Annotated in this window: 44 protein-coding genes, 5 tRNA genes, 3 rRNA genes and 1 pseudogene (2 of these 53 only partly in view); 10 read left to right on the top strand and 43 right to left on the bottom strand. The window is 55.1% G+C overall.

What is annotated here, in order from left to right; all coding sequences use genetic code 11:
- A protein-coding gene (locus tag ACX3P5_RS19915) for an aminotransferase-like domain-containing protein (RefSeq protein WP_458969161.1) crosses the window boundary here: on the bottom strand, positions 1 to 588 show its beginning. 882 nt of this gene lie to the left of the window's left edge; 588 of the gene's 1,470 nt are visible here — the first part of the coding sequence; it begins with the start codon at positions 586 to 588; its stop codon lies beyond the left edge, outside the window.
- A gap of 173 nt (positions 589 to 761) precedes the next feature.
- On the opposite strand from ACX3P5_RS19915, the gene ACX3P5_RS19910 reads away from it, so the two are divergent.
- On the top strand, positions 762 to 941 hold the full coding sequence (locus ACX3P5_RS19910; RefSeq protein WP_233985607.1) for a DUF1127 domain-containing protein: 180 nt from the start codon (positions 762 to 764) through the stop codon (positions 939 to 941).
- Positions 942 to 1,001: 60 nt separating this feature from the next.
- Here ACX3P5_RS19910 and rpoC read toward each other — a convergent pair whose 3' ends face one another.
- The 13 genes from rpoC to ACX3P5_RS19845 form a co-directional block, all read right to left on the bottom strand.
- Positions 1,002 to 5,225 carry a DNA-directed RNA polymerase subunit beta' gene (rpoC, locus tag ACX3P5_RS19905; RefSeq protein ID WP_233985609.1) on the bottom strand — a complete coding sequence of 1,408 codons (4,224 nt, stop codon included), beginning with the start codon at positions 5,223 to 5,225 and terminating at the stop codon, positions 1,002 to 1,004.
- A gap of 127 nt (positions 5,226 to 5,352) precedes the next feature.
- Entirely contained in the window at positions 5,353 to 9,381 is a 4,029-nt protein-coding gene (gene rpoB / locus ACX3P5_RS19900; RefSeq protein ID WP_336757288.1) for a DNA-directed RNA polymerase subunit beta, read from the bottom strand.
- Between the two features lie 331 nt (positions 9,382 to 9,712).
- Positions 9,713 to 10,075: a 50S ribosomal protein L7/L12 gene (gene rplL, locus ACX3P5_RS19895; RefSeq protein ID WP_006121499.1), complete on the bottom strand. Its 363-nt coding sequence runs from the start codon at positions 10,073 to 10,075 to the stop codon at positions 9,713 to 9,715.
- A 66-nt stretch (positions 10,076 to 10,141) separates the two neighbouring features.
- Entirely contained in the window at positions 10,142 to 10,639 is a 498-nt protein-coding gene (rplJ, locus tag ACX3P5_RS19890; RefSeq protein WP_003848098.1) for a 50S ribosomal protein L10, read from the bottom strand.
- A gap of 365 nt (positions 10,640 to 11,004) precedes the next feature.
- Positions 11,005 to 11,709: a 50S ribosomal protein L1 gene (gene rplA, locus ACX3P5_RS19885; RefSeq protein WP_031376914.1), complete on the bottom strand. Its 705-nt coding sequence runs from the start codon at positions 11,707 to 11,709 to the stop codon at positions 11,005 to 11,007.
- 3 nt (positions 11,710 to 11,712) lie between these two features.
- The gene (gene rplK, locus ACX3P5_RS19880) at positions 11,713 to 12,141 is read right to left on the bottom strand and encodes a 50S ribosomal protein L11 (RefSeq protein ID WP_006121495.1); all 429 of its coding nucleotides are present in this window, start codon (positions 12,139 to 12,141) and stop codon (positions 11,713 to 11,715) included.
- A 147-nt stretch (positions 12,142 to 12,288) separates the two neighbouring features.
- Positions 12,289 to 12,834 (bottom strand): transcription termination/antitermination protein NusG, encoded by a 546-nt coding sequence (gene nusG / locus ACX3P5_RS19875; protein WP_003848088.1) that lies wholly within the window; start codon positions 12,832 to 12,834, stop codon positions 12,289 to 12,291.
- A gap of 1 nt (position 12,835) precedes the next feature.
- The gene (gene secE, locus ACX3P5_RS19870) at positions 12,836 to 13,219 is read right to left on the bottom strand and encodes a preprotein translocase subunit SecE (protein ID WP_031376913.1); all 384 of its coding nucleotides are present in this window, start codon (positions 13,217 to 13,219) and stop codon (positions 12,836 to 12,838) included.
- 229 nt (positions 13,220 to 13,448) lie between these two features.
- On the bottom strand, positions 13,449 to 14,633 hold the full coding sequence (gene tuf, locus ACX3P5_RS19865; RefSeq protein ID WP_167429651.1) for an elongation factor Tu: 1,185 nt from the start codon (positions 14,631 to 14,633) through the stop codon (positions 13,449 to 13,451).
- A gap of 109 nt (positions 14,634 to 14,742) precedes the next feature.
- Positions 14,743 to 14,818 (bottom strand) — tRNA-Thr (locus ACX3P5_RS19860).
- A 5-nt stretch (positions 14,819 to 14,823) separates the two neighbouring features.
- Positions 14,824 to 14,898: transfer RNA gene (locus tag ACX3P5_RS19855), tRNA-Gly, on the bottom strand.
- Between the two features lie 190 nt (positions 14,899 to 15,088).
- Positions 15,089 to 15,173 (bottom strand) — tRNA-Tyr (locus tag ACX3P5_RS19850).
- A gap of 7 nt (positions 15,174 to 15,180) precedes the next feature.
- Positions 15,181 to 15,256: transfer RNA gene (locus ACX3P5_RS19845), tRNA-Thr, on the bottom strand.
- Positions 15,257 to 16,005: 749 nt separating this feature from the next.
- Between ACX3P5_RS19845 and coaA the strand changes: the two genes are divergently transcribed.
- Complete coding sequence (coaA, locus tag ACX3P5_RS19840) at positions 16,006 to 16,953, top strand: type I pantothenate kinase (RefSeq protein WP_233985611.1); 948 nt, start codon at positions 16,006 to 16,008, stop codon at positions 16,951 to 16,953.
- Positions 16,954 to 16,998: 45 nt separating this feature from the next.
- Here the strand turns inward: coaA and birA are convergent, their stop codons facing one another.
- The 10 genes from birA to pepQ all read right to left on the bottom strand — a co-directional run bounded on the left by birA (position 16,999) and on the right by pepQ (position 28,677).
- Positions 16,999 to 17,958, bottom strand: a complete 960-nt coding sequence (gene birA, locus ACX3P5_RS19835; RefSeq protein WP_233985612.1) for a bifunctional biotin--[acetyl-CoA-carboxylase] ligase/biotin operon repressor BirA — start codon at positions 17,956 to 17,958, stop codon at positions 16,999 to 17,001.
- Positions 17,955 to 18,992: a UDP-N-acetylmuramate dehydrogenase gene (murB, locus tag ACX3P5_RS19830; protein ID WP_233985613.1), complete on the bottom strand. Its 1,038-nt coding sequence runs from the start codon at positions 18,990 to 18,992 to the stop codon at positions 17,955 to 17,957. The genes birA and murB overlap by 4 nt, the downstream gene beginning before the upstream one ends.
- Positions 18,993 to 19,142: 150 nt before the next feature.
- Positions 19,143 to 19,258 (bottom strand): 5S ribosomal RNA (gene rrf, locus ACX3P5_RS19825).
- A gap of 201 nt (positions 19,259 to 19,459) precedes the next feature.
- Positions 19,460 to 22,366 (bottom strand): 23S ribosomal RNA (locus tag ACX3P5_RS19820).
- Between the two features lie 213 nt (positions 22,367 to 22,579).
- Positions 22,580 to 22,655: transfer RNA gene (locus tag ACX3P5_RS19815), tRNA-Glu, on the bottom strand.
- Between the two features lie 86 nt (positions 22,656 to 22,741).
- Positions 22,742 to 24,283: ribosomal RNA gene (locus tag ACX3P5_RS19810) — 16S ribosomal RNA — on the bottom strand.
- Together the 16S, 23S and 5S rRNA genes with 1 tRNA gene alongside form the textbook arrangement of a ribosomal RNA operon.
- A 409-nt stretch (positions 24,284 to 24,692) precedes the next feature.
- Complete coding sequence (gene hemG / locus ACX3P5_RS19805) at positions 24,693 to 25,226, bottom strand: menaquinone-dependent protoporphyrinogen IX dehydrogenase (protein WP_233985614.1); 534 nt, start codon at positions 25,224 to 25,226, stop codon at positions 24,693 to 24,695.
- Positions 25,227 to 25,244: 18 nt separating this feature from the next.
- Positions 25,245 to 26,696 (bottom strand): Trk system potassium transporter TrkH, encoded by a 1,452-nt coding sequence (gene trkH, locus ACX3P5_RS19800; RefSeq protein ID WP_094120821.1) that lies wholly within the window; start codon positions 26,694 to 26,696, stop codon positions 25,245 to 25,247.
- 32 nt (positions 26,697 to 26,728) lie between these two features.
- The gene (locus ACX3P5_RS19795) at positions 26,729 to 27,346 is read right to left on the bottom strand and encodes an IMPACT family protein (RefSeq protein ID WP_458969160.1); all 618 of its coding nucleotides are present in this window, start codon (positions 27,344 to 27,346) and stop codon (positions 26,729 to 26,731) included.
- Entirely contained in the window at positions 27,346 to 28,677 is a 1,332-nt protein-coding gene (gene pepQ, locus ACX3P5_RS19790; RefSeq protein ID WP_458969159.1) for a Xaa-Pro dipeptidase, read from the bottom strand. The genes ACX3P5_RS19795 and pepQ overlap by 1 nt, the downstream gene beginning before the upstream one ends.
- A 187-nt stretch (positions 28,678 to 28,864) precedes the next feature.
- On the opposite strand from pepQ, the gene fadB reads away from it, so the two are divergent.
- Complete coding sequence (gene fadB, locus ACX3P5_RS19785; protein WP_458969158.1) at positions 28,865 to 31,048, top strand: fatty acid oxidation complex subunit alpha FadB; 2,184 nt, start codon at positions 28,865 to 28,867, stop codon at positions 31,046 to 31,048.
- 10 nt (positions 31,049 to 31,058) lie between these two features.
- Positions 31,059 to 32,222, top strand: a complete 1,164-nt coding sequence (fadA, locus tag ACX3P5_RS19780; protein WP_233988237.1) for an acetyl-CoA C-acyltransferase FadA — start codon at positions 31,059 to 31,061, stop codon at positions 32,220 to 32,222.
- Between the two features lie 72 nt (positions 32,223 to 32,294).
- Here the strand turns inward: fadA and fre are convergent, their stop codons facing one another.
- The 3 genes from fre to pepE all read right to left on the bottom strand — a co-directional run bounded on the left by fre (position 32,295) and on the right by pepE (position 35,328).
- Positions 32,295 to 32,996 carry an NAD(P)H-flavin reductase gene (gene fre / locus ACX3P5_RS19775; RefSeq protein WP_233985619.1) on the bottom strand — a complete coding sequence of 234 codons (702 nt, stop codon included), beginning with the start codon at positions 32,994 to 32,996 and terminating at the stop codon, positions 32,295 to 32,297.
- Positions 32,997 to 33,037: 41 nt separating this feature from the next.
- The gene (ubiD, locus tag ACX3P5_RS19770; protein ID WP_046289563.1) at positions 33,038 to 34,522 is read right to left on the bottom strand and encodes a 4-hydroxy-3-polyprenylbenzoate decarboxylase; all 1,485 of its coding nucleotides are present in this window, start codon (positions 34,520 to 34,522) and stop codon (positions 33,038 to 33,040) included.
- Positions 34,523 to 34,602: 80 nt separating this feature from the next.
- Positions 34,603 to 35,328, bottom strand: coding sequence for a dipeptidase PepE (gene pepE, locus ACX3P5_RS19765; RefSeq protein ID WP_458969157.1), 726 nt, complete (start codon positions 35,326 to 35,328; stop codon positions 34,603 to 34,605).
- A gap of 209 nt (positions 35,329 to 35,537) precedes the next feature.
- Here pepE and rfaH point away from each other — a divergent pair, with 209 nt between their 5' ends.
- Positions 35,538 to 36,026: a transcription/translation regulatory transformer protein RfaH gene (gene rfaH, locus ACX3P5_RS19760; RefSeq protein WP_094120813.1), complete on the top strand. Its 489-nt coding sequence runs from the start codon at positions 35,538 to 35,540 to the stop codon at positions 36,024 to 36,026.
- On the opposite strand, the gene tatD is transcribed toward rfaH, so the two are convergent.
- The 10 genes from tatD to udp all read right to left on the bottom strand — a co-directional run bounded on the left by tatD (position 36,023) and on the right by udp (position 45,437).
- Entirely contained in the window at positions 36,023 to 36,805 is a 783-nt protein-coding gene (gene tatD / locus ACX3P5_RS19755) for a 3'-5' ssDNA/RNA exonuclease TatD (protein ID WP_458969156.1), read from the bottom strand. The genes rfaH and tatD overlap by 4 nt on opposite strands.
- A gap of 89 nt (positions 36,806 to 36,894) precedes the next feature.
- Positions 36,895 to 37,653: a Sec-independent protein translocase subunit TatC gene (tatC, locus tag ACX3P5_RS19750; protein ID WP_233985623.1), complete on the bottom strand. Its 759-nt coding sequence runs from the start codon at positions 37,651 to 37,653 to the stop codon at positions 36,895 to 36,897.
- Positions 37,653 to 38,270, bottom strand: a complete 618-nt coding sequence (tatB, locus tag ACX3P5_RS19745; protein ID WP_336756895.1) for a Sec-independent protein translocase protein TatB — start codon at positions 38,268 to 38,270, stop codon at positions 37,653 to 37,655. Before tatB ends, tatC begins: the two co-directional genes overlap by 1 nt.
- A 3-nt stretch (positions 38,271 to 38,273) precedes the next feature.
- Positions 38,274 to 38,528, bottom strand: a complete 255-nt coding sequence (tatA, locus tag ACX3P5_RS19740) for a Sec-independent protein translocase subunit TatA (RefSeq protein WP_094120809.1) — start codon at positions 38,526 to 38,528, stop codon at positions 38,274 to 38,276.
- Positions 38,529 to 38,639: 111 nt separating this feature from the next.
- A complete protein-coding gene (ubiB, locus tag ACX3P5_RS19735; protein ID WP_336756898.1) occupies positions 38,640 to 40,277 on the bottom strand; it encodes a ubiquinone biosynthesis regulatory protein kinase UbiB in 1,638 nt (545 codons plus the stop codon).
- Entirely contained in the window at positions 40,274 to 40,879 is a 606-nt protein-coding gene (gene ubiJ / locus ACX3P5_RS19730; RefSeq protein ID WP_233985628.1) for a ubiquinone biosynthesis protein UbiJ, read from the bottom strand. Before ubiJ ends, ubiB begins: the two co-directional genes overlap by 4 nt.
- An 11-nt stretch (positions 40,880 to 40,890) precedes the next feature.
- Positions 40,891 to 41,649 (bottom strand): bifunctional demethylmenaquinone methyltransferase/2-methoxy-6-polyprenyl-1,4-benzoquinol methylase UbiE, encoded by a 759-nt coding sequence (ubiE, locus tag ACX3P5_RS19725; RefSeq protein ID WP_094120807.1) that lies wholly within the window; start codon positions 41,647 to 41,649, stop codon positions 40,891 to 40,893.
- A 75-nt stretch (positions 41,650 to 41,724) separates the two neighbouring features.
- A complete protein-coding gene (rmuC, locus tag ACX3P5_RS19720) occupies positions 41,725 to 43,224 on the bottom strand; it encodes a DNA recombination protein RmuC (protein ID WP_233985629.1) in 1,500 nt (499 codons plus the stop codon).
- Between the two features lie 85 nt (positions 43,225 to 43,309).
- Positions 43,310 to 44,578 (bottom strand): tetratricopeptide repeat protein, encoded by a 1,269-nt coding sequence (locus tag ACX3P5_RS19715; protein WP_336756903.1) that lies wholly within the window; start codon positions 44,576 to 44,578, stop codon positions 43,310 to 43,312.
- Between the two features lie 97 nt (positions 44,579 to 44,675).
- Entirely contained in the window at positions 44,676 to 45,437 is a 762-nt protein-coding gene (udp, locus tag ACX3P5_RS19710) for a uridine phosphorylase (RefSeq protein ID WP_031375022.1), read from the bottom strand.
- 302 nt (positions 45,438 to 45,739) lie between these two features.
- Here udp and ACX3P5_RS19705 point away from each other — a divergent pair, with 302 nt between their 5' ends.
- Positions 45,740 to 46,573: a dienelactone hydrolase family protein gene (locus ACX3P5_RS19705; protein ID WP_233985631.1), complete on the top strand. Its 834-nt coding sequence runs from the start codon at positions 45,740 to 45,742 to the stop codon at positions 46,571 to 46,573.
- Between the two features lie 59 nt (positions 46,574 to 46,632).
- Here the strand turns inward: ACX3P5_RS19705 and metE are convergent, their stop codons facing one another.
- Positions 46,633 to 48,903 carry a 5-methyltetrahydropteroyltriglutamate--homocysteine S-methyltransferase gene (metE, locus tag ACX3P5_RS19700; RefSeq protein ID WP_233985632.1) on the bottom strand — a complete coding sequence of 757 codons (2,271 nt, stop codon included), beginning with the start codon at positions 48,901 to 48,903 and terminating at the stop codon, positions 46,633 to 46,635.
- A gap of 138 nt (positions 48,904 to 49,041) precedes the next feature.
- Between metE and metR the strand changes: the two genes are divergently transcribed.
- A complete protein-coding gene (gene metR, locus ACX3P5_RS19695; RefSeq protein ID WP_233985633.1) occupies positions 49,042 to 49,968 on the top strand; it encodes an HTH-type transcriptional regulator MetR in 927 nt (308 codons plus the stop codon).
- Positions 49,969 to 50,051: 83 nt separating this feature from the next.
- Positions 50,052 to 50,531, top strand: coding sequence for a YehS family protein (locus ACX3P5_RS19690; RefSeq protein ID WP_336756907.1), 480 nt, complete (start codon positions 50,052 to 50,054; stop codon positions 50,529 to 50,531).
- Between the two features lie 330 nt (positions 50,532 to 50,861).
- Here the strand turns inward: ACX3P5_RS19690 and ACX3P5_RS19685 are convergent, their stop codons facing one another.
- Entirely contained in the window at positions 50,862 to 51,725 is an 864-nt protein-coding gene (locus tag ACX3P5_RS19685; protein WP_233985635.1) for a carboxylate/amino acid/amine transporter, read from the bottom strand.
- A gap of 374 nt (positions 51,726 to 52,099) precedes the next feature.
- On the opposite strand from ACX3P5_RS19685, the gene glpT reads away from it, so the two are divergent.
- Positions 52,100 to 53,440: a glycerol-3-phosphate transporter gene (gene glpT, locus ACX3P5_RS19680; protein WP_336756908.1), complete on the top strand. Its 1,341-nt coding sequence runs from the start codon at positions 52,100 to 52,102 to the stop codon at positions 53,438 to 53,440.
- A 49-nt stretch (positions 53,441 to 53,489) separates the two neighbouring features.
- Here the strand turns inward: glpT and yigL are convergent, their stop codons facing one another.
- Together yigL and pldB are read right to left on the bottom strand one after the other, a co-directional pair.
- The gene (gene yigL / locus ACX3P5_RS19675) at positions 53,490 to 54,290 is read right to left on the bottom strand and encodes a sugar/pyridoxal phosphate phosphatase YigL (RefSeq protein ID WP_233985638.1); all 801 of its coding nucleotides are present in this window, start codon (positions 54,288 to 54,290) and stop codon (positions 53,490 to 53,492) included.
- 66 nt (positions 54,291 to 54,356) lie between these two features.
- Positions 54,357 to 55,334: pseudogene (gene pldB / locus ACX3P5_RS19670) on the bottom strand (lysophospholipase L2); the annotation flags it as partial.
- A gap of 113 nt (positions 55,335 to 55,447) precedes the next feature.
- On the opposite strand from pldB, the gene rhtB reads away from it, so the two are divergent.
- Positions 55,448 to 56,071 carry a homoserine/homoserine lactone efflux protein gene (rhtB, locus tag ACX3P5_RS19665; protein WP_094120799.1) on the top strand — a complete coding sequence of 208 codons (624 nt, stop codon included), beginning with the start codon at positions 55,448 to 55,450 and terminating at the stop codon, positions 56,069 to 56,071.
- A gap of 61 nt (positions 56,072 to 56,132) precedes the next feature.
- Here the strand turns inward: rhtB and ACX3P5_RS19660 are convergent, their stop codons facing one another.
- Positions 56,133 to 56,942: a DUF1460 domain-containing protein gene (locus ACX3P5_RS19660; protein WP_458969201.1), complete on the bottom strand. Its 810-nt coding sequence runs from the start codon at positions 56,940 to 56,942 to the stop codon at positions 56,133 to 56,135.
- Between the two features lie 214 nt (positions 56,943 to 57,156).
- On the bottom strand, positions 57,157 to 57,671 hold the 3' portion of the coding sequence (rhtC, locus tag ACX3P5_RS19655; RefSeq protein ID WP_458969155.1) for a threonine export protein RhtC. It continues 109 nt past the right edge of the window; 515 of the gene's 624 nt are visible here — the last part of the coding sequence; the start codon falls outside the window, past its right edge; it ends in the stop codon at positions 57,157 to 57,159.

Raw genomic sequence — 57,671 nt, 5'->3', positions numbered from 1 at the left:
CGCAATGATATCGCCGGGCTCGCAGACCGCGCGTACCGCCACCGATAACGCTTCATGACAGCCGGTGGTAATCACGATGTCATCCGCAGTGAGCTGACAGCCGCTGTCGATCGCCAGACGTGCCACCTGTTGCCGCAGTTCCAGCACGCCATACAGGTTGTCATAGTTGAGTAACGCCATTTCCTGCTTCTGGGCCTGGCGGCTGAATGCCTTCCACAGCGGTTTAATCGTCGGCTGGGTCAGATCCGGCATGCCACTGCCCAGCTGAAGCACATCGTTGTCCAGACGACTGTTGATCAACTCCAGTACCGCATCCCATTGGGTCACTTCAACCGGACGCTGCGCAGGCCGAGTCAGTGCCGGTATCGGCGGTGTCGCTTTCCGCGACGCGACGAAATAACCTGAACGCGACTGGGGCGTGATCATCTGCTTCTCTTCCAGCAGGTGATACGCCTGCTGGACCGTGCTGATACTGACGCCATGCTCGGCGCTAAGGCTGCGTACCGAAGGGAGACGCTCACCGCTGCGGTACAGGCCCTGTTCAATACTCTGTGCCAGCAGCGTTGCCAGATGTTCATAGCGGGTCATCGTATCCTCTCTCTTCGTTTAGCAAAGTCTTAACCAGTACAGTTAGCCACTATTATTACCATTCAGATCGGTTTCCCAGCAATCTGTATGTTAAATAAAGGTGAATTTTGCATCTGTATCATACAGCGCATTCCCAACAAAATGGTCTCAGGCAATTCAATGAGGACCGGACAATGGGATATGATGAAAATCGCGCGGGAAAACCGTTTACAGGCACCCCTTATACGCTGGTGCGTTATCTGTGGCGCAGCTTTAAACGCTGGCAGTGCCGGCGTGAAACCCGCCTCATTCTGTCGAAGCTCAGCGACGGGCAGCTGAAAGATATCGGCCTCGGTCGCGATGACTGGAAATAGCTGTACTGAAGCCAAAAAAAAACCCTGCCGAGGCAGGGTTTTTTATTTCACCAGCGACAATTACTCGTCGTTGTTACCGCCAAGACCGGCGTTCAGCAACTCGGCCAGGCTGGCTGAGGCTTCATCCGCAGTGACCTGCGGTGCAACCGGCACTTCGCCTGCCGCTTTGCGGCGCATACGATCCTGATGGTAAGCGTAACCGGTACCGGCCGGGATCAAACGACCCACGATTACGTTCTCTTTCAGGCCGCGCAGTTCGTCGCGCTTGCCTGCTACTGCAGCTTCGGTCAGGACACGAGTGGTCTCCTGGAACGATGCGGCAGAGATGAACGATTCGGTTGCCAGTGACGCTTTGGTGATACCCAGCAGGTCACGCATGAAGGTAGCGCCAACTTTTCCGTTCGCTTCCAGATCGCGGTTAGCAATCTTGATGCGAGAGAATTCAGCCTGCTCACCTTCGAGGAAGTCTGCACTTCCTGCGCTCATGATGGTTGCTTTACGCAGCATCTGACGAACGATGACTTCGATGTGCTTATCGTTAATCTTAACGCCTTGCAGACGGTAAACTTCCTGCACTTCGTTAGTGATATAACGGGTCACCGCATGCACGCCGCGCAAGCGCAGGATGTCATGTGGAGATTCCGGGCCATCGGAAACCACGTCACCGCGCTCAACACGTTCACCTTCGAACACGTTCAGCTGACGCCATTTCGGAATCATCTCTTCGTACGGCTCGCTACCATCCAGCGGTGTAATCACCAGACGACGCTTACCTTTGGTCTCTTTACCGAACGAGATAATACCGCTGATCTCGGCCAGAATTGCTGGCTCTTTCGGACGACGCGCTTCGAACAGGTCGGCAACGCGTGGCAGACCACCGGTAATATCTTTGGTACCGCCAGATTCCTGCGGAACACGCGACAGGGTGTCACCTGCGCTGATCTTAACGCCATCTTCCAGCTGAACAATCGCTTTACCTGGCAGGAAGTACTGAGCCGGCATATCGGTGCCCGGGATCAGAACGTCGTTGCCGTTGGCATCAACGATTTTCAGTGCAGGACGCAGATCTTTACCGCCCGCAGTACGCTCGGCGCTGTCCAGAACCACCAGCGAGGAGAGACCGGTTAAGTCATCTGTCTGACGGGTGATCGTCTGGCCATCAATCATGTCGGTGAAGCGAATGAAACCGCCCACTTCGGTGATAACCGGCATGGTGTGCGGATCCCAGTTTGCGACAGTTTCGCCCGCTGCAACCTGCTCACCATCACCTTTCGCCATGGTGGCACCGTAAGGAACTTTATAGCTCTCTTTGGTACGACCAAATTCGTCGATCATTTTCAGTTCAACGTTACGCGAGGTGATCACCAGCTTGCCAGCCGAGTTGGTTACCGACTTGGCATTGGTCAGCTTGATGGTACCTTTGTTCTTCACCTGAATGCTGGATTCAGCAGCCGCACGAGATGCCGCACCACCGATGTGGAACGTACGCATCGTCAGCTGTGTACCTGGCTCACCGATGGACTGTGCTGCGATAACACCGATCGCTTCACCTTTGTTGATGATGTGACCACGTGCCAGGTCGCGACCGTAGCAGTGTGCACAAACACCAAAGTCGGTTTCACAACCTACTACCGAACGGACTTTCAGGCTGTCGACTGAGTTCAGTTCCAGCACGTCACACCAGTGCTCATCGAGCAGGGTGTTACGTGGAACCAGAATGTCAGCGGTGCCAGGCTTCAGTACGTCTTCAGCAGTTACACGACCCAGTACACGTTCACGCAGTGGCTCTTTAACGTCGCCACCTTCGATGACCGGAGTCATCATGATGCCTTCGTGCGTACCACAATCGTCTTCGGTAACGACCAGATCCTGAGCAACGTCAACCAGACGACGCGTCAGATAACCGGAGTTCGCAGTTTTCAGTGCGGTATCCGCCAGACCTTTACGTGCACCGTGGGTTGAGATGAAGTACTGAAGTACGTTCAACCCTTCACGGAAGTTTGCCGTGATAGGTGTTTCGATGATGGAGCCATCTGGCTTCGCCATCAGACCACGCATACCGGCCAGCTGACGAATCTGTGCAGCAGAACCACGCGCACCGGAGTCAGCCATCATAAAGATGCTGTTGAAGGAAACCTGTTTCTCTTCTTCGCCATGACGGTTGATCACGGTTTCGGTTGAGAGGTTTTCCATCATCGCTTTAGCAACACGTTCGTTTGCCGCAGCCCAGATATCGATGACTTTGTTGTAACGTTCGCCGGCGGTAACCAGACCTGACTGGAACTGTTCCTGAATCTCAGCCACTTCGGCTTCCGCTTCAGAGATGATTTCCACTTTCTTGGCCGGGATAACCATGTCGTCGATGCCGACTGACGCGCCTGAACGGGCAGCGTAAGCAAAACCGGTGTACATGGTCTGGTCAGCAAAGATAACGGTCGGCTTCAGGCCCAAAATGCGGTAACAGGTGTTCAGCATTTTGGAGATCGCTTTTTTACCCAGCGCCTGGTTGACGATGGAGTACGGCAGACCTTGCGGTACGATCATCCACAGAATCGCACGACCAATGGTGGTGTCGATAATGCTGGTTTTCGGAACGAATTCGTCCTGCTCGTTTTTGCTGTATTCAGTGATACGAACTTTAACGCGGGCATGCAGCTCAGCCAGGCCAGCGCGATAAACACGCTCAGCTTCTTTCGGGCCGGTCAGCACCATGCCTTCGCCGCGGGCGTTCACTTTGTCGCGGGTCATGTAGTACAGACCCAGAACAACGTCCTGTGAAGGAACGATGATTGGCTCGCCGTTCGCTGGAGACAGAATGTTGTTGGTCGACATCATCAGCGCACGCGCTTCCAGCTGGGCTTCCAGCGTCAGCGGTACGTGAACAGCCATCTGGTCACCATCGAAGTCGGCGTTATAAGCCGCACAAACCAGCGGGTGCAGCTGGATCGCTTTACCTTCGATCAGAACCGGTTCAAACGCCTGAATACCCAGACGGTGCAGCGTAGGCGCACGGTTCAGCAGAACCGGGTGCTCACGGATCACTTCGTCGAGGATATCCCAGACAACCGCTTCTTCGCGCTCAACCATTTTCTTCGCGGCTTTGATGGTGGTGGCGAGGCCACGCAGTTCCAGCTTGCCGTAAATGAACGGTTTGAACAGTTCGAGTGCCATTTTCTTCGGCAGACCGCACTGATGCAGGCGCAGGTATGGACCCACGGTGATAACCGAACGACCAGAATAGTCGACACGTTTACCCAGCAGGTTCTGACGGAAACGACCCTGCTTACCTTTGATCATGTCAGCCAGCGATTTCAGCGGACGCTTGTTGGAACCGGTGATCGCACGACCGCGACGACCGTTATCCAGCAGAGCATCGACCGCTTCCTGCAGCATACGTTTTTCGTTACGTACGATGATATCTGGCGCAGCCAGATCCAGCAGGCGCTTCAGACGGTTGTTACGGTTGATCACACGACGATAAAGATCGTTCAGATCCGACGTAGCAAAACGGCCACCGTCCAGCGGTACCAGCGGACGCAGATCCGGCGGCAGTACAGGCAGCACGGTCAGGATCATCCACTCTGGCTTGTTGCCAGACTGCACGAACGCTTCCAGCAGCTTGATACGCTTGGTCAGTTTTTTACGCTTGGTTTCAGAGTTGGTTTCGTTCAGCTCTTCACGCAGCTGCTCGCACTCCTGCTCCAGATCCATGTTTTTCAACAGGGCCTGGATCGCTTCGGCGCCCATTTTGGCGTCGAACTCGTCACCGAACTCTTCCAGTGCGTCAAGGTACTGCTCTTCAGTCAGAATCTGGCGCTTCTCGAGGTTGGTCATGCCACCTTCGACAACCACGTAAGATTCAAAGTAGAGCACGCGCTCGATGTCACGCAGCGGCATATCCAGCAGTAAGCCGATACGCGATGGCAGTGACTTCAGGAACCAGATGTGCGCAGTCGGCGACGCCAGTTCGATGTGGCCCATACGCTCACGGCGTACTTTAGTCTGGGTCACTTCAACGCCGCACTTCTCACAAATCACACCACGGTGTTTCAGGCGCTTATACTTTCCGCACAGGCACTCGTAGTCTTTTACCGGCCCGAAGATACGGGCACAGAACAGACCATCGCGCTCTGGCTTGAAAGTACGGTAGTTAATGGTTTCCGGCTTTTTCACTTCACCGAAAGACCAGGAACGGATCATGTCTGGCGAAGCCAGCGCAATTTTGATCGCATCAAACTCTTCGGTTTTAGTTTGCGCTTTCAGAAACTTAAGTAAGTCTTTCACGGATTAGCTCCCGTCGGAGTGAGACTCAGGGGGCGTCCAACCGAAATTGAACGCCCCATAACCAGTACAATTGCGAGCGCTTAACCCTGCGCTTTCAGGCGGCAGTGACCCGCCGCCTGAATCGGGGTTACTCGTCTTCCAGCTCGATGTTGATACCCAGCGAGCGAATCTCTTTCAACAGTACGTTGAACGATTCTGGCATGCCCGGTTCCATCTGATGGTTGCCGTCAACGATGTTTTTATACATCTTGGTACGGCCGTTGACGTCATCAGACTTAACGGTAAGCATTTCCTGCAGGGTATACGCGGCGCCGTATGCTTCCAGCGCCCACACTTCCATCTCACCGAAGCGCTGACCACCGAACTGTGCCTTACCACCCAGCGGCTGCTGAGTAACCAGGCTGTAGGAACCGGTTGAACGCGCATGCATCTTGTCATCAACCAGGTGGTTGAGTTTCAGCATGTACATGTAGCCAACGGTTACCTGACGTTCGAACTGCTCACCGGTACGGCCGTCAAACAGGGTAATCTGACCAGAAGAAGGCAGACCGCCGAGCTGTAACAGCTCTTTGATTTCGCTCTCTTTCGCGCCGTCAAACACCGGAGTGGCGATTGGCATACCTTTTTTCAGGTTCTCAGCCAGACGCAGAACTTCGTCGTCGGTGAACGTATTCAGATCAACTTTCTGACGTACGTCGGTGCCCAGGTCGTAAGCGCGCTGGATGAATTCGCGCAGTTTCGCGACCTCTTCCTGCTTCTTCAGCATGGCGTTGATCTTCTCGCCGATGCCTTTCGCTGCCATACCCAGGTGGGTTTCAAGGATCTGACCGATGTTCATACGTGACGGTACGCCCAGCGGGTTCAGTACGATGTCAACCGGCGTGCCGTGTTCATCGTAAGGCATATCTTCGATCGGGTTGATCTTGGAGATAACACCTTTGTTACCGTGACGACCTGCCATTTTGTCACCCGGCTGAATCTGACGCTTAACGGCCAGATAAACCTTAACGATTTTCAGCACGCCTGGTGCCAGATCATCGCCCTGGGTGATCTTACGACGCTTACCTTCGAGCTTCTTCTCAAACTCGTGTTTCAGTTCGTCGTACTGCTCTGCCAGCTGCTCCAGCTGGTTTTGCTTAGCTTCGTCAGTCAGACCCAGTTCCAGCCAGCGCTCACGCGGCAGCTTGTCCAGTTTGTCTGCTTCAACGCCACCGGAAATCAGCACGCTCTGGATACGGCTGAACAGGCCCGCTTCCAGAATCTGCAGTTCTTCAGACAGGTCTTTCTTGGCCTGCTTCAGCTGCATCTCTTCGATTTCAAGTGCACGTTTGTCTTTTTCCACGCCATCGCGGGTAAAGACCTGAACGTCGATCACGGTGCCTGACACGCCGTTCGGTACGCGCAGTGACGAATCTTTCACGTCAGAGGCTTTTTCACCGAAGATAGCGCGCAGCAGTTTTTCTTCCGGCGTCAGCTGGGTTTCACCTTTCGGCGTTACCTTGCCCACCAGAATGTCACCACCGGTCACTTCAGCACCGATATAGACGATGCCGGATTCATCCAGTTTAGACAGCGCTGCTTCACCCACGTTCGGGATATCGGCAGTGATCTCTTCTGGCCCCAGCTTGGTGTCACGCGACACACAGGCGAGTTCCTGGATGTGAATAGTGGTGAAGCGATCTTCCTGAACCACACGCTCGGAGACCAAAATGGAGTCTTCGAAGTTGTAGCCGTTCCACGGCATGAACGCGACACGCATGTTCTGGCCCAGCGCCAGTTCACCGAGGTCGGTGGACGGGCCATCTGCCAGCACGTCGCCGCGCTCAACCGGCTCACCCAGAGAAACACATGGCATCTGGTTGATGCAGGTGTTCTGGTTAGAACGGGTATATTTGGTCAGGTTGTAGATGTCGATACCGGCTTCGCCAGCGTGCATTTCGTCTTCGTTAACTTTGATAACGATACGGGATGCATCAACGTACTGTACGGTACCGCCACGTTTCGCTACGGCGGTTACACCGGAGTCAACCGCAACAGCACGTTCCATACCGGTACCAACCAGCGGCTTATCAGCACGCAGAGTCGGAACGGCCTGACGTTGCATGTTCGCACCCATCAGGGCGCGGTTGGCGTCATCGTGTTCCAGGAACGGGATCAGTGATGCACCGACAGAAACCACCTGTTGGGTGGAAACGTCCATGTAGTCAACCTGATCGCGGCTGAACAGGCTCGACTCGCCTTTGCTACGGCAGGTGACCAGGTCATCAACGAACGCGCCGTTCTCATCAAGCGAGGCGTTCGCCTGAGCGATAACGTAGTTACCCTCTTCGATAGCGGAGAGGTAGTGAATCTCGTCAGACACTAAACCATCGATAACACGACGATAAGGTGTTTCAAGGAAACCGTACTCGTTGGTCTGTGCATAGACAGACAAGGAGTTGATCAGGCCGATGTTCGGACCTTCAGGGGTTTCGATTGGGCAGACACGACCGTAGTGCGTTGGGTGTACGTCACGCACTTCGAAGCCGGCACGCTCACGAGTCAGACCACCTGGGCCAAGTGCAGAGATACGACGTTTGTGCGTAATCTCTGACAGCGGGTTGTTCTGATCCATAAACTGAGAGAGCTGGCTTGAACCAAAGAACTCTTTCACCGCCGCCGAAATCGGCTTGGCGTTGATCATGTCCTGTGGCATCAGGGTATCGAGGTCGCCCAGTGACAGACGCTCTTTAACCGCACGCTCAACACGCACCAGACCCACACGGAACTGGTTCTCAGCCATCTCACCGACTGAACGAATACGACGGTTACCGAGGTGGTCGATATCGTCCACTTCGCCTTTACCGTTACGGATGTCGATCAGCTTCTTCATCACTTCGATGATGTCTTCTTTGCTCAGGATGCCTGAACCTTCGATTTCATCACGCAGCAATGAACGGTTAAACTTCATGCGGCCGACCGCAGAGAGATCGTAACGATCTTCAGAGAAGAACAGGTTCTCAAACAGGTTCTCTGCAGCTTCACGCGTTGGCGGCTCACCAGGACGCATCATGCGGTAGATCTCAACCAGTGCGCTCAGGCGATCGCTGGTTGGGTCGACACGCAGGGTCTCGGAGATATAAGGACCGTGGTCCAGATCGTTAGTGAACAGCGTTTCGATGCGCTTGTGACCCGCCTGGCTCAGCTTAGCCAGCAGATCCAGCGACAGCTCCATGTTGGCCGCAATGATCAGCTCACCGGTGCTCTCATCGATATAATCTTTAGAGACCACTTTGCCCGCGATATATTCAACCGGGACTTCGATGTGCTGAATGCCATCTTTTTCCAGCTGACGGATATGGCGCGCAGTAATACGGCGTGCTTTTTCGACGTAGACGGTGCCGTTAGCTTCGATATCGAAGGTAGCGGTTTCACCGCGCAGGCGCTCAGGCACCAGTTCCATCTGCAGCTTGTTGTCACGGATTTCAAACACCACTTTCTCGAAGAAGATATCGAGGATTTCAGTGGTGGTGTAATGCAGTGCGCGCAGGATGATACTGGCCGGCAGCTTACGACGACGGTCAATACGGACGAACAGGTTATCTTTCGGGTCAAACTCAAAGTCGAGCCATGAACCACGGTAAGGGATGATACGTGCGTTATACAGCACTTTACCCGATGAGTGGGTTTTACCCTTATCGCTGTCAAAGAACACGCCAGGACTACGGTGCAGCTGAGAAACGATAACGCGCTCGGTACCATTGATAACAAAGGTACCGTTGTCGGTCATGAGCGGAATCTCGCCCATGTAGACTTCTTGTTCTTTAATGTCTTTTACGGTGCCTTCTGGCGCTTCGCGCTCATAGATCACCAGACGCAGTTTCACGCGCAGCGGTGCCGAATAGGTCACGCCACGGATCTGACACTCTTTCACGTCAAAGACAGGCTCACCTAAACGATAGCTCACATACTGCAACTCAGAGTTGCCGCTGTAGCTGGCGATAGGGAAGACGGAACGGAATGCAGCTTCCAGTCCGTACTGACCTTCTGGATCTTGCTCGATAAACTTCTGGAACGAATCAAGCTGGATGGAAAGGAGATAAGGTATGTCCAGAACTTGCGGACGTTTACCAAAATCCTTACGAATACGTTTTTTCTCGGTATAGGAGTAAACCATAGGGTTCCTCAGCTAGCTGACAAGTCGACCCACGCTGTCCGTCCTGACAGGACAGTTCATGCAACACGATTTTGTTTGTTTCACTGGCTGCGCAGCAGCAGTGCAATACCTCTTTCTATCACGCTTAAATCATTTCATCGCTTTTGCGAGGGCAGGGAACCCGCACAGGAAAGCGGTATATTAAGTCGTCGATAGAGAAAGATATTGAGAAGAGCAACAATGGACAAACAGTGTGAAACCCCATTGAGGCCCTGTAGCGCAAAAAGGCTGGTGACCAAAAAGTCACCAGCCATCAGCCTGAAACTACTCAGACTGCAACCCGAAGGTTGTCTTACTTAACTTCAACTTCAGCGCCAGCTTCTTTCAGAGCAGCTTCAAGTGCAGCTGCGTCATCTTTGCTGATGCCTTCTTTGATTACGCCAGTTGCTTCAACCAGATCTTTGGCTTCTTTCAGGCCCAGACCAGTTGCAGTACGTACGGCTTTGATTACTGCTACTTTGTTCGCGCCAACAGCTTTCAGGATAACGTCGAATTCAGTTTTTTCTTCAACAGCTTCAGCCGGGCCAGCAGCAACAGCTACAGCAGCAGCAGCAGAAACGCCGAATTTTTCTTCCATAGCAGAAACCAGCTCAACTACTTCCATTACGGACATAGCTGCAACAGCTTCCAGAATTTGGTCTTTAGTGATAGACATGACAATTGTTCCTAAGAATCAGAAAAAGTTTATACGTTAGCAAGTACGAAGAAAAAGAATCTGGCCTTAAGCCGCTTCTTTTGCATCGCGTACAGCAGCCAGAGTGCGGACCAGTTTGCCAGCAGCGGCTTCTTTCATGGTCGACATCAGACGTGCCAGTGCTTCTTCGTAGGTCGGCAGAGTTGCCAGACGGTCAATATTAGCCGCCGTGATCAGCTCACCTTCAAAGGCTGCAGCTTTGACCTCAAATTTTGCATTCGCTTTCGCGAAATCTTTGAACAGACGAGCAGCAGCGCCCGGGTGTTCCATAGAATATGCAATCAGGGTCGGACCAACAAACGTGTCTTTCAGGCACTCGAACTGAGTACCTTCAACGACGCGGCGCAGCAGGGTGTTACGAACAACACGCATGTAAACGCCAGCTTCACGACCTGCTTTACGCAGTTCGGTCATTTTATCAACGGTAACGCCACGGGAATCCGCAACAACCGCTGAAAGCGCGCCTTTGGCTACTTCGCTGACTTCAGCAACAATCGCTTGTTTGTCTTGAAGATTTAATGCCATTAGCTTTTGCTCCTGGATTTGACCGGGGAAGGATTTCCCCGGAACTCACTTCACTTACTCACCCGAAGGGAAATAAGCGCTCGAACACGGTGAGCAGAATCCAGCTAAGAAAAAATTCTTTTGGTTCTGTCACCGTCTACGCAGGGAATTAAGCGAAATATCCGAAGATAAGCCGCTCCTGCGGTCTTGGACGGAGGCCAGGATAAGGCCTGGCTCCAACCTAAATTCTGTTTGATGCAGCAGGGTTCAAAGCGGGAAGGCGATAAACGCAGCGACCGGTTCTGACTCTCTGGTATCGGTTCTGTTATTAACAGAACAACGGGCGTAAGATTCTAGGTGAATTTTTCGCCCGTTTCAAGCAGCAATTAGTTTGCTGTTGCGTTCAGACCCGCCTGGTCAACGGCAACGCCGGCGCCCATGGTGGTTGAAAGGCTAACTTTCTTGATGTACACGCCTTTCGCCTGTGAAGGTTTCGCTTTTTTCAGCGCAACCAGCAGGGACTCCAGGTTTTCTTTCAGTTTGTCAGCGTCGAAGTCCACTTTACCGATGGTAGTGTGGATGATGCCGTTTTTGTCGTTACGATAACGAACCTGACCTGCTTTAGCGTTCTTAACCGCTTCAGCAACGTTAGGGGTTACAGTACCGACTTTCGGGTTTGGCATCAGGCCACGTGGACCCAGAACCTGGCCCAGTTGGCCAACAACGCGCATTGCATCCGGAGAAGCAATAACAACGTCAAAGTTCATTTCGCCTTTCTTGATCTGATCGGCCAGGTCTTCCATACCTACCAGCTCAGCGCCGGCTGCTTTAGCAGCTTCAGCGTTAGCGCCCTGGGCGAAGACAGCAACACGTACTGAACGACCAGTACCGTGTGGCAGAACGGTCGCGCCGCGCACGTTCTGATCAGATTTACGCGCGTCGATGCCGAGGTTTACAGCAACGTCAACGCTTTCAACGAACTTGGCAGTCGCCAGTTCTTTCAGCAGAGCGATCGCTTCAGCAATGTCGTACTGCTTGGTCGCGTCAACTTTGTCGCGAATTACGGTCATGCGCTTGGTCAGCTTAGCCATTTCTTAGTCCTCTACTACCAGGCCCATGGAACGAGCAGTACCTTCGATGGAGCGAGTCATCGCTTCAACGTCAGAACCAGTCATGTCCGCAGCTTTAGTTTCTGCGATTTCACGTACCTGAGCACGAGTCACTTTACCGACTTTATCTTTGTTCGGCTTACCAGAACCAGACTTGATGCCTGCTGCTTTTTTCAGCAGTACAGCAGCCGGAGGCGTTTTGGTAATGAAGGTAAAAGAACGGTCGCTGTATACAGTAATAACAACAGGAGTCGGCAGACCTTTCTCTAAAGATTCGGTCTTAGCGTTGAACGCTTTGCAGAATTCCATGATGTTAACACCCTGCTGACCCAGTGCTGGACCAACCGGTGGACTTGGGTTCGCCATACCAGCTGCAACCTGCAGCTTGACGTAGGCCTGGACTTTCTTAGCCATGATATTTCCTCAAATGGGTTATAGCGCCTGAAAAGGCTCCCCGTGATAACGATTCACACGCTGTTGTCAGCGCATAAAAACAAAAGGCGCGAAATTGTAGTTAAATTTCGCGCCTGCTGCAACAGCTAAATTGTGAGCGGAAAGAGGTTAACCTTTCTCCACCTGACCGAAGTCGAGTTCAACCGGTGTTGCACGACCAAAGATGGAGACGGACACCGTCAGACGGCTCTTCTCGTAATCCACATCTTCAACTACGCCGTTAAAGTCAGCAAACGGACCGTCGTTAACGCGAACCATTTCACCTGGCTCGAACAGCGTTTTCGGACGCGGCTTATCGCCGACCTGCTGCAGACGGTTCATGATCGCATCGACTTCTTTGTCGCTGATAGGTGCCGGACGGTCAGAGGTGCCGCCAATGAAACCCATCACGCGCGGAACGCTGCGAACCAGGTGCCAGCTGGCGTCATTCATGACCATCTGGACCAGAACGTAACCCGGGAAAAACTTGCGCTCGCTCTTACGACGCTGGCCACCGCGAATTTCAACGACTTCTTCAGTCGGAACCATGACGTCGCCAAACAGCTCTTCCATGTTGTGCAATTTGATATGCTCGCGCAGCGACTGTGCTACGCGGCCTTCAAAACCGGAAAACGCCTGTACGACGTACCAGCGTTTCTTTGGAGCTTCAGACATCTCAGAACCTCAGGCCAGTGATAAACGATACCAGACGGACCAGAATACCATCCAGCCCCCACAAAATCAGTGACATCACGGCGGTAACCGCGGCAACGATTAACGTGGTGTGCAGCGTCTCCTGGCGGGTTGGCCAGATAACCTTACGCATTTCGGTTCTTGCTTCACGAGCAAAAGCCACGGTTGCTTTGCCTTTGGTCGTTAAAAGCGCAATGCCGCCGGCCGCTGCAATCAGCACAACTACAGCTAATGCGCGCAGAGGCAGTGTCACATCACGATAGAGGTAGTTACCTACAATCGCTGCAAGTAGCAGTAACACGACTACTACCCACTTTACCGCTTCCAGGCCGCGCCCGCTCCCTTGAGCTTCGGTATTCGCACTCATAAACCAACCTGCCACAATAATTCAGAAACTATTCTGCCCCGCAGTGCGAGGCATCCAAACCGAATGAGCTTTTGGGGCGTAACTCGGTCTCCTACGCCGCATAACAGAGCCTGTCTCAGCAATGATTATGATCGAAAATCACTGATGAGCCAGGTTCTATGAAGCAGCGTGCAAAAAGGGCATCAAATGATGCCCTTTTCGTGTGCATTGCGTCAAACGTTATCGATAATTAAGCGATAACTTTAGCAACAACACCCGCACCAACGGTACGGCCACCTTCACGGATTGCGAAGCGCAGACCTTCGTCCATAGCGATTGGGTGGATCAGGGTAACAACCATTTTGATGTTGTCGCCTGGCATTACCATTTCCACGCCTTCTGGCAGCTCTACTGAGCCCGTTACGTCAGTAGTACGGAAGTAGAACTGTGGACGATAACCTTTGAAGAACGGAGTATGGCGGCCACCTTCGTCTTTAGACAGAACGTAAACTTCTGACTCGAACTGGGTGTGTGGCTTGATAGTACCTGGCTTAGCCAGAACCTGGCCACGCTGGATGTCTTCACGCTTGATACCGCGCAGCAGAACACCACAGTTTTCGCCTGCCTGACCCTGGTCCAGCAGCTTACGGAACATCTCAACACCGGTACAGGTTGATTTCGCAGTATCTTTGATACCCACGATTTCAACTTCGTCGCCGACTTTAACGATGCCGCGCTCAACACGACCGGTAACAACAGTACCACGGCCAGAGATTGAGAATACGTCTTCGATTGGCAGCAGGAACGGCATATCGATCGCACGGACTGGATCCGGGATGTAGTTATCCAGGTGTTCAGCCAGCTCGATGATTTTCGCTTCCCACTCCGCTTCGCCTTCCAGCGCTTTCAGCGCAGAACCACGAACGATTGGAGTGTCGTCGCCTGGGAAATCGTACTGTGACAGCAGGTCACGGACTTCCATCTCAACCAGCTCCAGCAGCTCTTCATCATCAACCATGTCGCACTTGTTCAGGAACACGATGATGTAAGGAACGCCAACCTGACGACCCAGCAGGATGTGCTCACGGGTCTGTGGCATCGGGCCATCAGTCGCAGCAACAACCAGGATCGCGCCGTCCATCTGCGCAGCACCGGTGATCATGTTTTTCACATAGTCGGCGTGGCCTGGGCAGTCAACGTGAGCATAGTGACGAGAAGCCGTCTCATACTCAACGTGTGCGGTGTTGATGGTGATACCACGCGCTTTTTCTTCAGGCGTGCTGTCGATTTGATCGAATGCACGCGCCTGGCCGCCATTAGTTTTAGCCAGAACGGTGGTGATAGCTGCAGTCAGGGTGGTTTTACCGTGGTCAACGTGACCGATGGTGCCCACGTTTACGTGCAGTTTGTTACGTTGAAATTGCTCTTTAGCCATCGCTTGTCCCTCTAAGACACGGATATATCAAAGATATCATCACATTAACCAGGCAATGCCTGACTGCAAGGAAGTTACAGAGAGAAAATCAGGAGGGAGATAAAGGAAGTGGTGCTGATACCCAGAGTCGAACTGGGGACCTCACCCTTACCAAGGGTGCGCTCTACCAACTGAGCCATATCAGCACATCTGGAGCGGGCAGCGGGAATCGAACCCGCATCATCAGCTTGGAAGGCTGAGGTAATAGCCATTATACGATGCCCGCATCCTGGAACTCGGCTACCTGTTCTTTCTGTAGCTTGTGAGTAACAGAGGATGTTCCCCTATTATTCACAGCCTGTCAGCGAAGCTGACCGACTTTGACTGCGCTAATGCCCAGCCTGAATTCAGGGTGAGATGTGACTCACCTGACAGATAAACAGGTTGTTTATCTGGTCTCAACCACAAGGCTGAGATGGTGGTGGGAGAAGGATTCGAACCTTCGAAGTCTGTGACGGCAGATTTACAGTCTGCTCCCTTTGGCCGCTCGGGAATCCCACCTACTTGATGGTGCCGGCTACCGGAATCGAACTGGTGACCTACTGATTACAAGTCAGTTGCTCTACCAACTGAGCTAAGCCGGCATCAAGTGACGCGCATTCTAGGAAGGTCGGCTTCAGGATGCAACAAAAAAATCGCTTAAATTGCGCTATCGCTTACTATTTGTGCAAATCATCGCAATTTGGCGCTTTTATGCAGAATTATTGTGCAATCCGGGGATATTTTGTCGGGTGTCAGACGGCCTGTGCGGCAGACTGACAGACGAATTGATTGGGCTGTTATGCTGGTCTGCACATCTCAGCAGCAAATTTATTTCGCGGTGACGGCGCTAAGTGATGCTTTTATCACCTCTCTGGTCATCAGCCCCTCTTCGTTACGGCAAAAACAAATCCCGTGAGGCTGATCGGGACCTGTTTCCGATATCACTACTCAGTGAGCTGTACGTTTACAGGCTGCATTGTGTTCGGTTAGAAGATAGAGGTAAGTCATGCCCTCTCTTTGAACGGCTAAGCCCACAGCAGCGGCTTTAAAAGCCGATGACGGGCAGGTCAGCCTTCGCACGCTATACTCATCAGGAACAGAGCGTAGAGCGTAAAGTCATCGGGTACAGCGGGTTAAGACGTTAACAGGATTGCAGCATTTTGTGGGCATGCCGACGAAAGCGAATGCTCATTTATCTTTTTACTTCTGTTGAAAGCTATACTGGTGATACCCTCCAGCCCATTGTTCTCAATGGTAAACCTGTGATCCGCGATTCAAATTTCTCATGTTGTCTAACCTATCCGGGCGACATTCTCCTGAAAGTTACGAATTTGCGGTCAGATGCATGCTTATGGATAAAACGACACCTTTGACGACGCCTTATCTGCAGTTCACTCGTGATCAGTGGGCTGCATTGCGCGATTCTGTCCCGATGACGCTGTCAGAAGAGGAGATCGCCCAGCTTGAGGGGATCAACGAAGACCTCTCGCTGGAAGAGGTCGCAGAGATTTATCTGCCGCTTTCGCGTCTGCTCAACTTTTATATCAGCTCGAATGTTCGTCGTCAGGCCGTTCTGGAACAGTTTCTCGGCACCAACGGGCAAAAGATACCTTATATCATCAGTATTGCTGGCAGCGTTGCCGTGGGGAAAAGCACCACCGCGCGTGTATTGCAGGCACTGCTGAGCCGCTGGCCCGAGCACCGTAAAGTTGAGCTGATCACGACAGATGGTTTTCTTCATCCCAATGCGGTGCTGAAAGAGCGGGGTCTGATGAAGAAGAAAGGCTTCCCGCAGTCTTATGATATGCATCGGCTGGTGAAGTTTGTTTCCGACCTGAAATCGGGTGCCAGTCAGGTTACCGCTCCGGTCTATTCGCACCTGATTTACGATGTGATCCCGGACGGTGATAAGGTCATTCAGCAACCCGATATTCTGATTCTTGAAGGGCTTAACGTATTACAGAGTGGGATGGATTATCCACACGATCCCCATCACGTCTTTGTTTCCGATTTTGTCGACTTCTCTATTTATGTCGATGCGGCAGAAGATCTCTTGCAGAGCTGGTATATCAACCGCTTCCTGAAATTCCGTCAGGGTGCGTTTACCAATCCCGACTCTTATTTCCATCATTATGCTCAGCTCTCTGAAGCGGAAGCGATTGAAATAGCAGGCAACTTGTGGAAAGAGATTAACTGGCTGAATCTGCAGGAAAATATCCTTCCTACTCGCGAAAGAGCCAGCCTGATTATGACCAAGAGTGCTAATCATGCGGTCGATAAGCTCCGGCTGCGAAAATAAACGACATCAATAAAAAAGCCTGCAATTATGCAGGCTCTTTTATATTCAGACTGGCCGAAGGGATATTTCTCCGCCTACCCAGGATTTTATTTCGCCATCCTGCTCTAATAACAGCCCTCCCTGACTATCCACACCACGAGCAATGCCGTGCACTTCACGTTCGCCAATAAGTAACTTCACCGGCCGGTTAATAAAATTATCCAGTGCGGCCCAGCGAGCAATAAAGGGCGTTAATCCTTCCTGTTCAAACACCGGCAGAGCATCACGTAAGCTGTTAATCAGACTGGCAGCCAGTTCATTGCGGTTAACCGTGACACCCGCTTCCTGCAGGTTGATCCAACCCTGATTGATCTGTGACGCATCCGCTGTTCGCATCGCCAGATTAATCCCGGCACCCATTACAATATGCGCTGCATCGCCGGTTTTACCGGTAAGTTCGACCAGGATACCCGCCAGTTTGCGATCTTTTAGGTAAATATCATTGGGCCATTTAACCCGGACATCGTCAGCACCCATCGCGCGTAATGTTTCAGCCATGACGATGCCGATAACCAGACTGAGCCCCATTGCCGCCGCAGGGCCCTGATCCAGACGCCAGTACATCGACATATAGAGGTTGGCGCCAAACGGTGAGAACCATTGGCGACCACGCCTTCCGCGTCCAGCCTGTTGGTACTCCGCAATACAGGCAGCGCCAGACTGAAGTTCATGCATCCGTTCCAGCAAATATTGATTCGTTGAGTCAATAACCGGTATCACTGAAATATTGCCCTGCTTAACCCGTGAAAGTATCGCCTGTTCGTCCAGCAACTGTATCGGCGCAGACAGGCTATACCCTTTTCCGGTGACGGTATAAACGTCGAGTCCCCAGCTTTTCAACGTCTGGATGTGCTTATTGATCGCGGCGCGGCTCATACCCAGCGTTTCACCTAGCTGTTCGCCTGAATGAAACTCGCCATCCGATAATATATCGACCAGCTTCAATGGAACGTTGTGGTCCTTCATGCGATCACCTCAACAGCATTACACTCACCCTGTGCCTGAATAAAACGGACTTCAGGCTCAAGCCAGACATCAAACTTTTCACCCACCCGGTTACGTACGGTACGGGCCAGCGCCACAATATCGTCAGGGGTCGCATCCTCAGCATTGATCAACACCAGAGCCTGCTGCTGATGCACGGCTGCGCCGCCCAGACGGAACCCCTTCAGCTGACACTGATCTATCAGCCAGCCTGCCGCCAGTTTGGTTTCGCCGTTCGTCAGTGGATAATTTGGCATCGACGGAAAGCGAGCCAGTAACTGGCTTGCCTGCGCCTGACTAATCACCGGGTTTTTGAAAAAGCTGCCTACATTACCGGTGACTTTAGGGTCGGGTAACTTGCTCTGACGCATCTCACAGACAGCATGATAGACATCCCAGGCGTTTGCGGTGACGGGATTCAGCGTTTTAAGATCGCCGTAGGTCAAAACCGGTTGCCACTGTTTTGGCAGGATCATTCCTACCGCTACAATCACATAGCCAGATTGGTAATGGTGTTTAAATATGCTGTCGCGATAACCAAACTCGCAGGCTTCACGATCGAGCCGCTCTGTCTGACCACTGTGCAAATTAAGCACATCGACATATTCGCAGACGTCTTTTAATTCAACACCATAAGCCCCGATATTCTGGATCGGCGCTGAGCCGACCATGCCAGGGATTAATGCCAGGTTTTCCAGGCCGGTAATGCCCTTTTCCAGCGTACTTTTCACCAGTTGATGCCAGTTCTCGCCCGCCCCAACGTGCAGTTTCCAGTGATCGAACTCATCCCGGATGCCAATGCCTTTAATGCGGTTCAGTACCACCGTGCCGGCGAAGTCTTCCAGGAACAGCACGTTGCTGCCCTCACCTAACACCATAAACGGCGTTTGTTGATGCTGGCTGGCCTGCCAGGCAGCCAGGATAGCAGCGGGAGTTTCCGCCACAATGCGTTGTTGCGTGTGGATGGCAAGCCCAAGCGTATTGTCGGCTTGTAATGAGGGATGTTGGCTGGACATTTGACGGCCTTAACTGATTAATCTGGCCGTAGTTTACCGTATCAGACGGGTGTTGCAGGGGGAATTTCAGGCTCTCAGCGAAAAATTCCGCTGATCTTCAGACGTAAAAAAGCCCCGCACTTCCGTGCGGGGCTTCTTCACTTATATGATGCCTGGCAGTTCCCTACTCTCGCATGGGGAGACCCCACACTACCATCGGCGCTACGGCGTTTCACTTCTGAGTTCGGCATGGGGTCAGGTGGGACCACCGCGCTACAGCCGCCAGGCAAATTCTTTTTGCATGAAACGAACCTTTTCCGCCCTGACCGCGCTGCCATCGCTCAGCCGCACCGGTCACATACTTCCGTATGCTCCCGCTGACGTCATCGCTCTGCGCCCTGTCACGCCGCAAAATCTTTCGTTTCCGCAAATAATTATCCGGAAAACAAGCTGAAAATCGTGTCTCTCAAAAACGCCTCTGGCGTTGTAAGGTTAAGCCTCACGGGTCATTAGTACCGGTTAGCTCAACGCATCGCTGCGCTTACACATCCGGCCTATCAACGTCGTCGTCTTCAACGTCCCTTCAGGACTCTCAAGGAGTCAGGGAGAACTCATCTCGGGGCAAGTTTCGTGCTTAGATGCTTTCAGCACTTATCTTTTCCGCACTTAGCTACCGGGCAATGCCATTGGCATGACAACCCGAACACCAGTGGTGCGTTCACTCCGGTCCTCTCGTACTAGGAGCAACCCCCCTCAATTCTCCAGCGCCCACGGCAGATAGGGACCGAACTGTCTCACGACGTTCTAAACCCAGCTCGCGTACCACTTTAAACGGCGAACAGCCGTACCCTTGGGACCTACTTCAGCCCCAGGATGTGATGAGCCGACATCGAGGTGCCAAACACCGCCGTCGATATGAACTCTTGGGCGGTATCAGCCTGTTATCCCCGGAGTACCTTTTATCCGTTGAGCGATGGCCCTTCCATTCAGAACCACCGGATCACTATGACCTGCTTTCGCACCTGCTCGAGCCGTCACTCTCGCAGTCAAGCCAGCTTATGCCATTGCACTAACCTCACGATGTCCGACCGTGATTAGCTGACCTTCGTGCTCCTCCGTTACGCTTTAGGAGGAGACCGCCCCAGTCAAACTACCCACCAGACACTGTCCGCACCCCGGATCACGGGGCCACGTTAGAACATCAAACATTAAAGGGTGGTATTTCAAGGTTGGCTCCACGCAGACTGGCGTCTGCGCTTCAAAGCCTCCCACCTATCCTACACATCAAGGCTCAATGTTCAGTGTCAAGCTGTAGTAAAGGTTCACGGGGTCTTTCCGTCTTGCCGCGGGTACACTGCATCTTCACAGCGAGTTCAATTTCACTGAGTCTCGGGTGGAGACAGCCTGGCCATCATTACGCCATTCGTGCAGGTCGGAACTTACCCGACAAGGAATTTCGCTACCTTAGGACCGTTATAGTTACGGCCGCCGTTTACCGGGGCTTCGATCAAGAGCTTCTCCTTACGGATAACCCCATCAATTAACCTTCCGGCACCGGGCAGGCGTCACACCGTATACGTCCACTTTCGTGTTTGCACAGTGCTGTGTTTTTAATAAACAGTTGCAGCCAGCTGGTATCTTCGACTGGCTTCGGCTCGGGGAGCGAGTCCCTCCACCTACGCGCCAGCGTGCCTTCTCCCGAAGTTACGGCACCATTTTGCCTAGTTCCTTCACCCGAGTTCTCTCAAGCGCCTTGGTATTCTCTACCTGACCACCTGTGTCGGTTTGGGGTACGATTTTGTGTTACCTGATGCTTAGAGGCTTTTCCTGGAAGCAGGGCATTTATCACTTCAGCACCGTAGTGCCTCGTCGTCACGCCTCAGTGTAAAGTGAACCGGATTTGCCTGGAACACACACCTACACGCTTAAACCGGGACAACCGTCGCCCGGCTGATATAGCCTTCTCCGTCCCCCCTTCGCAGTAACACCAAGTACAGGAATATTAACCTGTTTCCCATCGACTACGCCTTTCGGCCTCGCCTTAGGGGTCGACTCACCCTGCTCCGATTAACGTTGAACAGGAACCCTTGGTCTTCCGGCGAGCGGGCTTTTCACCCGCTTTATCGTTACTTATGTCAGCATTCGCACTTCTGATACCTCCAGCATGCCTCACAGCACACCTTCGACGGCTTACAGAACGCTCCCCTACCCAACAACGCCTAAGCGTCGCTGCCGCAGCTTCGGTGCATGGTTTAGCCCCGTTACATCTTCCGCGCAGGCCGACTCGACCAGTGAGCTATTACGCTTTCTTTAAATGATGGCTGCTTCTAAGCCAACATCCTGGCTGTCTGTGCCTTCCCACATCGTTTCCCACTTAACCATGACTTTGGGACCTTAGCTGGCGGTCTGGGTTGTTTCCCTCTTCACGACGGACGTTAGCACCCGCCGTGTGTCTCCCGTGATAACATTCTTCGGTATTCGCAGTTTGCATCGGGTTGGTAAGCCGGGATGGCCCCCTAGCCGAAACAGTGCTCTACCCCCGAAGATGAGTTCACGAGGCGCTACCTAAATAGCTTTCGGGGAGAACCAGCTATCTCCCGGTTTGATTGGCCTTTCACCCCCAGCCACAGGTCATCCGCTAATTTTTCAACATTAGTCGGTTCGGTCCTCCAGTTAGTGTTACCCAACCTTCAACCTGCCCATGGCTAGATCACCGGGTTTCGGGTCTATACCCTGCAACTTAACGCCCAGTTAAGACTCGGTTTCCCTGCGGCTCCCCTATACGGTTAACCTTGCTACAGAATATAAGTCGCTGACCCATTATACAAAAGGTACGCAGTCACCCCCATAAAGAAGGCTCCCACTGCTTGTACGTACACGGTTTCAGGTTCTGTTTCACTCCCCTCGCCGGGGTTCTTTTCGCCTTTCCCTCACGGTACTGGTTCACTATCGGTCAGTCAGGAGTATTTAGCCTTGGAGGATGGTCCCCCCATATTCAGACAGGATACCACGTGTCCCGCCTTACTCATCGAGCTCACAGCATGTGTGTTTTTGTGTACGGGAGTATCACCCTGTACCCTGCGACTTTCCAGACGCTTCCACTAACACACAAGCTGATTCAGGCTCTGGGCTGCTCCCCGTTCGCTCGCCGCTACTGGGGGAATCTCGGTTGATTTCTTTTCCTCGGGGTACTTAGATGTTTCAGTTCCCCCGGTTCGCCTTGCAGCACTATGTATTCATGCTGCAATGATGCACTGAGTGCACCGGGTTTCCCCATTCGGACATCGACGGCTGTAGCGGTTCATATCACCTTACCGTCGCTTTACGCAGATTAGCACGTCCTTCATCGCCTCTGACTGCCAGGGCATCCACCGTGTACGCTTAGTCGCTTAACCTCACAACCCACAGGCGTTTTTCAACGCTGCGTGCTGCAAGCATTTGAGAGACTCGAACATATCGTGTTTTTCATTCTTATTACGGAGAATGAAAACGACATGTCGTTTCAATTTTCAGCTTGTTCCGGATTGTTAAAGAGCAATATCTTAAACATGACTCGTAAGTCATCTTTAAGATATGTGGGCAACACCTTTCACCTGTCACCAAGCAAGTGGCGTCCCCTAGGGGATTCGAACCCCTGTTACCGCCGTGAAAGGGCGGTGTCCTGGGCCTCTAGACGAAGGGGACATTGAAGCCTGCTTCGCAAGACGCTTTGCTCATTACTTTTCTATCAGACAATCTGTGTGAGCACTACGCGGGAAGGTATCTTCAGGTAAGGAGGTGATCCAACCGCAGGTTCCCCTACGGTTACCTTGTTACGACTTCACCCCAGTCATGAATCACAAAGTGGTAAGCGCCCTCCCGAAGGTTAAGCTACCTACTTCTTTTGCAACCCACTCCCATGGTGTGACGGGCGGTGTGTACAAGGCCCGGGAACGTATTCACCGTGGCATTCTGATCCACGATTACTAGCGATTCCGACTTCACGGAGTCGAGTTGCAGACTCCGATCCGGACTACGACGCACTTTGTGAGGTCCGCTTGCTCTCGCGAGGTCGCTTCTCTTTGTATGCGCCATTGTAGCACGTGTGTAGCCCTACTCGTAAGGGCCATGATGACTTGACGTCATCCCCACCTTCCTCCGGTTTATCACCGGCAGTCTCCTTTGAGTTCCCGACCGAATCGCTGGCAACAAAGGATAAGGGTTGCGCTCGTTGCGGGACTTAACCCAACATTTCACAACACGAGCTGACGACAGCCATGCAGCACCTGTCTCAGCGTTCCCGAAGGCACCAATCCATCTCTGGAAAGTTCGCTGGATGTCAAGAGTAGGTAAGGTTCTTCGCGTTGCATCGAATTAAACCACATGCTCCACCGCTTGTGCGGGCCCCCGTCAATTCATTTGAGTTTTAACCTTGCGGCCGTACTCCCCAGGCGGTCGACTTAACGCGTTAGCTCCGGAAGCCACTCCTCAAGGGAACAACCTCCAAGTCGACATCGTTTACGGCGTGGACTACCAGGGTATCTAATCCTGTTTGCTCCCCACGCTTTCGCACCTGAGCGTCAGTCTTTGTCCAGGGGGCCGCCTTCGCCACCGGTATTCCTCCAGATCTCTACGCATTTCACCGCTACACCTGGAATTCTACCCCCCTCTACAAGACTCAAGCCTGCCAGTTTCAAATGCAGTTCCCAGGTTAAGCCCGGGGATTTCACATCTGACTTAACAGACCGCCTGCGTGCGCTTTACGCCCAGTAATTCCGATTAACGCTTGCACCCTCCGTATTACCGCGGCTGCTGGCACGGAGTTAGCCGGTGCTTCTTCTGCGGGTAACGTCAATCGACGCGGTTATTAACCACATCGCCTTCCTCCCCGCTGAAAGTACTTTACAACCCGAAGGCCTTCTTCATACACGCGGCATGGCTGCATCAGGCTTGCGCCCATTGTGCAATATTCCCCACTGCTGCCTCCCGTAGGAGTCTGGACCGTGTCTCAGTTCCAGTGTGGCTGGTCATCCTCTCAGACCAGCTAGGGATCGTCGCCTAGGTGGGCCATTACCCCGCCTACTAGCTAATCCCATCTGGGTTCATCCGATAGTGAGAGGCCCGAAGGTCCCCCTCTTTGGTCTTGCGACGTTATGCGGTATTAGCCACCGTTTCCAGTGGTTATCCCCCTCTATCGGGCAGATCCCCAGACATTACTCACCCGTCCGCCACTCGTCACCCAAGGAGCAAGCTCCTCTGTGCTACCGTCCGACTTGCATGTGTTAGGCCTGCCGCCAGCGTTCAATCTGAGCCATGATCAAACTCTTCAATTTAAGTTTGATTTGCTTAAACAAGTTAAGCGGTGCTCATCTGTAAAACGTCATAATGAATTTCATTATGTGTTCACTCGTGAGGCTTGATATTTTTTACGTCCGGAGACGCTGATATCAATCCTGCGAGTGCCCACACAGATTGTCTGATAAATTGTTAAAGAGCGGTGCGAGCAGCGGGTTAACCGTCTGTCGCGAGGTGGCGTATATTACGCTTTCCTCCTTCAGAGTCAACCTCTTTTTCAGAAGTTTTCTCCGGCGGCGCAGTCTCCTGTGCCTCTCAACCCGGCGGCCTGTAAGCCGTTGTTCCGTGTCGATGGAGGCGCATTATAGGGAGTTCGCGCGGGCTGACAAGCGTTTATTGCAAAAAGATTATCGTTCGAAGTAATTTTCATCAAATCGCGTTATTTCGCTACAATTTGCCTGGTAACTGTGCAAAATCATTGGCAAAACGGCTGACCTGTTGCCAATCGGTGTACTCCACTTCTTTAGTAGAATCGGTCTCGCCACCGGTCATTCGCATGATCAACTGAATCATGACGCGGTCAAACCAGCGATAACGCGGATAATAGAGCGCGCCCGCAAATACCGCACAGCAATCTGGCTGCCACGGCGACTGTGTTAAGAACTTCTGGGTATAGGCATTGGTTTCCGGAGAACGCTTCTCGGGTTTGCGCGCAGTCAGGTTCACAGAGAAGAAGCCACTGGTGCGCTGCTGCAATTCGTGCAGATGCTGCTTAACGAATTTGTCGACTACCGGCTGGAAGTGACCATAACGAATCGATGCGCCAATCAGCACCCGATCGTACTCTGCCCAGTCAGGTGTAGTGGCCTCCTGAATATTCAGCACATCACAGTTCTGCTGCTGACCGATCTGCTCAGCAATATAAGAGGCGATTTTTTGCGTTTGTCCGTCACGGGTCGAGTAGAGAATCAGCGCTTTCATTTCAGCATCCTTTTTTAATTACTCACGCCAGAAGGTCGGCGTGAACAGCACCAGCAAGGTAAAGACCTCGAGACGCCCGAATAGCATGGTGGAGATCAATATCCACTTCGCCACATCATTCATTGAGGTGAAGTTATCCGCGACCACACCCAGGCCGGGGCCGAGGTTATTGAGCGTGGCAGCGACAGCAGCAAAGGCCGAGAAGTCATCCACGCCGGTAGCGATAATGGCCAGCATACTGATCAGAAACACCAGCGCATAAGCGGAGAAGAATCCCCAGACCGCCTCAAGGATACGCTCCGGCAGCGCCCGGTTACCCAGCTTGATGGTGTAAACCGCATTCGGGTGGACCAGACGTTTAAGTTCCCGGTTCCCCTGCTTGCACAACAGCAGGATGCGGATCACCTTCAGGCCACCACCGGTTGAACCGGCACAGCCACCAATAAAGGCGGAGCAGAGCAGCAGCACCGGCAGGAACAGCGGCCAGCGTGCGATGCTGTCGGTGGTGAAACCGGCAGTGGTCGCCATGGAAACCACCTGGAAGAACGCCTGGTTCAGCGTCTGCCAGCCACTGGCGTAGACATTGTGGAACCAGAGCACCAGCGTGCAGATCAACACCAGCGTCAGCTGGACGCCGATAAACATCCGTAACTCCGGGTCACGCCAGTAGACGCGCAGATTACGGCCACTCAGCATGGCAAAGTGCAGACCGTAGTTACAGCCGGAGATCAGCAGAAACACCGCTACGATGGTATTAATGGTGCCGCTATTAAAGTAGCCGATACTGGCATCGTGAGTGGAAAAGCCTCCGATAGCGATAGTCGAGAAGCTGTGCCCTATCGCGTCAAAGGCTGGCATCCCCGCCAGCCACAAGGCCAGCGCACAGGCCACCGTGAGCAGAACGTAGATCAACCACAGGGTCTTGGCTGTTTCGGCAATGCGCGGCCGCATTTTGTTATCTTTCAGCGGTCCCGGCATCTCCGCGCGATAAAGCTGCATTCCTCCGACACCCAGTATCGGTAATATCGCTACCGCTAATACGATAATCCCCATACCGCCGAGCCACTGCAGCATCTGCCGATAGAACAGAATCGCCTTTGGCAGCGAATCGAGTCCGACCAGCGTTGTTGCGCCGGTGGTCGTCAGGCCAGAGAACGATTCGAAGAATGCGTCAGTTACCGACAGGTGCGGCTGTTCAGCAAAGATAAACGGCATCGCCCCCACGCTGCCCAGCACCGTCCAGAACAGCACCACAATCAAAAATCCTTCGCGTGGCTTGAGTTCGGTCTTCTGTTTGCGGTTTGGCCACCACAGCAGCGAGCCGATCACCAGCGCCATCATAAAGGTCTGGCTAAAGGCCCGACCGGCACCGTCACGATAAATTAATGCGACCAGGCCGGGCAAAATCATCGTCACTGAAAAGAGGATCACCAGCAGACCGACTATGCGGGTAATGGCGCGAAAGTGCATTCAGCCGTTCCTTTAAATAAAAGAGAAGAACATCAAGGTGTGAGCGGGATAAGCGATAACGCGCCCCGACTAAAGTCTGACAGATTTTGCTGGAATCCGTCGATTTGTCCATAAGGCAGAGCCAGCGTCAGTACGATGCGGTCCTGGTACTGGCTGTCAGTGACTTTGCCTTCGACGCGCTGCACCAGCCGTTCGATATCGCTGAGCTGCGCATAGTCGCATTGCAACGTAAACTGTTTCATCGGCACTTTACGCTGTCGCGGCAGTTGCCTGAGGCCCTGCTGCACGCCGCCACCATATGCTTTCACTAATCCGCCCGTGCCCAGCATGATGCCTCCGTAATAGCGCACCACCACCGCGGTAATTTCACCGATACCGGCCCCCATCAACTGCGCCAGCATCGGTTTGCCTGCAGTACCCGACGGCTCACCATCGTCAGAGAAACCCAGCTGTTGTGAATCATCTGGCGCACCGGCCACCCAGGCCCAGCAGTGATGCCGGGCAGCGGGATGCTCATTTTTTATCTGCTGGACAAACGCGCGCGCCGCCTCAACGCCGTCGGTGTGGGCCAGCAGCGTAATAAAGCGGCTCTTTTTGATGGTCTCCTCACTGAGGCTGACAGCCACAGCGGGAATATCAAAAGCGTCCATCAGGCCAGATGCAGGTCGCGGGTCATGTTCTCAACGCGATGCGCATGGATCACCACGTTATCCTCAATGCGAATCCCGCCGTAAGGCCTGAGCGCATCAATGGCCTGCCAGTTGAAATGCTGGCTGAAGCGGCCTTCACGCAGCGGCGCCAGCAGAGAATCAATAATATAGAAACCTGGCTCGATGGTTAATACCATGCCGGGCTGCAGCACGCGGGTGCAGCGCAGATAAGGATATTGCGCGGGCGCCGCAAGGTGGGTGCCCTGCTCATCCTGCATAAACCCGGCGACATCATGCACTTGCAGGCCGAGCGGGTGTCCTAATCCATGCGGCATGAACGGCCCGGTCAGATCTTCCGCCACCAGCGCCTCTTCGCTGATACCCTGCACCAGCTCGAACTTCAGCAGCATCTTAGCGATACGCTGATGCATCTGCAGATGATAATCGGTGTAACGCACGCCCGGCTTCAGCGTGGCGATCAGCGCCAGCTCTTCCGCATTCATCGCCTCGACCATCCGGGCATACAGCGAACCGCTCTGCGCCGCGTAGCTGCGGGTCAAATCCGCGGCATAGCCAAGATATTCGGCACCCGCATCAATTAAGAAGCTGTGGCGCTTTGCCGGCGGCTGATGATCCAGACGGGTGTAGTGCAGCACCGCCGCGTGTTCATTCAGCGCAATGATATTGCCGTAAGGCACGTCGGTATCGCGGTGGCCGGTAGCGGTCAGATAGGCCTGGTTGATATCAAATTCACTTAAACCGGCAGAGAAGGCCTCTTTGGCGGCGCGATGTCCGGCCACGGCCAGCTTCTGCGCCTGGCGCATACAGACCAGCTCATACTCGGTTTTGATGCTGCGATGGTAATGCAGGAAATCGATCACCGCTTTGGGATTGATATTGCCGGAGCTGATGCCAAGTTGCGCTGCCCGCGCATTTACCGGACCGATATAGGCGACATTCTCACGCTGAGCAGGTAGCAGCTGCGCAATCTGATCGGCATTTTTCAGGCCGATGACCTCAATATCTGCAGTCCAGAAACTTTCCGGCAGCGGCTCAACGTTGTGCCAGTAGTCCACCGGCGAGTAAAACCACAACTTCGGTTTATTTACGCCATCAACCCACAGCCAGCAGTTCGGCACCTGGGTCACCGGCACCCAGGCCTTAAACTGCGGATTGACCTTGAACGGATAGGTGTGATCATCCAGAAACACCGTCAACAACTCACCGGAATGGATCAACATCGCATCCAGTTTATTGTGTGCCAGCACCTGCTGCGCCCGTTGCTGCAACGTGGCGATATGCGCGTGATACAAGGTCTTCAGTGAATCCATTGACGTCTCTCCAGTGTCGCGAAATGGCCGCAGTTTAGCATACCCCTTAATCGGATGCCGCGTTGAGAGCGGCTGTGATCTTGTTAGCAAATAAGCAAAGAGCCGTTTGCAAAAAATCAACATCACTCCCACACTCTCGATCATCTGGTATGACCAGATCACTTTTCCGCGGTTTCAGGAGACGCACATGCTCTACCAAGGCGCTAACCTTTCTCTTCGCTGGCTGGACGATGGCATCGCCGAGCTGGTTTTTGATGCCCCTGGCTCGGTCAATAAACTTGATACGCAAACCGTCGCCAGCCTGGGCGAAGCCATTGCGGTGCTGGAGCAGCAGTCTGACCTGCGCGGCGTGCTGCTCAGCTCAGCTAAACCGGCCTTTATTGTCGGCGCTGACATCACCGAGTTCCTCTCGCTGTTTGACGCACCGACCGAAAAACTCAGTCAGTGGCTGAGCTACGCCAACACTATTTTTAACCGGCTGGAAGATTTGCCGGTGCCGACACTGGCCGCTATCGATGGCTACGCGCTGGGGGGCGGATGTGAATGCGTACTGGCCACCGATCTGCGTGTCGCCACTGCCGACGCCCGCATCGGCCTGCCGGAAACGAAACTCGGTATCATGCCAGGCTTCGGCGGCAGCGTGCGTCTGCCGCGTCTGTTAGGAGCCGACAGCGCCATGGAGATCATCGCCGCCGGTAAAGACGTCGACGGAAACGCGGCGCTTAAACTCGGTCTGGTCGATGCGGTGGTGCACCGCGATAAACTGCGCGAGGCGGGTATCACCATGCTGAAGGCCGCGGCGCTCGATGGCAGCTGGCGCGCGCGCCGGGCACCGAAACTGGCACCGCTGAAACTGAGTCCGATTGAAGCCGCAATGAGCTTCACCCTGGCCAAAAGCATGGTGATGCAGACCGCAGGCAAACATTATCCGGCACCGCTGATGGCGGTAAAAACCATTGAAGCGGCCGCCGGTCTTGGCCGTGATGATGCACTAAAACTGGAAAATGCCGCTTTTGTCCCGCTGGCGCAGTCTGACGAAGCGCGGGCGCTGGTCGGTATCTTCCTTAACGATCAATATGTTAAAGGGCTGGCGAAAAAACGCGGCAGCGAAAGCGGCGCGCCAGCGCAGGCGGCCGTGTTGGGTGCTGGCATTATGGGTGGCGGCATCAGCTACCAGTCAGCGTGGAAAGGTGTGCCGGTCAAAATGAAGGACATCAATCCACAGGCGCTGACGCTCGGCATGAATGAAGCCAGCAAGCTGCTGAATAAGCTGCTGGAGCGCGGCAAAATTGACGGCAACAAGCTGGCCAGCGTGATTGCGACCATACAGCCTACGCTGGATTACGCCGGTTTCGAGCACGCCGACGTGGTGGTCGAAGCCGTGGTCGAAAACCCGCAGATCAAAGCGAAGGTGCTGGCTGAAACCGAACAGCATCTGCGTGACGATGCCATCCTGGCCTCTAATACTTCCACCATTCCCATCAGCCAGCTGGCCCAGGCGCTGCAGCGTCCGGAAAATTTCTGCGGCATGCACTTCTTCAATCCGGTGCCGCGTATGCCGCTGGTCGAAGTGGTGCGTGGCGAGAAAACCAGTGAAGCAACCCTGAGCAAAGTGGTGGCCTGGGCCAGCAAAATGGGTAAAACCCCGATTGTGGTCAATGATTGCCCCGGCTTCTTCGTCAATCGGGTGCTGTTCCCCTACTTCGCCGCCTTCAGCCTGCTGCTGCGCGACGGTGCCGACTTCCGTCAGATTGATAAAGTGATGGAAAAACAGTTTGGCTGGCCAATGGGACCGTCATGGCTGCTGGATGTGGTTGGCATTGATACCGCGCATCATGCGCAAAGCGTAATGGCGGAAGGTTTCCCGCAGCGTATGAAGCACGACTATCGCGATGCGATCGATATGCTGTTTGAGGCCGGTCGTTTCGGTCAGAAAAATGGCAAAGGCTTCTGGCGCTGGGAAAACGACAAAAAGGGCAAACCGAAAAAAGTGGCGGACAGCGAGGTCGACACTCTGCTGCAACAGGTTTGTCAGCCTAAGCGGGTCTTCAGCGATGAAGAGATCCTGAATCGCATGATGCTGCCGATGCTGAATGAAGTGGTGCGCTGCCTGGAGGAGAAGATCATCGCCTCGCCGGCCGAAGCGGATATGGCACTGGTGTACGGTCTCGGCTTCCCGCCGTTCCGCGGTGGCGCCTTCCGCTATCTCGATACCTTAGGCAACAGTAACGTGGTCGATCAGGCCCGGCGCTACAGCGCACTCGGCGGCCTGTATGAATTGCCTGAACTGCTGGTGCAAAAAGCGCATCAGCATCAGAGCTGGTATCCCGCCGCCAAACCAATTGACGAAGCCGCGCTGAAAAGCGCCTGAGGGCATGAATATGGAAAATGTGGTGATTATTGATGCGGTACGCACGCCGATGGGACGTTCAAAAGGCGGTGCTTTTCGTCATGTACGTGCCGAGGATCTTTCCGCCCATCTGATGCGTGAACTGCTGAGCCGCAACCCGGCGGTCAATCCTGCCTCGCTGGACGACATTGTCTGGGGCTGCGTGCAGCAGACGCTGGAACAGGGGTTTAACATCGCGCGTAACGCCGCGCTGCTGGCTGAAATACCGCACTCGGTTCCGGCGACGACCGTCAACCGCCTGTGTGGCTCGTCGATGCAGGCACTGCACGACGCGGCGCGCGCCATTATGGTCGGCGATGCGCACAGCTGCCTGATTGGCGGCGTGGAACACATGGGGCACGTACCGATGAGTCACGGCGTCGATTTTCATCCGGGTCTTGGCCGCACCGTCGCCAAAGCGGCCGGAATGATGGGGCTGACTGCCGAAATGCTGGCGCGTATGCATCATATCAGCCGTGAACAGCAGGATGCGTTTGCCCTGCGCTCGCACCAGCGTGCCTGGCAGGCCACCCAGCGCGGTGATTTCAAATCGGAGATCGTCGCCACCGCCGGTCACGACAGCGACGGCATTCTCAAACGCTACGATTACGATGAGGTGATCCGTGAAGAGACCAGCGCCGAAGGCCTGGCGGCACTGCGTCCGGCGTTTGATCCGGTCAATGGCACGGTAACAGCGGGCACCTCATCAGCCCTGTCTGATGGCGCGGCCGCGATGCTGGTAATGAGCGAATCCCGTGCCCGTGAACTGGGACTGACGCCACGCGCCCGTATCCGGAGTATGGCGGTAGTTGGCTGCGACCCGTCGATCATGGGCTACGGTCCGGTGCCAGCCAGCAAGCTGGCGCTGAAACGTGCTGGTCTGAGCGTCAATGATATTGACGTGTTTGAACTCAACGAGGCGTTTGCAGCACAAACGTTGCCCTGCATAAAAGATTTAGGTCTGCTGGATCGGCTCGATGAGAAGGTCAATCTGAATGGCGGAGCCATTGCGCTGGGTCACCCGCTGGGCTGCTCCGGGGCGCGTATCAGTACCACGTTGCTTAACATCATGGCGCGACGCGATGCGCAGTTTGGTCTGGCGACCATGTGCATTGGTTTAGGTCAGGGTATTGCCACCGTATTCGAGCGTCTGTAATACGTTGGGTCACTTCTTTGTCCGATTTACCCGCCCGTGATGGGCGGGTTTTTTCTTTCGGCCTGTTGTCGATCAGATGAAGGCGAAAGCATCACCATACATCTGCGACTCCAGCGCACCGCGCTCGGCACAGAAGCGATCGCGTGCGATCTTAGCCATCTCGAAACGGCCAGCAATGTAGATCTCATGCTCGCTCAGCGTGCTGAAATCCTGCATCACCGCGGTCAGCACCGTACCCGACCGTCCCTGCCAGCCCGCGTCCGGCTGCTCGACCACCGGAATCACCTTCAGGTTGGGGTGTTTCACCGCCAGCGCATCCAGCTCATCCAGGTCATACAGATGCTTCAGCTCACGTCCGCCCCAGTAGATGGCGATATCACGCTCCGGCTGCTGCGCTAACGCGGTCAGCAGAATGGAACGGGCATAGGAGAAGCCGGTACCGCCCGCGATCAGAATCAACGGTTTGCTGCTCTCTTCGCGCAGCCAGGCATCACCGTGCGGCATGTCGACGGTGATCTGACGATCGTCACGGATGCGATCCATCACCGCCATCGCGTACAGGTTGAGATCGGACGCGCCGATGTGCAGCTCAATGATATCCTTTTCCATTGGCGTTGAGGCCAGTGAGAACGGGCGCTTATCACGCTCATCCATCACCACCATCAGATACTGTCCCGCGCGAAAACTGAAATCCGCTTCCGGAATCAGGCGAACGCGATACACCGTGTCGGTAATCGCTTCAACTGAAGTTACTTTACAGCTTAACGTTGTCATGCGTTCCCTCTGTCGGGTCGTCTTTATGGTTGTGCTCGCCATCAACGCTGTGGCGGCTGATCAAAAATACCTAACTCATCCCAGATAGCGTCAATGCGCGCGGTAATCGCAGGATCTTTTACGATCGGGGTGCCCCATTCGCGCTGCGTTTCGCCCGGCCATTTGTTAGTGGCATCCATCCCCATCTTCGACCCCAGCCCGGAAACCGGTGAGGCGAAATCGAGATAATCGATCGGCGTATTTTCCACTAACACGGTGTCACGCGCCGGATCCATGCGGGTGGTAATTGCCCAGATCACATCATTCCAGTCACGCGCATTAACATCATCGTCACACACAATAACAAATTTGGTGTACATGAACTGCCGCAGAAACGACCAGACGCCAAACATTACCCGTTTGGCATGTCCCGCGTACTGCTTTTTAATGGTCACAACCGCCAGCCGGTAGGAGCAACCTTCCGGCGGCAGGTAGAAATCGACAATTTCCGGGAACTGCTTAATCAGAATCGGCACCAGCACTTCATTCAACGCCACACCCAGCACGGCGGGCTCATCCGGTGGACGGCCGGTATAGGTGGAGTGATAGATGGCCTGATGTCGCTGGGTAATGTGCGTCACGGTAAATACCGGGAAGCTATCTACTTCATTGTAGTAGCCGGTGTGATCGCCGTAAGGCCCTTCCGGCGCCATGTCGCCCGCTTCGATGTAGCCTTCCAGCACGATCTCCGCGCTGGCGGGAACTTCGAGATCGTTCGACAGGCATTTCACCACTTCGGTTTTATTGCCGCGCAGCAAACCGGCAAACGCATATTCTGACAGCGTATCCGGTACCGGCGTTACCGCACCGAGAATGGTGGCAGGATCAGCTCCGAGTGCCACCGAGACCGGAAAACGTTCGCCCGGATGCGCTTTGCTCCACTCCTGAAAATCGAGCGCGCCGCCCCGATGCGACAGCCAGCGCATAATCAGACGATTTTTGCCGATGACCTGTTGGCGATAGATGCCGAGATTCTGCCGCTCTTTATGCGGACCACGGGTGACGGTCAGACCCCAGGTAATCAGCGGCGCGGCATCGCCCGGCCAGCACTTCATCACCGGAATGCGCGACAAGTCGACCTCATCACCGCTGAACACCACTTCCTGGCAGGGCGCATTACGCAGGCGTTTGGTCGGCATGTTGAGCACCTGCTTAAACTGCGGCATCTTATCGAACAGATCGCGAAAGCCCTTTGGTGGCTCCGGCTCTTTCAGAAACGCCAGCAGTTTGCCTACTTCCCGCAGTGCACTCACCTCTTCCTGGCCCATCCCCATGGCGACGCGCTTTGGCGTGCCAAACAGGTTACACAGTACCGGCATGTCATACCCTTTCGGGTTTTCAAACAGCAGCGCCGGGCCGCCGGCACGCAGCGTACGGTCAGCGATTTCGGTCATTTCCAGAACAGGATCAATCGACTGCTTAATTCTTTTTAACTCACCGCGCTGTTCGAGCAGCGCGAGAAAGTCTCTTAAATCGTGATATTTCATGCGGCTTTAGCTTTCCGGCCAGAGTGAATCGGCCATTATAGGGCTGATTATGCGGTTGTGTTGAGGTTTATACGGCAACCTTAATCACAGCGAAAAGGGACCAGCGGCTGCAGCGCGCGGGTATCGTGGTAAGCCTGAATCGGCTCGCCGTGGCGGAATACCTTAAAGTCTTCGTTGCGCACGCTGTGATAGCGTAGCCGATCGTCATGCAGATGCAGAAAACTGCCTTCACGCAGGGCAATGACCGATTCGGCTGGATTAACGGCACAGAACTCCGCCAGCCGCTCGTCGCGTGTTTCGCCCATATGACAGCTGGCGCTGGCATCCAGGTAGTGAGGATTGATCTGCACCGGGAACAGCCCCAGCGCAGGCAGCACCACGCTGCTCCGCACCGGCATATCATTGGTGGTGCGAATCGACGGCGTCGCCACATTACAACCGGCGCTCCAGCCGACGTACGGCACCTGCCGCTCACGCACCGCACGCTGTATCGCCACGATCAGCCCCTGTTCATGCAGCATCTGATTCAGTAACCAGGTATTGCCGCCGCTGACCAGAATCAGCTCCGCCTGGGCGATGGCCTCAGCAGGCGAGGCAAACGCGTCCAGAGTACGCACCGGAATGCCCAGCGATGCACTGAGATCGGCGGCGCGCTGCGTATGATCGCCACGAATAATGGCGTAAGGGATCAGGACTGCCGAACGGATAGCGCGTCGGGCAATCATGGCGTGTAACTGCGGCTGTGCATAACCCAGCAGCGGCGCATCATCCGCCAGCTTGCCGTTGCTTAACAAAAAGAGTTCCATCAGATGATCCTTTTCGCCGGTATGATGGCCATCGAGTCTGATACAGAGCAGGGTGAAACGTCAATTTCCAATCGCCTTTTCTGTCGCTATCCGGCATCTTAAGAAAAGTCTCAGTTTATTTTCTGCGCGGTGCGCTTTTCCCCTGCCCGATGCGCTATAACTCTGGCAGCAGGTTTGCTATTCTTAGCGTCCATTCGATGGGAGCGGTTATGGAATCCTGGTATTTACTCTATTGCAAACGTGGTCAGCTATTGCGCGCGAAGGAGCATCTGGAGCGGCAAGAAGTGAATTGCCTCAGCCCAATGATCGCTCTGGAAAAGATCGTGCGCGGTAAACGCACCACGGTGAGTGAACCGCTGTTTCCTAACTATCTGTTTATTGAATTTGATCCGGAAGCGATTCATACCACCACCATCAGCAGTACGCGCGGCGTCAGCCATTTTGTGCGGTTTGGTACCACGCCCGCCACGGTGCCGCCAGCGGTGATTGAAGCGCTGGAAACCGACGTGCCGCAGATTATGCTCGATCCTGAAACGCCACAAATCGGTGATGAAGTGGTCATCACCGAAGGAACGTTTGAAGGACTGCGTGCCATCTTTGCCGAACCGGATGGCGAAACCCGCTCCATCCTGCTGCTCAATCTGCTGAATAAGCAGGTGATGCGCAGCGTGGATAACAAGCAGTTCCGCAAGATTTAAGCCAGTCTGAACAGCGTACGCACATTCTGATCGACGCGGGCCGCCAGTGCCTCGCTACTCTCGCCACGCCATGTCGCCACCTGATTCACAATATGCGGTAAAAAGCAGGGCTCATTACGACGAGAGGTTGGCCGCGGGCGCATGTCGCGCGGCAGCAGATAGGGCGCATCGGTCTCCAGCAGCAGCTTGTCAGCCGGAATCAGCGGCAGCATTTCACGCAGTTCAAGTCCGCGGCGTTCATCGCAGACCCAGCCCGTAATCCCCACCGATAACCCCATCGCCAGGCACGCTTCCAGCTCTTCGCGCGTGCCGGTAAAGCAGTGGATCACCGCCCCCGGCAGTTTTGGCAGCCAGGGCGCAACGATCGCCGCAAAGCGCGCATGGGCTTCGCGACAGTGCAGAAACACCGGCATATTCAGTTCGGCTGCCAGCGCCAGCTGCGCCTCAAACGCATACTCCTGTTGCTCATGGGCTGACAGGTTACGGTTAAAATCGAGCCCGCATTCACCGATAGCGACCACTTCCGGTTTCTCCGCCAGCCGGCGCAGCGTGCTGGCGATCTCCGTTGACCATTCACTGGCGTGGTGCGGATGGACGCCCGCGGTGGACCAGCAGAAGCCCGGCTGATCTTCAGCCAGTTTCTGCGCCTGCTGGCTCTCCAGCGCATTGGTGCCGGTAATCAGCATCCCGGTGACGCCCGCTTCGCGCGCGCGTTTAACCACCTTTGGCCGGTCGGAGGCGAATTGCGTGCTGGTCAGGTTTACACCGATATCAAACATAATTTTTCCCACAGTTTACTAAACAAAAACCGCCCCTGAGGGCGGTTCGGATTGATCTCTTCCCGCCGGTGCGGGGCGTAAAGATCGCGTCAGGATTCGGAGTGATGCTCTTCATCCTGCGCCCGACGGCCTTTCCCCACATAGTAACGGGAAAAGAATACGCCGACTTCAAACAGGCAGTACATCGGAATAGCGAGCAAAGTTTGGGAAAAAACGTCCGGCGGCGTCAGTAACATGCCGACCACAAACGCCCCGACCAGAATATAGGGACGTTTCTTTTTCAAATCGTCCGGGCTGGTAATGCCGGTCCAGCACAGCAGCACGATGGCCACCGGAACTTCAAACGCCACGCCAAACGCCATAAACAGGGTCATGACGAAATCGAGGTATTTGGTGATGTCAGTCGCCATGGTGACGCCAATCGGCGCGGTTTTGGTGAAAAAGCCAAACGCCAGCGGGAAGACGATAAAGTAGGCAAACGCCACGCCGACATAGAACAGGACGGTGCTGGAAAACAGCAGCGGCATCACCAGTTTACGTTCGTGACGATAGAGCGCAGGCGCGATAAACGCCCAGACCTGATAAAGGATCACCGGCACCGCCAGAAACACCGACACAATAATCGTCAGTTTGATCGGGGTGAAGAACGGTGAAGCCACATCGGTGGCAATCATGCTGGAGCCAATCGGCATCTGACTGATCAGCGGCGCCGCCACCAGTTGATAGATATCGTTGGCAAAATAGACCAGCGCCAGGAATATCACCAATACGGCGATGATGCAGTTCAGCAGTCGCTTACGCAGCTCAATCAGATGACTGATGAGCGGTTGGGTATCTTCAACGGCCATTATCGTTCATCACTTGCAGAAGAGGGAGAGGCGGAAGTGCGTGTGGTGGAGTCAGGTTTGTTCACCGGAGCGACGTCAGCGCTCACCGGCGCCTGGGCTGGCGCGCTGGCTACCGAAGCCGGGGACGGATTCCCGGCTGAAACAGCCGGCGCAGCCGGTTGCTGTGCCGGTGCCTGGGCCGGTGCGCTGGCCTGATGGTCAGCCGTCGCAGGCGTCGGCGCCGTTTCTGCCGATGCAGGATGATTTGCCGCCGGCTGCGGCGCGCTGTGCTGTGGCGAGTGGATGGTGTTGGCTTCGTCTTCCTCTTTTTCAATGTCGATGCTCTGACTGACCGAGCGTTTCATTGAATCCGCGGTTTTACGCAACTCTTCCATCGACTCTTTCAGCTCAGGCGATAGCGTGCCGCGGCCCGCTTCTTCCACCTTTTTCAGGCTGTCCTGCAGTTCCTGCAGTTTCAGCTCCTGCGCCAGTTCGTTTTGCACATTGGCTGCCAGCGAACGAATCGCCCTGATCCAGCCGACCACGGTTTTCACCGCAACCGGTAAACGTTGCGGGCCGAGTACAATCAGCCCGATCACGAACACCAATACCAGTTCACTAAAGCCAATGTCGAACACGGTTTACACCTGCTTGTCGTTCTTAACGTCTTCTTTGGTCGCCGAAGTCTGCTGTTTGTCCGCCAGCGTTTTGGCGTTGAAGTCAGCGTCCTGCTCTTTCGGTTGATCCTTTTTGTCATCCTCGTCGCCCATGGCTTTTTTGAAGCCACGAATCGAGGAGCCTAAATCTGAACCCAGATTACGCAATTTATTGGTACCGAACAGAAGTACAACAATCACGGCAATAATTAACAATTGCCAAATACTGATACCGCCCATGAGATAGCCTCTAATATTCTGTGAAAAACGATGCGGTAATGCACCACAGAGCGCCCTTTTCAATTCGGGACTGAGCCAGCGACATTACCGTGTTTTAGGCTGAAGTGACAATCAGTTTGTCTTACGCCAGCCGATTAACCATGAGACGATGCCCGCCGCCATCAACACCGCCGGGAACAGGTCCCAGTCCGGTCGTGAAAGCAGCACTGCCGTGCCGCTGAGCAGCAAGGTCGCACCGACACCAAACAGATAGCGTGCCTGATGATGCCGGGTACGCTGCGCATTAAGATCGCCCACTAATTTGTCAACGCTGTGCCGCAGAAGTTTATGCTGACGCATGCTGTCATAAAACAGTTCCGGCAGTTCTGGTAACTTTTCAGCCCAGAACGGCGCTTTCTCTTTCACTGCCCGGATAATGGCGGGCAGGCCGACCTGATCTTTGATCCAGTCTTCCAGGAACGGCTTGGCAGTCTTCCACAGGTCGAGCTGCGGATAGAGCTGACGACCAATCCCTTCCACATACAGCAGGGTCTTTTGCAACAGCACCAGCTGCGGCTGAACTTCCATATTAAACCGACGCGCCGTATTGAACAGATTCAGCAGCACGTGACCAAACGAAATTTCGGCCAGCGGCTTTTCAAAAATCGGCTCACAGACGGTGCGGATCGCAAACTCAAAATCTTCAACGTTGGTATCGGGCGGCACCCAACCTGAGTCAACGTGCAGCTCCGCCACCTTGCGGTAGTCGCGGTTGAAGAAGGCGATAAAGTTTTCCGCCAGATAGCGCTTATCTTCTTTGTTAAGCGAGCCGACAATGCCGCAATCGATGCCGATATACTGCGGATCTTCCGGATGCTCATAGCTGACGAAAATGTTGCCCGGATGCATGTCCGCATGGAAGAAGCTGTCACGGAACACCTGGGTAAAGAACACCTGCACGCCACGCTCTGCCAGCAGCTTCATGTTGACGCCGTGCCGTTCCAGCGTGGCAACATCTGAAATCGGAATGCCGTAAATACGTTCCATCACCATCATGGTTTCGCTGCAGTAGTCGGAATAGACTTCCGGCACGTAGAGCATCCGGCTGTCTTCAAAATTGCGGCGTAACTGAATGGCGTTGGCGGCTTCGCGTAACAGGTTCAGCTCATCAAGCAGAGTTTTTTCATAATCGCGTACGACTTCCACCGGACGCAGACGACGACCGTCGGGCAGCAGACGCGGCACCCAGCGCGCCAGGCGGTAGATCAGCTTCATGTCCGCTCTGATCACCGGCAAAATATCGGGGCGAATGACTTTAATCACCACTTTCTTGCCGGTCGATTTCAGCGTGGCGGTGTGAACCTGGGCAATCGAGGCTGACGCCAGCGGTTTGATGTCAAAATCATCAAACCAGGTTTCAATCGGTGCGCCCATAGAGGCTTCGATCTGTGCTTTGGCTTTGACGCCATCAAACGGCGCAACCCGATCCTGCAAAATTGCCAGTTGATCGGCGATAGCTGGCGGGAACAGGTCACGGCGGGTCGACAGCATCTGACCAAACTTGATCCAGACCGGTCCCAGCTGCTCCATCGCCATGCGCATACGCGCACCGGTCGGTTCGTGCGGATGCAGATTAGGTAACCAGAAAATGCAGCGACGCCACAGGCGAAGCGGAAGAGTAAGGCGCGTGTTGGGAATCAGTTCATCAAGGCCATAGGACAAAAACACCTTCATGATCAAATATAAGCGGCGGATCTCTCCAAAACTCATTTTGCCTCCAGCTGCGCCAGACGCGCATTAAGCGCCTCAAGCGAACGTTCCATCGCGTCTACCTCCTCAGAAAACCAGGCTAATTCGAGCGAGCCTGGCGCGACACGCCACTCTTCGGTCAGTACCTGACCGAGGTCATCCTGTCGACGCCCGACTTCGCCTTTCACCAGCCGGAATGCCCGCTGCGCGCCCTGACTGATGCCCTGGGCCGCGATATCACCAACCCAGGGCGCCAGATACTCTGCCGGGTCCAGCTCGGCTAGATCCATCAGCGCGGAAAACTGCTGTACCACCTGCAAATCGCCTTCCACCTGCAGCTCACCGCTGCGAATCAGCGGCGTCAGTTGCTGGCGGTCACGCAGCTTCGGCAAGGTTTTCAGAGAGGTAATCACCGTACAGTCACTGTTGTCCTGCCAGTCAGCCAGCACATCCAGTTGCTGTTCACTGAACACCAGCACCAGCGGATGGGAAAACTCGCTCAGACGCAACGTCAGGACCTTACCGGTCAGACGCTGCCGTGCCGCCTTCAGGCCGCGATCGCGATACAACATGCGGTTCAGCGCGGTTTCCAGGCCCGCGGTAATCAAGGGCGTTAGCTTCATCACCATCTCACTCAGAACTTAAATCCACGGTGTAAGGCCACAATGCCGCCGGTCATATTGGAGTAAGTGGTATTTTCAAAACCGACGTCGTTCATCATCGCTTTCAGGGTTTCCTGATCGGGATGCATACGGATCGATTCGGCCAGATAGCGATAGCTCTCTGCGTCCTGCGCCACCAGTTGCCCGATGCGCGGCAGAATATGGAAGGAGTAAGCATCATAGGCTTTGCTCAGTGGATCGATCACCGGTTTGGAGAACTCCAGCACCAGTAAGCGTCCGCCCGGCTTCAGCACACGGAACATCGAGGCCAGCGCCTTCTCTTTTTCCGTTACGTTGCGTAAACCAAAGGAGATGGTGATGCAGTCGAAGTAGTTATCCGGGAACGGCAGAGCTTCTGCATTGGCCTGGACGTAATTGACGTTACCGACCACGCCAAGATTGCGCAGTTTTTCGCGGCCCATCTTCAGCATCGAACTGTTGATATCAGCCAGTACAACCTGGCCGGTTTCGCCCACCAGGCGAGAAAATTTAGCCGTCAGATCGCCGGTACCGCCGGCCAGATCCAACACGCGCTGTCCGCGACGTACGCCGCTGCTGTCAATGGTAAAACGCTTCCAGATACGATGGACGCCAAAGGACATCAAATCGTTCATCAGGTCATATTTTGCCGCTACGGAGTGAAACACATCCGCAACTTTGTCGGCTTTTTCGCTTTTGGCGACCGTCTGAAAGCCAAAATGGGTGGTTTCCTGCTGTGATTCATCTGCCATCGGTTTTACCTGCTCCACAAACAATACTTCCCGAAGTGTATCAGAGTCACGGAAGTCAGGCACGCTACGCCCATACTATTCGTGGAGGCGTCTCACACGCATGTCACTGTCATCCGTATCGTCGTCATGATCCGGCTCTTCGGCAGCCGGATGTTCCGGCATTGCCCGCTCCACCAGCTGAGGATTAATCGAACGTTTAACCTCGACCCCCAGCGCACGAAAACCTTCCGTCTGCGCAATCAGGTTGCCGCGCCCTTCGGCCAGCTTTTTCATCGCTTCACGGTAGCTGATTTGCGCCTTATCCAGACTGTGACCAATGCCGCTCATGTCATCGACAAACAGCCGCATCTTGTCATACAGCCGGGTCGCCCGATCGGCGATACGCTGCGCATTGCGACTCTGATGCTCGTAACGCCACAGATTATTAATGGTACGCAGCGCCACCAGCAGCGTGGTCGGGCTGACCAGCATAATGTTTTGCTGCAGCGCCTCGCCAATCAGCTCTGGCTGGCGATCGATCGCCAGCAAAAAAGCCGGCTCGACCGGGATAAACATCAACACATAATCGAGCGATCGTAAACCGGGCAATTGTTGATAATCTTTACGTCCTAGCAGGCGAATGTGGCTGCGCATCGCGCTGACATGTTCCTGAATCGCCTGCTCACGCTCAACCTCATCTTCCGCGTTGAAATAACGTTCGTAGGCGACCAGCGTCATTTTGGCATCCACCACCACATCTTTTCCCTGCGGCAGACGAACAATCACATCCGGCTGCATCCTGCCCTGCTGCTCCGACTGAATGCTGACCTGGGTTTCATACTCATGACCTTCACGCAACCCGGAGGCTTCCAGTACCCGGCTGAGCACTACTTCACCCCAGTTACCCTGAATCTTGTTGTCGCCTTTTAGCGCTTTGGTGAGGTTGAGCGCTTCCTGCGCCATTTGCGCATTAAGCTGCTGTAACTGGCGGATTTCGTGGGTCAGGGTATGCCGTTCACGCGCCTCCGCGCCGAAGCTCTCATGCACCTGGCGGCGGAAGCCATCCAGCTGTTCGCGCAGCGGACCAATCAGGCTGTCCAGGCTCTGGCGATTCTGCTCATCGACGCGGCGGCCGCTGTTTTCAAAGATTCGGTTGGCAAGATTTTCAAACTGGGCGCTGAGGCGTTGCTCGCTGTTGGTCAGCAGACGCTGCTTCTCTTCGGCAGCGAAGCGGGTCTCTTCAAGGCGGATGGTCACTTCTCGCAGTTCTGCTTCCTGGGCACTGTTAACCTCCAGCTGGTTGCGCAGTTCCCGATTAAGCTGTTCGCTTTCGTTGCGCCAGTAGTCGAGCTGTTGCAGACGCTCATTGGCGCCGCTCAGCGCGCCATGCAGCTGGCGTAACTCCTGTTCACGCTGCTGTGCCTGCTGCTGAAGCTGATCCATCTGCTGCTGCTGGCGCTGCTGCGCCTCTTCCAGCAGACGGCGTTCGGTTAAGAAACTGGCGGCCTGATGCCCGGCACGTAACTGTGCCAGCATCCAGCCAATCCCTGCTCCGGCGAGCGCCAGGCAGACGCTGATAATGATGTGCTGATCCATGATTTCCCCGCGACTCAAGCTGCTGAGGGAAAAGGTAGAGTCGCACTGTATGAATGTCCAGATATATTTACATGCCCTCAACCACTTAGCGCACGGTCACCGTCAGCTTTCCGGCCTGCCACTCATCAATCAGGAAATAGGGCATCGGCAGCAGCCATTGGCCATTTTTCACCTGAGCCGGGTAGTGCCAGCTTTTGCCGTCACCGCTCATTTCTATCTGCTGACGGGCACCGTCGGCGGCATGGGATTGACCGGTGAGGCTGGCAAAGCCGACATTACTGCCGACGTGAAATCGGGGCATCTGCCAGCGCACTGGCGGATGTGCTGGCCACGGCTGCGCCTGATGAAAATGAAACAGTTCATCATGGTTGAGAACACTTTCACGCACCGTTGGCCACAGCGCCGTCTTGAGGAAAGACTGATCGGTAAAGCGTTCGCTGCCGCGGTATTGCGCAATAAATTCGCGCATGGTCTGTTCGACCTGACGAAAAACACCGTGACAGCCGCCCCACATGCCGGCCAGCAGCAGTTCGGTATGGGAGAAGTAGTCGCGCATATGATGGAACCAGTAAGGCGACGCCAGCCAGGCGTTGACCGCCGCCACCTCGCGCTCGGAGAGCAACGAGTCGGCATCGCGGACGATAAAGCGTTTCACGCCGGGATCGTCCATCACCAGAAAGCGCCACAGCGTCGGGAACAACGTTTTTTCGTGGGACATATCGATCCGCTGAACGTGCGGTTGATCGAGCCGTTGCCAGACATGCTGCGGCACGCTGTCATCCAGATAGATGCGACACACCCAGCCCGGATAGAGCTCAGGCGCCACCTCAACGTTTTTAATCAGGGTTTCGCAGTAACGCGGCTGGTCACCATACAGGCTGAAGGCGATCACATTCTGCTGCGGCTGGCTGAGGTCGATCGGCTCGGGCTGCGCAGCGGGAAACGCAACCCGCGCGCCCTGCCGGAAACGGGCGTCCGATTGCTGCAACGATTCCAGGCCGTAACGCGTCACCTCATCCTGCTTATCCAGCCAGCCACACACTTCGGTCAGGCCATCCAGCCAGGTGTCTGACGCGGTAGCGCGCACCGCCGGTGGCGACTGGTAAATTTTCTGGTAGGTTTTGTAGGCCTTGTGATGCTGACCGAGACGCATCAGACAGAGCGCGTAGTCGCTCAGTACCTGCATCTGATGGGGCTGATAGCGCAGCACCTCTTCGCAGTAGCGGGCAGCCTGCGCATAATCGCCCTGCTGCATGGCGGCGCGAAACTGTGCGGCACTGCTCTCAAGACGGGCATTGAGCGCAACGGGATTCAGGTTAACGGCGGGACGACGAACGGGAATAGTCTTGCGCATCAGGCACTCTCAGCTTCCGTTGAAAGGCTGCGCCGGGGCTATCCGGCAGCAGGCTGGCCTTATGTCCGGCCGTTAACCTGCTGCCTGACAGTAAGGGTTATAACAAGCGGCGAGCCGCTTCAACCACAATTTTTACCGCATCGCTTTCGGTCTGTTTCATCGTCACCGCATCCGGGATCTCTTTCTGGGTACGGTTAACGATCACGCCCGCCACCATGCCGGCTCGCAGCCCCTGGCTGGCGCACATGGTTAACAGTGTAGCGGATTCCATCTCATAGTTGAGGACGCCCATCTCCTGCCACTCTTTCATCGATCCCTGGAAGCGATTCACCACTCGCCCGGAGAAGGTGTCGTAGCGCTCCTGGCCTGGATAGAACGTGTCAGAAGAGGCGGTGATGCCGATATGAGTCTTCGCGCCACAGGCTTCTGCTGCGGCCACCAGCGCCGTGGTACAGGCAAAGTCGGCCACGGCCGGGAACTCCATCGGCGCGAAATGCAGGCTGGCGCCGTCAAGACGCACTGACCCGGTGGTTACCAGCACATCGCCAACGTTGATGTGCGGCTGGATAGCGCCGGTGGTGCCCACGCGCAGGAAGGTGCGTACGCCAAGCTGCGCCAGCTCTTCAACCGCAATAGAGGTGGAAGGGCCGCCGATGCCGGTTGAGCAGACCACCACCGGTTTGCCGTCCAGCTTAGCCAGCCAGCTGGTAAATTCGCGGTGTGAGGCCAGATGCGTGGCATCCTCCATCAGTCCGGCAATCTTCTTCACGCGCTCCGGATCGCCGGGCACAATCGCCAGGGTGGCGCCCTGCAGATCGGCTTTCGTCAGGCCCAGATGGAAAACGTCAGACTGTGTCATTTCAGACTCCTGTTAAGGGAAGGTAGCGCGTCACTCTACGTCAGCACGCCCGATAAATATGTGACAGCATTCACCGAAGAAAATGAAAGTTACATTTATCACTAAAAACAATGTGATGTTTATCACAATATCACATCGGTTTCGCTGACATTGGCTTCGCCGGGGCTGTGTCGGCCTCATCACAGTGTTAAAGAGGTGGATGGTATTGTCCGCTGCTGACTCTGTTACCCGACGTCTGGCTCGCACGGTGTCCGGCCAGGCTATAGTTACGTGATTGCGCCATTGCTTGCACGGAGAGAATAATGAAAACCAGTGATAATATGACACAAAAAGCCGCGGCAGGGACCTTTGCGCCTGCCGTTCTGCCCACCGCTTCTACCACCATTATTACCGACAGTCCGGCGATTCACGCCGGTGAGACCTCAGTGCCAAGCCAGGGCGAAAATATGCCCGCCTTTTATGCCAGACCGAAATCTGCCGACGGTCCGTTACCGGTGGTGCTGGTGGTGCAGGAGATCTTTGGCGTCCATGAACACATCCGTGATATCTGCCGCCGTCTGGCGCTGGAAGGCTATCTGGCTATCGCTCCGGAACTCTACTTCCGCGAAGGCGATCCCAACGATTACCACGATATCCCGACCCTGTTCAGCGAGCTGGTGAGCAAAGTGCCCGATACACAGGTGCTGTCCGATCTTGATCATGCGGCCAACTGGGCGGCGCGTAACGGCGGCGATATCCGGCGTATGGGCATTACCGGGTTCTGCTGGGGCGGCCGCATCAGCTGGCTCTATGCGGCGCACAATCCGCAACTGCGCGCGGCCGTCGCCTGGTATGGACGTCTGACCGGCGATCGGACCATGAAGCAGCAGAAGCATCCTATCGATGTCGCCGTCGATCTTAGCGCCCCGGTGTTAGGTTTATACGGTGGACAGGATGAGGGGATTCCGCTGGAGAGCGTTGAGCAGATGCGTCAGGCGCTGCACGCGGCCAATGCCACCGCGGAGATCATCGTCTATCCCGAAGCCGGACATGCCTTTAATGCTGACTACCGTCCGAGCTATCATGCTGAATCTGCCAGTGATGGCTGGGCGCGGATGCTGGCCTGGTTCAGGCAGTATGGCGTCGCATCGCAATAAGCAAAAAAGGGGCGCTGTGCGCCCCGATATCGTAACAGCCTCGCCGTTCTGACCCGTTTTTATGCTGTTTCATCACGCAGCTTCTTCGCCGCCGTCACCATGTTTGCCAGCGCCTGCCGCGTCTCGGTCCAGCCGCGCGTTTTCAATCCGCAGTCCGGGTTCACCCACAAACGCGCTTCCGGAATCCGCTTCGCCGCTTTCCGTAACAGCGCTTCCATCCACTCGACGCTCGGTACGTTAGGCGAATGAATATCGTAGACGCCCGGACCGATTTCATTCGGATAGTCAAAGTGTTCAAACGACGCCAGCAGATCCATGTCGGAGCGTGAGGTTTCAATGGTAATCACATCCGCATCCAGCGCCGCGATAGAATCCATGATGTCGTTAAACTCGCAGTAACACATATGGGTGTGAATCTGGGTTTCATCCCGCGCCACCGCTGCATTCAGGCGGAAAGCCTCGACCGCCCAGCTCAGATAGGCAGCCCAGTCAGACTGATGCAGCGGCAACCCTTCGCGCAGCGCTGGTTCATCAATCTGGATAATGCCAATACCGGCTTTTTCCAGATCGGCGACTTCATCACGCAGCGCCAGCGCAATCTGTTTCGCGATGGTTTCACGCGACACATCTTCGCGCGGGAAAGACCAGCACAGAATCGTCACCGGGCCGGTCAGCATCCCTTTCACCGGCTTGTCGGTCAGCGACTGGGCATATTTCGCCCATTCAACGGTAATCGCTTCCGGCCGGCTGACGTCACCGATGATCACCGGCGGTTTCACGCAGCGTGAGCCATAGCTCTGTACCCAGCCATTCTGGGTAAAAACAAACCCATCCAGATGTTCGCCGAAGTATTCAACCATGTCGTTGCGTTCCGCTTCGCCATGTACCAGCACATCCAGCCCCAGCCGCTCCTGCTCAGCGATCGCCTGTCTGATGTGCTCAGCGATGCCGGTGCGGTAATGATGGCTGTCGAGGCGGCCCTGTTTAAAATCGAGACGCAGGCCGCGAATTTCCGGCGTCTGCGGGAAAGAGCCGATAGTGGTGGTTGGCCAGGCAGGCAGATTAAAGCGCTGGCGCTGTGCTTTTGCCCGCTCGCTGTAACGGCTGTGACGTTCGCTGTCCTGCGGCGTGATGGCCTGCAAACGCTGACTGACCGCGGCATTATGCACGCGACTGGAGTGCGCACGGGCCCGAATCGGCGCGCTCCAGGCCTCCAGTGACGCGGCATCGTTGCGGTTGAGCGCCTGCGTCAGCAGTGAAAGCTCGGTGCATTTCTGCAGCGCGAAGGCGAACCAGCTTTTCACTTCCTCATCCAGCCGCGTCTCGACGCTCAGGTCGATCGGACTGTGCAGCAACGAGCAGGAGGAGCCAATCCACAGCTGCGCGCGCTGGGCGATCAGCGGCTGCAGACGCGTAAACCAGCGGCTCAGATCGGCACGCCAGACGTTACGTCCGTTGATCACCCCCAGCGACAGCAGCCAGCTGGCCGGTAATTGCTGATTCAGTTGCTGAATATCATCCCGGCCGTGTACCAGATCGACATGCAGCCCCTGCACCGGCAGCTCACGGATCACCTCAATGTTCTGTCCGATGCTGTCGAAATAGGTGGTCAGCAGCAGTTTACTCTGCCCCTGTAGCGCATCAAAGGCGGGCCTGAACGCCTCACGCCATGACTGCGGCAGCTCCAGCGCCAGCGCCGGTTCATCAATCTGCACCCATTCGATGTCACGTTTCGCCAGTTCCGCCAGGACTTGCTGGTAGACCGGCAGAATCGCCTGCAGCAGCGAGAGGCGGTCAAACGGCTCGCCTTTCACCTTACCCAGCCACAGATAGGTGATCGGTCCCAGCAGCACTGGCTTGATGTTGTGGCCCAGCGCCAGCGCCTCATCGACTTCATCCAGCAACTGGGTCCAGGCCAGTCTGAAAGTCTGGCCCTGGGTGAACTCAGGCACAATGTAGTGGTAGTTAGTGTTAAACCATTTGGTCATCTCAGCCGCCGCCGCCGGCTCACCGGTCGGTGCCCGGCCACGGCCCAGACGAAACAGCGTATCCAGATCAACCGAGCCGTCTTTATTCTGATGGCGCGCCGGCACGTTGCCCAGCATCAGGCTGGTGGTCAGCACATGGTCGTACCAGGCGAAGTCGCCCACCGGCAGCAGATCGATGCCCGCCTCTTTCTGTTGCTGCCAGTGACGCGCCCGCAGCTCACGGCCCACCGCCAGCAAATCCTGCTGGCTGCTGTTACCGGCCCAGTAGCTCTCCTGCGCTTTTTTCAGTTCGCGACGCAGGCCAACACGGGGAAAACCGAGGGTATGGTTGAGGATTGTCATTCGCTGTTCTCCAGATAATCTTTCACTTTGGCTGACAGCCAAAGATGTTTAGCCGTCCAGATGTTTACACCGCTATAATCTGCGGGTACTGTATGTTCCTCAAGCGCAATATGTTCATTTTCGATGTGAAGGACTCTCATGATCGAACTCAAGCACCTGCGGACGCTTCAGGCTCTGCGTAATACAGGTTCGCTGGCGGCGGCGGCATCCCAGCTTCATCAGACGCAATCGGCGTTGTCCCACCAGTTCAGCGATCTGGAACAGCGGCTGGGATTCCGCCTGTTCGTGCGTAAAAGTCAGCCGCTGCGCTTCACGCCACAGGGCGACATCCTGCTGCAGCTAGCCGAACAGGTGCTGCCGCAGATCCAGCAGGCGTTGCAGGCCTGCCATGAACCACAGCAGACCACCTTACGAGTGGCGATTGAGTGCCATAGCTGCATCCAGTGGCTGACGCCAGCGCTGGATAATTTCCGTCAGAGCTGGCCGCAGGTGGTGATGGATTTCAAATCAGGCGTCACCTTTGATCCGCAGCCTGCGCTGCAGCAGGGCGAGCTGGATGTGGTGCTGACCTCCGATATCCTGGCGCGCTCCGGGCTGTTCTATTCGCCGATGTTTGATTTTGAGGTGCGACTGGTGCTGGCACCGGATCATCCGCTGGCGCAGGTTGAACATATCGCACCCGAGGATCTGGCCGACGAGGTGCTGATGATCTATCCGGTGCAGCGTCAGCGCCTCGATATCTGGCGTCACTTCCTGCAGCCAGCTGGCGTCAGCCCGGCGCTGAAAAACGTCGATAACACCCTGCTGATGATCCAGATGGTCTCGGCGCGGATGGGCATTGCGGCGCTGCCGCACTGGGTGGTGGAGAGTTTTGAGAAGCAGGGACTGGTGGTGACCAAAACGCTGGGCGACGGGCTGTGGAGCCGTCTTTATGCCGCAGTGCGCGATGGCGAGCAGCGTCAGCCGGTGCTGGAAGCCTTTATCCGCTTTGCCCGCCAGCACGCCTGCGAACATCTGCCCTTTGTGCGGGATGCGCTGCAGCCTGCCGCGTTAATGCAGCGGTAAGTCGCGAGGTACAAACCTGCGCGAGCAACAGTAAAATCCCCTATAATGCGCAGCCTGTCGACTGACCATGAGAAGATCTCACCATGACTAACAACGATATTCTGCGCAGCGTGCGCTATATGCTCGATCTGAGCGATGCCAAAATGGTGGAAATTTTTGCGCTGGCGCAGTGTGAAGTCCCGCAGACGGATATCCAGGCGTGGCTGAAAAAAGATGAAGATGCCGCGTTTCGTCCCTGCCCCGATGTGCTGATGGGCTACTTTCTTAACGGCCTGATCTTTTACCGTCGTGGCAAAAGTGAAGAGATGCCGGCTCCTTCCATTGAGCGCAAGATGAATAACAACATCTTTATGAAGAAGTTGCGCATCGCCTTTGATCTGAAAACCACGGATATCCCTGAAGTGCTGAAACGCGCCAGTTTCACCGTTTCGCAGGCAGAAATCGGTGCGATTTTCCGCAAACCTGACCACAAAAATTACCGTGAGTGCGGCGACCAGATTCTGCGTAACTTCCTGAAAGGCCTGGCGATGATTCAGCGCCCTAAGAATGGGAAGCCTGCCTGATATCGTGTCATCCCGTCGGCAATAGAGCGCTGCTGCGTAAAGCCGGCGTCAATGCATCTCTGGAGCGCCGGCCGCCGTTTTTGTCCCGGCGGCGGACGCTATACTTCTCAGCCCGCCCTCTCCTCTTTCATGTTCGCTCTGATCCCCGGTTTAACCGCGATGATGCTGTCACCCCTCCAGGGCTGGCGCGTCAGAAGAGCGAAGCGTCCGGGCCGGATGGCCCGGCCGACCCACAGGGAGGTGAGATTCCTTGCGATCAGGCGCGCCAGCCCGGAAGGCCGCACCTATGCAACAGCCGCTATTTACCGGTGTCAGCGCACCCATTTCACCTTATAACCGGTCACTGCGCCCCACCACCCAGCGCTTATGCACCCACAGCGAGGCGAGGATCACCAGCGCGCCGGCGATAAAGCTCGGCCAGTGCGGCTTCTCCTGCCAGATCGCCAGGTTAACCAGCAGTCCGGCGGGGACGTGCATGTTATTCATGATGCCCAGCGTGCCGGCATCAACCTGGGTCGCACCATAGTTCCACATAAAGTAGCCGAGACCCGAAGCGGCCACGCCCAGCCAGACCAGAATGCCCCATTGCAGCGAGGTGGTCGGGAGTTTCTGCGGATTGCCCCAGATGAACCAGGCGATGACCGCAATCACCACTGCGCCAAGGTAGAACCAGGAAAAGGCGGTGTGCTGCGGCATCGGACGGGTCTCCTGCAGACGCTTGTACCCCACCATACCGGCAGCAAAGCAGATGTTCGCCAGCTGCACCAGCAGCAGGCCAACCCAGAAATTATCGCTGACCTTGTCATAGCGGATAATGGCCGCCCCGGCGACCGCCAGCAGCGCGCTGAAGATATAGCCGATCCGCAGCGGACGGCGGCTAATCAGGTCATAGATCAGGGTCACATAGAGCGGCGTCATCACCGTAAACAGCAAAAATTCCGACACGCTGAGATAGAGGTAGGCTTCAAAGCTCAGCAGATACATCACTCCTAACTGCAACATCCCGACCAGCATATAGAGCAGCAGAGTTGAGGGACGGTAACCGCGCCAGCGCAGAAAAGGCAAAAAGACTATTGCGGCCAGCGCCAGGCGCATCAGTACAGAAAACCAGCTGTCTACCTGGCCGGCAAGATACTCGCCAATCAGGCTGAACGAAAAAGCCCACAGAATAGTGGTGATGATCAATAAGAACACGGTAACGACCCCGAAGTTAACAGAGCGTCAGTGTAAACAATGTGCTGTCGATCAGCTGCACTATCTGGTTTACATCCGATAACTTTTAAAGCAAACAATGCGCAACTGCTGCAACAGCTCAACCCCGCTGTAACATCCCCGTCTCCTGCTGGCGACGTTTTTCCCCGAATGCGCGAAATAAACCATATGGTGATCACTTTCGCTCGGCGCTGTAATAAAACTGTAACAAATGTGTCACGCATCACAGTAACGTCAGGTCACTAATTTTATTCTTTGCGCGAAATGGAACATCACGTCGCCATTTCTTTTTGTCTTTTTTTGACCCCACCGCTGGGAATGTAAAAAACCATAATGTGCCCTGGAGGGCCTCACTGATGCTGAGTATTTTTAAACCTGCACCACGTCAGCCGCAGGTAGCAGCGGATCGCGTCGATCCGCTCTACCGTCGTCTGCGCTGGCAAATTTTTATTGGGATCTTTTTTGGCTATGCCGCCTACTATCTGGTCAGAAAAAACTTTGCGCTCGCGATGCCCTATCTGGTCGAGCAAGGCTTTTCACGTGGCGATCTCGGTTTCGCCCTGTCAGGCATTTCGATCGCCTATGGCTTCTCGAAATTCATCATGGGCTCAGTATCCGATCGCTCGAATCCGCGCGTCTTCCTGCCAGCCGGACTGATCCTGGCCGCGGCGGTGATGTTGTTTATGGGATTCGTGCCCTGGGCCACCTCCAGCATTATGGTGATGTTCGTGCTGCTGTTTGTCTGCGGCTGGTTCCAGGGCATGGGCTGGCCACCGTGCGGTCGTACCATGGTGCACTGGTGGTCGCAGAAGGAGCGCGGCAGCATTGTCTCGGTGTGGAACTGCGCCCATAACGTCGGCGGCGGCCTGCCACCGCTGCTGTTCCTGCTTGGCATGGCGTGGTTCAACGACTGGAAAGCGGCACTCTATATGCCCGCCTTTGGTGCCATCCTGATTGCGCTCTTCGCGTTTGCCCTGATGCGCGACACGCCCCAATCCTGTGGCCTGCCGCCGATCGAAGAGTATAAAAACGACTATCCGCCAGATTACGATGCCAGTCATGAAGAGGAGTTAACTGCTAAGCAAATCTTCATGAAATATGTGCTGCCTAACAAACTGCTGTGGTACATCGCGCTGGCGAACGTTTTTGTCTATCTGCTGCGCTACGGCATTCTCGACTGGTCGCCGACCTACCTGAAAGAGGTGAAGCACTTCACGCTGGATAAGTCCTCCTGGGCCTACTTCCTGTATGAGTATGCCGGTATTCCGGGCACGCTGTTATGTGGCTGGATGTCAGACAAAGTGTTTCGCGGTAACCGCGGGGCCACCGGCGTGTTCTTTATGACGCTGGTGACGATCGCCACGGTGATTTACTGGCTGAACCCGGCGGGCAATCCTGGCGTTGATATGGCCTGTATGATCGTGATTGGCTTCCTGATTTATGGTCCGGTAATGCTGATTGGCCTGCACGCGCTGGAGCTGGCACCCAAGAAAGCCGCCGGCACCGCCGCAGGTTTTACCGGCCTGTTTGGTTATCTGGGCGGTTCGGTGGCGGCCAGCGCCATTGTCGGTTACACCGTTGACTACTTTGGCTGGGACGGCGGTTTTCTGGTGATGATTGCCGGCTGCGTACTGGCGGTGATCCTGCTGTTGCTGACCATGGTCAGCGAGCATAAACACAAGCAGAAACTGGCCTGACGGCAATAAAAAAGGGCCGGTTAACCGGCCCTTTGTTTGCGCGATATCCTCAGGAAAGGTAGAGCGTGCGCAGCGTCTGTGGCACCGCATCATCGGCATTCGAACCGATCACATCCAGCTCCGGCAAGGTATCTTTCAGCCGCTGATGGGCGTTCTGCATGATATAGCCCTTACCCGCCATGCTCAGCATCTCCACATCATTCATGCCGTCGCCAAAGGCGATACAGCTATGCAGCGTATGGCCCAGCTGCTTCGCTACGGCCTCCAGCGCATGCCCTTTCGATACGCCACCCGCCATCACTTCGAGGCAGGTCGGCAGTGAAAAACTGACGTTAACCCGATCGCCCCAGCGCGCTTCAATCGCCTGCTCCATCGGGATCAGATGCTCAGGATCTTCACAGGTAAAAAAGACTTTACTGATGTTATCGGTCGGCAACAGACCCGGTTCATAGACCTGATAGTTGAATACCGATTCACGGAAGTAATCCTGCTCAGCGGGACGGGAACGGCTGACAAACCACTCATCATCACGGTAAACGTGGGTCAGAATATCGCTGTGATGATACTGCAGACCAAACAGATCATTCGCGATGTCTTCGTCCAGGTTATGGCTGAACACCAGCTCGCCCTGAGCATTATGCACCCGTGCGCCGTTGGAAGTGATCATGTACGCCGGGATAGCCAGGCTATCGCGCATCTGTCCGACATCAATATGATGGCGGCCGGTGGCAAACACGAAATGAATATCCTTTGCGACTAGCTGTTGCAGCGTTTCGCGCGCAAAAGGCGTCAGGCGATGTTCGGGAGAAAGCAGCGTGCCATCCAGATCGGATGCAACGATGTGGTACATGAAAACCTCGGGTATCTGATTCTGCTGGCCGAAGCCAGTCGGGTAATGAACGTCAGCGATGCGATGAAAAAAGTCGATCACTGCATTAAGCGCTTCGGCGCGCATGTTGTCTTTTTCAAACAGGATCTCATGACGCGCACCGTTAATCACGCGCGGTTTATTCCCTTCGCACGGATGACCTGCCGCCGCCATGGCAGCACAAAAGAGATCCTGCGAGCGGTTATCCACCACCTGATCATCACTGGCCTGCAGCAACAGCAGCGGCGTAGTGATTTTATCGGCCTGGCTGATGATGTTGCGACCCGCATGAATGCCTTCGCGCACCCAGTGATACGTCGGGCCACCCACGCGAATCGCCGGATCGTCCGCATAAAAACGCAGGCTGCGGCGATAACGCTCGGCGCTGTGCGTCAGCCGGTTGATGCCAAACGGATGCGCACGCCAGCGTCCGGTACCCAGCGCGTAGCCATCACGCAGTGCCGGCCGTTTCTCAGCCCAGTCGAGGATCCGGTGCGCCAGGAAAGAGGGCAACGGCAGCGCAATGCCAAACATCGGTGCCACCAGCGCAACCGCATGGAAAGCCTGCGGCTGGCGCGCCAGAAACAGCGTTAAAATCGCCCCGCCCATAGAGTGGGCCAGTGCATAACGCTGCTGGTAGTGACCGCTGACAATCTCTTTCAGGTAGAGCGTTTCCAGATCGTCGACGTAGTGGGTAAATTCAGCCACATGACCACGGTGTGAATCTTCCAGCAAACGATCGGATCGGCCCTGACCGCGATGATCGAGGATCACCACGTCGAAACCACAATGAAACAGATCGTACGCCAGCTCAGGATATTTTATGTAACTCTCAATGCGGCCAGGCACGATCAGGATGACACGCCGATGTTGCGGAGAGGTGAAACGCACATAGCGCAGAGTGAGATTCCCGACGCCGATAAACTCACGTTCCTCACGGCGGTGCCAGAAGTCGAGCAGCGGCCCGGTAGCAAAGGCAGCAAAGGCTTTTTCTCGTTGCAACCAACTGGCTTTATGTTGATTCATTCGCCCCCCTGATGACCGGAAAAAAGAGTCTTTAATGCGGTACGTCGGCCATAGCGCCGCGCTTATTTCTGGCGTATTGTGTCACAATTCTGCCGCCAAAGAGAGCGCAACCCATGACCATCGAATGGTGGCTGACCTATCTGCTGACCACCACAATTTTAAGCCTGTCGCCCGGTTCCGGCGCAATCAACACCATGAGTACCGGCATCAGCCACGGCTATCGCGGCACGGTGGCCTCTATTTCCGGTTTGCAGGTCGGCCTGGCGTTGCACATCGTGCTGGTGGGTATCGGTCTGGGGGCGCTGTTTTCCCAGTCGCTGCTGGCGTTTGAAATCCTGAAATGGGCCGGTGCCGCCTATCTGGTGTGGCTCGGCATTCAGCAGTGGCGGTCCGCGGGCGGCATCGATCTTGATGCGGTGGCTAAAGCGATGCCACGCCGTCGCCTGTTCAAACGCGCGGTGCTGGTCAACCTGACCAACCCGAAAAGCATCGTTTTTCTTGCCGCGCTGTTTCCGCAGTTTATCCAGCCACACCAGCCGCTGCTGATGCAGTATCTGGTGCTGGGCGTCACCACCGTGGTGGTCGATATTATCGTGATGATTGGCTACGCCACGTTAGCGACGCGCATTGCAGGCTGGATCAAAGGGCCGAAGCAGATGAAGCTGATGAACCGTATTTTTGGCGGGCTGTTTATGGCGGTGGGTGCGCTGCTGGCCAGCGCCAGAAAAATCGCTTAATCCCTGACGCGCCGACGCACTCAGGTCGGCGCGAAAGATTATCCCTTCTTCCCCTTCTTCGCTACGGCGCTGTCAGTGGCACCGCACGCAGTACCATCATGCCCGGTTTTGAACGCATATATTCCCTGAATGGCGTATCGACAACTTTGCGATTGGCGGCCAGGGAGGAGGCGTTCCTGAACCACAACTGACCATCATGCCGGACAGCAATCCCCACATGGGAGACATCCAGCCCCTGCTGGGTGGCGTAAACGCCTACATAATCGCCGGTTTGGATCTGCTCCAGCACCTGAGGTGTGATTGCCTGGGCCGGGATGTAGGTAATGTGGCGTGATATCACACCCAGGCCCGGCACCCGTTCTGTTCCGTTGGCCTGACGATTGAGTTGCTTCACTACCGTCACCGCCTGTGGGCTGAGGGTGCGGGTGATGTCATTGGCATTGCGCGGACGGTCAGCGAACCAGTCGGAGAAAAAGTGGCGTCGCTTCAGATAGCTGACCTCAACGTCAACGTAGCGGGTTCGAATCAGGTTAGCCTCAAAGCTGGCCCGATCGTGGCTGCGGCTCAGCGCCTGCACGTAATCCAGCAGCGTGAAACAATCGACACCGTTGAAATTGATCACCAGCACTTCAGGGGTATCAGGCGAACCTGTCAGCGTATTCGCTTGATAGGGTGTCCCGAGAAAAGCAGCAGAAATCTGGCTAATCCTTTCACCCTGCTGCTGGTCTGACGTCGGAAGCCCCTGCGCCAGGATCATCGACACTTTATCCGCTTTCGCCGATTCAGGGGCTCGGTAATCGGCAGCATCGTGCGAGGCGCAGGCGCTGAGACAAGCCGTCACTAATAGCAATAACGCGGTGTTGACTCTCATCATCCTCTCCATGAAAAAACAGTCCGCAGACCTGACCTTACCGGAGGTGATGGTTTCATTGATTAACCAATAGTGACTATTTATCTGCGGTTACAACAGCGCGCCATCGGCAGACGCCGAGCGTAACAGCCGTCACTCAGATGAAATATCGGGGAGAGGAGAAGTGAAGTGTATGCCGGATGCGCCACGCGCGCTCCGGCATAACCTGGCGGGATTAACGAGAGATGATCAGATGAATACCAAAGCCGGCAAACAGCACGCCTGCCATGCCATCCACCCACTTGGCTAACCGCTGATACTTATTGCGCATCCACGGCATCGCGAAAATGGCAGCCACCAGCGCGAACCAGGCAAAGGTTTCGCCGACAATCAGTAAAAACAGCCCCCAGCGCTCCGCTGCACCGACGTCGTCACCGACAAACAGGGAAAATACGCTGCCGAAGTAGATGATCGCTTTCGGATTCGACAGATTGGTCAGCAGCCCTTTGATAAAGCTCATGCCGCGTTTCGGCAGCTCAACCACCGGCTCATCCTGCTGCGGCTGTTTGTGACGCTGACGCGCTGAGCACATCAGCTGCCAGCCCATCCACAGCAGATAAAGGCCGCCGCCGACCATAATGATCTGATGCAGCCAGGCCATTTTCTCCAGAATCAGATGCAGGCCCATCAGCGCCACACCGGCCCAGACCACAATCCCGAGCGTAATGCCCAGCACGCCCATCATCGCCT

It is taken from the genome of Pantoea sp. S-LA4 (assembly GCF_054482835.1).
Note: the sequence above shows the minus strand (reverse complement) of the source record. Positions and strands in the feature narration are given on the sequence as shown.

Bases quoted from the DNA above. Each gene is read 5' to 3' on its own strand.
- ACX3P5_RS19660 (WP_458969201.1), bottom strand. From the start codon at position 56,942: ATGAGAGTCAACACCGCGTTATTGCTATTAGTGACGGCTTGTCTCAGC.
- tatD (WP_458969156.1), bottom strand. From the start codon at position 36,805: ATGTTTGATATCGGTGTAAACCTGACCAGCACGCAATTCGCCTCCGAC.
- ubiB (WP_336756898.1), bottom strand. From the start codon at position 40,277: ATGAGTTTTGGAGAGATCCGCCGCTTATATTTGATCATGAAGGTGTTT.
- ACX3P5_RS19715 (WP_336756903.1), bottom strand. From the start codon at position 44,578: ATGCGCAAGACTATTCCCGTTCGTCGTCCCGCCGTTAACCTGAATCCC.
- rpoB (WP_336757288.1), bottom strand. From the start codon at position 9,381: ATGGTTTACTCCTATACCGAGAAAAAACGTATTCGTAAGGATTTTGGT.
- ACX3P5_RS19910 (WP_233985607.1), top strand. From the start codon at position 762: ATGGGATATGATGAAAATCGCGCGGGAAAACCGTTTACAGGCACCCCT.
- pepE (WP_458969157.1), bottom strand. From the start codon at position 35,328: ATGGAACTCTTTTTGTTAAGCAACGGCAAGCTGGCGGATGATGCGCCG.
- rplL (WP_006121499.1), bottom strand. From the start codon at position 10,075: ATGTCTATCACTAAAGACCAAATTCTGGAAGCTGTTGCAGCTATGTCC.
- metR (WP_233985633.1), top strand. From the start codon at position 49,042: ATGATCGAACTCAAGCACCTGCGGACGCTTCAGGCTCTGCGTAATACA.
- tatA (WP_094120809.1), bottom strand. From the start codon at position 38,528: ATGGGCGGTATCAGTATTTGGCAATTGTTAATTATTGCCGTGATTGTT.
- murB (WP_233985613.1), bottom strand. From the start codon at position 18,992: ATGTCCAGCCAACATCCCTCATTACAAGCCGACAATACGCTTGGGCTT.
- yigL (WP_233985638.1), bottom strand. From the start codon at position 54,290: ATGTACCACATCGTTGCATCCGATCTGGATGGCACGCTGCTTTCTCCC.
- rfaH (WP_094120813.1), top strand. From the start codon at position 35,538: ATGGAATCCTGGTATTTACTCTATTGCAAACGTGGTCAGCTATTGCGC.
- fre (WP_233985619.1), bottom strand. From the start codon at position 32,996: ATGACAACGTTAAGCTGTAAAGTAACTTCAGTTGAAGCGATTACCGAC.
- udp (WP_031375022.1), bottom strand. From the start codon at position 45,437: ATGACACAGTCTGACGTTTTCCATCTGGGCCTGACGAAAGCCGATCTG.
- glpT (WP_336756908.1), top strand. From the start codon at position 52,100: ATGCTGAGTATTTTTAAACCTGCACCACGTCAGCCGCAGGTAGCAGCG.
- metE (WP_233985632.1), bottom strand. From the start codon at position 48,903: ATGACAATCCTCAACCATACCCTCGGTTTTCCCCGTGTTGGCCTGCGT.
- tuf (WP_167429651.1), bottom strand. From the start codon at position 14,633: ATGGCTAAAGAGCAATTTCAACGTAACAAACTGCACGTAAACGTGGGC.
- rhtB (WP_094120799.1), top strand. From the start codon at position 55,448: ATGACCATCGAATGGTGGCTGACCTATCTGCTGACCACCACAATTTTA.
- birA (WP_233985612.1), bottom strand. From the start codon at position 17,958: ATGAAGGACCACAACGTTCCATTGAAGCTGGTCGATATATTATCGGAT.
- secE (WP_031376913.1), bottom strand. From the start codon at position 13,219: ATGAGTGCGAATACCGAAGCTCAAGGGAGCGGGCGCGGCCTGGAAGCG.
- rplK (WP_006121495.1), bottom strand. From the start codon at position 12,141: ATGGCTAAGAAAGTCCAGGCCTACGTCAAGCTGCAGGTTGCAGCTGGT.
- ubiE (WP_094120807.1), bottom strand. From the start codon at position 41,649: ATGGCAGATGAATCACAGCAGGAAACCACCCATTTTGGCTTTCAGACG.
- rplJ (WP_003848098.1), bottom strand. From the start codon at position 10,639: ATGGCATTAAATCTTCAAGACAAACAAGCGATTGTTGCTGAAGTCAGC.
- rplA (WP_031376914.1), bottom strand. From the start codon at position 11,709: ATGGCTAAGCTGACCAAGCGCATGACCGTAATTCGCGACAAAGTTGAC.
- tatC (WP_233985623.1), bottom strand. From the start codon at position 37,653: ATGGCCGTTGAAGATACCCAACCGCTCATCAGTCATCTGATTGAGCTG.
- pepQ (WP_458969159.1), bottom strand. From the start codon at position 28,677: ATGGATTCACTGAAGACCTTGTATCACGCGCATATCGCCACGTTGCAG.
- fadA (WP_233988237.1), top strand. From the start codon at position 31,059: ATGGAAAATGTGGTGATTATTGATGCGGTACGCACGCCGATGGGACGT.
- ACX3P5_RS19795 (WP_458969160.1), bottom strand. From the start codon at position 27,346: ATGGACGCTTTTGATATTCCCGCTGTGGCTGTCAGCCTCAGTGAGGAG.
- nusG (WP_003848088.1), bottom strand. From the start codon at position 12,834: ATGTCTGAAGCTCCAAAGAAACGCTGGTACGTCGTACAGGCGTTTTCC.
- fadB (WP_458969158.1), top strand. From the start codon at position 28,865: ATGCTCTACCAAGGCGCTAACCTTTCTCTTCGCTGGCTGGACGATGGC.
- ubiD (WP_046289563.1), bottom strand. From the start codon at position 34,522: ATGAAATATCACGATTTAAGAGACTTTCTCGCGCTGCTCGAACAGCGC.
- trkH (WP_094120821.1), bottom strand. From the start codon at position 26,696: ATGCACTTTCGCGCCATTACCCGCATAGTCGGTCTGCTGGTGATCCTC.
- ubiJ (WP_233985628.1), bottom strand. From the start codon at position 40,879: ATGAAGCTAACGCCCTTGATTACCGCGGGCCTGGAAACCGCGCTGAAC.
- ACX3P5_RS19705 (WP_233985631.1), top strand. From the start codon at position 45,740: ATGAAAACCAGTGATAATATGACACAAAAAGCCGCGGCAGGGACCTTT.
- coaA (WP_233985611.1), top strand. From the start codon at position 16,006: ATGGATAAAACGACACCTTTGACGACGCCTTATCTGCAGTTCACTCGT.
- hemG (WP_233985614.1), bottom strand. From the start codon at position 25,226: ATGAAAGCGCTGATTCTCTACTCGACCCGTGACGGACAAACGCAAAAA.
- rmuC (WP_233985629.1), bottom strand. From the start codon at position 43,224: ATGGATCAGCACATCATTATCAGCGTCTGCCTGGCGCTCGCCGGAGCA.
- ACX3P5_RS19690 (WP_336756907.1), top strand. From the start codon at position 50,052: ATGACTAACAACGATATTCTGCGCAGCGTGCGCTATATGCTCGATCTG.